The following is a 57,671-nucleotide window of genomic DNA, read 5'->3' on the forward strand; positions in this document are numbered from 1 at the left end:
GCCGCGCGGCGGCCACCCCCGACGCCGTCGCGCTCGTCGCCGACGACGGCGGCACGACGACATACGCCGCGCTGGACGCCGCCGCCAACGCCGTCGCGCACCGGCTGGCCGCGCACGGCGTCGGCCGGGACACGCCCGTGGGCCTGCACATCGACCGGTCGGCCGAGATGGTCGTGGGCCTCCTCGGCATCCTCAAGGCCGGCGGCGCCTACCTGCCCGTCGAGACCGCCACACCCGCCGCCCGGGTCGCCACCCTCCTCGGCGACGCACGGGCCACCGTGTGCCTGGCCGCCCCGGAGCACGCCGGCACCGTGACCCGGGCGGGCGCCGTCGCGCTGACGGTCGACCCGACCGCCGCGGCGGAACCGCTGCCCGTGACCAACAGCCCCGACGACCTCTGCGCCGTCTACTACACCTCCGGCTCCACCGGCCGCCCCAAGGGCGTGGCCTGCACCCACCGGGGCTGGGTCAACCGCATGGCCTGGATGCAGCGGCGGCACGGCCTCCGGCCCGGCGAGACCGTCCTGCACAAGACGACCCTGCCCTTCGACGACGCCGCCGTCGAGATCCTGTGGCCGCTGATCGAGGGCGGCACGGTCGCCCTGCTGCCCCCCGGGCTGCACCGCGACCCGCGCGCCCTCGTGGACGCCGCGGTCCGCCACCGCGCGGTGCACGTCCAGTTCGTGCCGAGCGTGCTGGAACTCTTCCTGGAGGAACTCACCCCCGCCGACATCACCGCGCTCCGCCGCCATCTGCGCAGCGTGCTCTCCAGCGGCGAGGCGCTGCGCCCCGTCCTGGTGAGCCGGTTCCGCGACGCGTTCGGCGACACGGTCAGCCTCGACAACACCTGGGGTGCCACCGAGGTGTCGATCGACTCCACCTTCCATGTGTGCGGACCGGACGACACCGGGGGCACCGGAGCGGTCCGCCTCGGCCGCCCCATGGACAACAACGAGGTACTGGTCCTCGACCACCGGCTCGTACCGCTGCCGCCCGGCGTCCCCGGCGAACTGTGCATCGCCGGAACCGGACTGGCCCGCGGCTACCTGGGCGACCCGGCCAAGACCGCCGGCGCCTTCGTACCGCACCCCTACCGGCCCGGCGAACGCCTCTACCGCACCGGCGACCGGGGGCGGATGAACCCGGACGGCACCTTCTCCTACCTGGAGCGGATGGACCGTCAGGTCAAGGTGCGCGGGGTACGCGTGGAACTCGGCGAGGTCGAGGCCGCGCTGCGCGAACACCCCGCCGTCACGGACGCGGCGGTGGTGGCCCGCCGCGCCGCCTCCGGCGACCTCCGGCTCGCCGCGTACCTCGCCCTCGGCGACCCGCCGGCCACGGCCGCGGAGATCCGCGAACACCTCACCGCCCGGCTGCCCGGGTACGCGATGCCCGGCACCCTCACCGTCCTGCCCGCCCTGCCCCGCTCCGCCAGCGGCAAGCTCAGCCCCGGCGAGCTGCCCGAACCCGACCCGTCCGACCACCCGCACACGGACCACGTCGAACCCCGCGACGAGACCGAACGGGTCCTCGCGGAGATCTGGGCCGAGGTGCTCGGCGTGCCCCGGCTCGGTGTGCTGGACGACTTCTTCGGTCTCGGCGGCCACTCACTGCTCGCCACCCGCGCCGTCAACCGTATGCGGCAGGCGTTCACCACCCCTCTGCCGCTCAGCGTGATCTTCGAATGCCCCACCGTCGCCGCGGCGGCGGAACGCATCCATGACCTGATCCTCGCCGAGATCGAGGACATGTCCGATGACGAGGTCCGGCACCTGCTCGCCGGATCCGCCGAGGTCCCCGTCCCCGCGGACAGCGAACGAGGTACGACACGATGACGATCCCCCTGCTGCACGAGGCGTTCCTGGCGCACGCCGCGCGCACCCCCGACGCCCCGGCCCTGCTCTGGTCCGGCTCCACGGTCAGCTACGGCACCCTGGAACGCCGCTCGGCCCGGCTCGCCCGGCGGCTGCGCGCCGCCGGGGTCGGCCGGGACAGCCTGGTCGGCGTCTGCGTCAGCCGAGGGCCGGGCCTGGCCACCGCACTGCTCGCCGTGGCACGGGCGGGCGGCGCCTGGGTCCCGCTGGACCCGGCCTACCCCCGGGACCGGCTGGAGTACATGCTCCGCGACTCGGGCACCGCCCTGGTGATCGCCGACGCCCCCTCGGCGGACCGGCTGCCCGGCGGCGTACGCCTGCTGGACCCCGAAGGCCGCGAGGGACCCGTAGACCCCGAAGACCCCGAAGACCGTGAAGGCCGCGAGGGCCGCGTAGATCCCGTAGACCGCGAAGGCTCCGAAGACCCCGAGGGACCCGTACCGGCCGACGCGTCTCCGCTCGCCGGCCTGCCCACGCGTACGCCCCAGGACCTCGCCTATGTCATCTACACCTCCGGTTCCACCGGCCGCCCCAAGGGCGTGCTCGTCGAACACGGCACCGTCGCCGCCACCGTGGCCGGTATGCGCACCGAGTGGGGCGTCACCGCCGAGGACCGGGTCCTGCAGTTCGCGCCGTCCAGCTTCGACGCCTCCGTCTGCGAGCACGGCATCGCCCTGACCGCCGGTGCGGCCCTGGTCCTCGCCGGCCCCGACAGCGTCGTCCCCGGACCCGGTCTGCTGGAGCTGCTGGCAGGCGCGCGGGCGACCGTCGCCGTCCTGCCGCCGTCCGTCGTCGCCGCCCTGCCCGACACCGCGCTCCCCGACCTGCGCACCCTCGTGTGCGCGGGTGAGGCGCTGCCCGCCGAGGTGGCCGCCCACTGGGGCCGGGGCCGGCGCATGATCAACGCCTACGGGCCCACCGAGACCTCGATCTGCGCCACCACCGGGGAGGTGACCGGCACCGGGGCGCCCGACATCGGCCGCCCGCTGCCGGGTGTGCGCGTCGACCTCCTCGACAGCGACGGACGGCCCGTACCGCCCGGCGGGACCGGGGAGATGACCGTCTCCGGCGCCGGAGTGACCCGTGGTTACGCCGGCCGGCCGGCCCTGACCGCCGAACGCTTCGTGCCCGTCGCGGGCGGCCGGCGCGCCTACCGCACCGGCGACCTGGCCCGGCTGCTGCCCGACGGCCGCCTCGCCTACGCGGGCCGCGCCGACCACCAGGTCAAGATCCGCGGCTTCCGCGTCGAACCCGGCGAGATCGCCGAGGTGCTGCGCGCCCACCCGGCCGTCGCCGACGCCGTGGTCGTCCCCCGCGACGGGGTCCTCGTCGGGTACGCCGCCGCCCCCGGGACCCCCGCCGACGCGGCGGAACTGCGCGCGTGGTGCGCCCGAAGCCTGCCGGCCCACATGGTGCCCGCCGCCGTCGTCGTCCTGCCCGCGCTGCCCCTCACCCCCAGCGGCAAGGTGGACCGCGAGTCCCTGCCGAGGCACGGCCGGGCCAGCGCGGGGCTCGCCGAGGCCCGCGAGGAACCGGCCACCGCGACCGAACGGACCGTCGCCGCCCTCATGTCGGAGCTGCTCGGCGGCACCGACGTCGGCGCCACCGACGACTTCTTCCGGCTCGGCGGCCACTCCCTGCTGGTGGGCCGCCTCGCCGCCCGCCTCCGCGACGACCTGGGCGCCGACGTCCCCCTCTCCGGGCTGTTCCGGCACGCCACCCCCCGCGCCGTCGCCGCGCTCATCGACGGCGGCCCCGACCGGGCCGGGGCCACCGCGCCCGCCCCGCCCCCGCTGCGGCACGCCGACCGCACCCGCCCCCTGCCCCTGTCCTATCCCCAGGAACGCATCTGGTACCTGGAACAGATCTCGCCCCGCAACCCCGCCTACCGGGTCCAGGCCGCACTCCACCTCACGGGCCCGCTCGACCTCCCCGCCCTGCGGGCCGCGCTCACCGAACTCGTCCGCCGCCACGAGATCTTCCGTACCGCCTTCCGGGAGATCGACGGCGTACCCGCACAGTGCCCCGTCGACCCGGACGGCATCGACCTGGACGTACCGCTGGTGGACCTCTCCGCGCTGTCCGGGACCGCGTGCGAGGACGCCTGGCGGGACCTGGTCGCCCGGGAGAAGTCCCGCCCGTTCGACCTGGAGAGGCCCCCGCTGGTCCGCTGGGTCGTGGCCAGGACCGGACCCGACGCACACCGCCTGCTGCACCTGGAGCACCACCTGGTGCACGACGGCTGGTCGTTCGCCGTGTTCGTCGACGAACTGACCCGCCTGTACGCCGTGTTCGCCGCCGACGGGCCCGCCCTGCCCGAGCCCCGCTTCCAGTTCGCGGACCTCGCGGCCTGGCAGCGCTCCTGGCTGAGCGGCCCCACCCTCGACCGCTACCTCGACCACTGGAGCGACGCCCTCGCCGGAGCCCCCGCCGCCCTGGAGCTCCCCACCGACCGGCCCCGCCCACCGGAGTTCACCTTCCGCGGCGGCATGGTCTCGTTCCGGCTCGCCCCCGAGGAGTACGCCCTGCTGCGCTCCCGGGCCCGGGAGGCCGGCGTCACGCTCTACTCGATGATGCTGACCGCGTTCGCCGCCCTGATGTCGCGCTACAGCGCCCAGGACGACTTCGTACTCGGTGTCGGCGTCGCCAACCGCAGGCTCACCGAGGCCGAGCGCCTGATCGGCATGATGGTCAACACCGTGCCGCTGCGCGTCCGGCTCGACGGCGATCCGACCTTCCGCGCCCTGCTCGCCCGGGTGCACGCCACCGCCGTGGAGGGCTACGCCTGGCAGGACGTACCGCTCCAGCGCCTGGTCAGGGCCCTCGCGCCGGTACGTGACCTGTCGCGCAACCCGCTGTTCTCCGCCCTGTTCAGCTTCCATGATTCCGCCGTGCCCGACCTCGACTTCGCCGGACTGCGCGGCGAGGTGTCCGTGGAGCACAACGGGTCCGCCAAGGCCGACCTGAACGTGGTCGTCATCCCACGCGCCGAACAGCGGGTGGGACTGCGTCCCAGCGACGAGGACGACTCGATCACCGTCCTGTGGGAGTACGCCGCCGACCTCTTCGACGCGGACACCATGCGACGGATGGCCCAGGCCTACCAGGACCTGCTGCGCGCCGCCCTCGACGACCCGGACCAGCCGGTCTCCCGGCTGCCCCTGACCGGAGCCACCCCTGACGCGCGGTCCGGAAACGGCGCGCGGTGCGGCGCTGACGTGCGATCCGGCGACGGCGCGCGGTCCGGCGACGGCGCGCGGTCCGGCACCGGAGCCGACGGTCCGGGTCCGGTCGCGCTGGCGGAACGGCACATCGCCGAGCGCCCCGGCGCCCCGGCGCTGAGGACCGGACCGCACACGCTCACCTACGCGGACCTCGGCGCCCGCGCCGGTCTCCTCGCCGACCGGCTCACCGCCGCCGGCGCGGGACCCGGCCGGACCGTCGCCGTACGGCTGCCGGCGGGCGCCGGCCTGGTCACGGCCCTGGTGGCCGGGGCACGGACGGGAGCCGTCTGCACGGTGCTCGACGCTGGGGAGGAACCGGCGGCCGGTGCGGTGCTGGTGAGCGGTGCGCCGGAGGACGGGACGGTGCTGGTGAGCGGGGTGCCGGAGGACGCGGGCCGGGAGGACACGGGCCGGGAGCCGGTGGCCGGCGCCACGGCCCGGAGCCCCCGTCCGCCCGCCGCGCCCCCCGCCGACACGGACGTACTCGCCGTCGCGGACGGCACCGGGGTGACCCACGGCGCCCTCCGGGCCGCCCTGGCCGCGCTGGACTCCCTCGGGCTCGGCCCGGAGCGGGTCCCGCAGGTCAACCCGGTGACCGGCCCCCTCTTCCTGGTGGAGCTGTGGACCACACTGGGCCGCGGCGGCACCCTCGACCTACCGGAGGAAGCAGCGGGCTCCACTGCTCCGCGAACCGCCGCGAAATCCGCCGCGCACACCGCCGCGCACGCTGCTCCGCACACCGCCGCGCACGCTGCTCCGCAATCCGCCCCGCAGGCTGCTCCGCAGGCCACCCCGCTCGGCGCCCCGCACACCGCCCCGCAGGCCACCCCGCTCGCCGCACTGCTCGGCGCACGCGAGGAACCGTTCAGCGCGCTCCTGCTGCCCGACACCACCGCCAACACCCTGCTGGCACACCACCTTCCCGCTCTCGCCCACGGCACCGAAGCCCTGCTCGTCCTCGGCCCGGACGCCGACCCGTCCGCGCTGCGCGCGGCGGCCGGTGCCTGCCGGCTCGCGACCGGGCTGGGCACGCCCGCCCTCCCGGTGGCCCTGACCCGTACCCACCACCCGTCCCCCGGGGACGACGGGACCGTCGTCCCCGTCGGCATCCCGGCCCCCGGTGTCACCGCCGTCGTCCTGGACGGCCGCGGAGAGCCCCTGCCACCCGGCGTACCCGGTGAACTGCACCTCGCGCACGCCGAGTCGGGACCGCCGCTGCCCACCGGGCACCGCGCCCGGCGCACGCCCACGGGTGAGTTCGAGGCGCTGGGCCCCGCCGGGACCTGGCCGACCGTCTCGGGTTTCCGCGTCGCGCCCCACGAGACCCGCGCCCGGCTGACCGCTCACCGCGCGATCGCCGAAGCGGCCGTCCTGCCCACCGGCGGCGAACTGCACGCGTACCTCGTGCCGCACTCCGGCGGCCGCGCCCCGGACGACGGCGAACTCGTGGAGTTCCTCGCCGAACGGCTTCCCGACTACCAGATCCCGGCCCGCTTCGTCACGGTGGCCGCGCTGCCCGCACCGCCGGACCGGCGCGCCACCGGGCGGCCGGCCGCCCGGACCTGAGCACCGCTCCGGCCCCGTACCCGACCACCCCCCGAGGAAGTCATGCCCTTCGGTACCACAGCCACAGCCAGGACGGCGGTCCGCGTCTTCGGCACCCACCACAGCAGCAGCCACCACGGAGAGATCCTCCAAGGCGTCTTCGAGACCCGGGGACGGCTGCGGCGCGCCCTGCTCACCCTGCCCTGCCCGCTGTACGGTTCCCGGGCCGACTTCGAGCCGTCACCGGCCGCCGACCACATCACCGTGCTCGACCCGTGGCGGATCAAGGCGGGCCGCGCCGCCGAGCTGGCCCTGCGCACGCTGGACGGCCCCTTCACGGGCGGCACCCTCCGGGTGAGCAGCAACATCCCGCCCGGCCGTGGCCTGGGCTCGTCCACCGCCGACGTCCTCGCCGCCATCGGCGCGGTGTACGACGCCGCCGGACGTACCCCCGACCCGGCCCAGAGCGCCGTCCTGGCCGTGGCCGCGGAGACCGCCTCCGACGCGCTGATGTACCCGGACCGGGCCGTCCTCTTCGCCCACCGCAAGGGCGAGGTCGTCGAGGACATGGGCGGCGGACTGATGCCGCTGGCCGTGCTCGGCTTCGGCACCAGCCGGGACGGCGCCGGCGTCGCCACACTCGAACTGCCCCCGGCCCGCTACACCGTCTGGGAGATCGAGGCGTTCCGCCCGCTCCTCGGCCTGGCCCGGCGCGCGATCCGTACGGGCGACGTCGGCCTGATCGGCCGGGTGGCCACCGCCAGCGCCCGGCTCAACCAGCGCCACCTTCCCGTGTCGGGACTGGAGGATCTCCTCCGGGCCGGCGAGGAGGCGGGCGCCGCCGGCCTCCAGATCGCGCACAGCGGCGACATCGCGGGCCTGCTCTTCGACCCCCGCCCGCCCGGCCTCGCCGCCCGCACCGACGACGCCCGCAAGCGGCTCGCCGCGCTGGGCGTCGAGGACACCTGGTACTTCACCACCAAAGGATGAGACGCAGACCATGCCTTCGCCCGTTCTGTCCGCACCCAGTGACTCCATCGTCGACGCGACGGTCCTGCCCCGCCTGATCCGCCTCGGCCCCAATCTGTGCGGGGCAGCCTTCAGCCTGATGAAGCTGCTGCCGGCCCGGTTCATGCTCGACCGGGCCGAGCAGCGGGGCGAACTCGCCCCGGGGACCACCGTCCTGGAGACCTCCTCCGGCACCTTCGCGCTCGGCCTGGCGATGGTCTGCCGGCTGCGCGGCTACCCCCTGGTCATCGTCGGAGACCCGGCCATCGACCCCGTGCTCCGCGTGCGCCTGGAGGAGCTGGGCACCCGTGTGGAGATCTGCACGGAGCCCAGCCCGCAGGGCGGGTTCCAACGGGCCCGGCTGGACCGGCTGGAGGAGCTGCGCGCCGAGTACCCCGACCACTACGTCCCGGGCCAGTACCACAACCCGGACAACCCCAACGCCTACGCCGCCGTCGCCGAGCAGCTCACCGAGAGCCTCGGGCTCGTGGACTGCCTCGTCGGCCCGGTCGGCTCCGGCGGATCCACCGGCGGCACCGCCGCGTTCCTGCGGCTGCTCCAGCCCGGCCTGCGCCTGATCGGCGTGGACACCTCGCCCAGCGCCATCTTCGGCCAGCCCGACGGACCCCGCACCGTGCGGGGTCTGGGCAACAGCCTCGTACCGCCGAACGTCAGGCACACCGCCTACGACGAGGTGCACTGGGCGGGCCCCACCGAGGTCTTCCGGGCCACCCGCGACCTGCACGCCCGGCACGCCCTGTACATGGGGCCCACCAGCGGCGCCGCGTTCCTGGTCGCCCGCTGGTACGCCGAACAGCACCCCGACGCCCAGGTGGTGGCCCTGCTGCCCGACGAGGGACACCGCTACCAGGACTCCGTCTACCAGGACGAGTGGCTGGCCGCCCGGGGCTTCCTCGACGCGCCGCCCGCCACCGCGCCGCGCACCGTCACCCACCCGGAACAGGCCCTCGGCGACTGGGCCCGCATGGAGTGGCGCCGCCGCAGTCTGGACGACGCCCTCCGCGCACCGGGGACCGACCACGCCGCCACCGCCCCCAGGGAGCCCCGATGACCCCACCGACCCCGATCACCCCACCGACCCTGCCGACCCCGATCACCCTGCCGACCCTGGTCCTGGTCGAGTCCAACACCTCCGGCACCGGGCGGCTGTTCGCCCGGCGCGCGCGGGAGCTCGGCGCCCGGCCCCTCCTGCTGGCGGAGGACCCCGGCCGCTACGCCTACGCCCGCGACGACGGCCTCGACGTGGTCCGCGCGGACACCTCGACGCCCGCCGCCGTACTCGCCGCGCTCGCCGCGCTGCCCGGCGGCCCGCCCGCCGGCCTGACCACCAGCTCCGACTACTTCGTCCCGGTCGCCGCCGCCGCGGCCGCCGCGCTCGGCCTGCCGGGACCGGACCCGGAGGCCGTCGCCCGCTGCCGCCACAAGGGCAGGCAGCGCGCCGCGCTCGCCGCGGGCGGGGTCCCGGTGGCCGCCCACAGCCTGGTCACCTCCGTCGAGGCGGCCCTCGACGCCGCCGGCCGGACCGGCTTCCCCGTCGTCCTCAAACCCGCCGACGGCTCCGGCAGCACGGGCGTACGGCTGTGCACGACCCGGGAGGAGACGGCCGCGCACGCCGCACGCCTGCTCGCCCGCACCCACAACGAACGCGGGATGCCGACCGCGCCCGGATTCCTCGTGGAGGAGTACGTCGACGGGCCGGAGTTCTCCGTGGAGGTGTTCGCCCACACCCCGGTCACCGTGGTCGCCAAACACCTCGGCGCCGCCCCGCACTTCGTGGAGACCGGACACGACGTGCCCGCACCGCTGCCCCCGGCACGGGCCGGACTGCTGGCCGAAACCGCCGTGCTGGCGGTCAAGGCACTCGGCCTCGGCTTCGGCGCGGCCCATGCCGAACTGCGCCTCGGCCCGGCCGGCCCCGTCCTGATCGAGGTCAACCCCCGCCTCGCCGGGGGCATGATCCCCGAACTGATCCGCTCCGCACTCTCCGTCGACCTCGTCCGCGCCCAGGTGGCCGCGGCACTGGGCCGCCACGAGGAACCGGAACCGTCCACCGCCCTGCACTCCTCGCTGCGCTTCCTGGCCGTCGACACCCCGTCGTACCTGGCCGGACCACCTGACGGGCCGCCGTCCGGATCGCCGGACGGACCGCCGGACGGACCGCCGGACGGACCGCCGGACGGCGCGGCACCGTACGGCACCGAGGCGCGCCACGTCACCGAACAGACCCTCACCGGACGGCGCGGCGAACTGCTCGTCCCGCACCACGACCACCGCGACCGGGTCGGACACGTCATCGCCACCGCCCCGGCCGCCGAGGACGCGGCGCGCGCCGCCGACACCGGACTGGCCCGGCTGCGCACAGCACTGCGGCCCGCCGAGGAGGCGACCCGATGACCGCCCGCGCCGCCACGGGCCGGCTGACGTCCGCCGTCGCCCCCGCCGCCGCCGAGATCCTCTTCGAGCGGCATCTGCGTACCCCCGACGACCCGGTCGCCGCCGAACTCCGGCCCACCAGCGACGTCGACCGCGCCCATGTCGTCATGCTCACCGAACAGGGCGTCGTGGAACGGGAGACGGCCGCCCGGCTGCTCGCCGGCATCGACGCGCTGCGCGCCGACGACTTCGCACCCCTGCGCCACCGACCCGCCCCCCGGGGCCGCTACCTCGCCTACGAGGGCTGTCTCGTGGAGACGCTGGGCGAGCGGACGGGCGGAGTGCTGCACAGCGGCAGGTCGCGCAACGACCTCAACGCCACCGTCCTCAGGCTCCAGCTGCGACGGCCCTACGACCGCCTCCTCACCGAGACGGACGCCCTGGGCCGTGCGCTCACCGGCCAGGGCCATCGGTGGCACACCACCGTGATGCCCTCCTACACCCACCACCAGCCGGCGGTTCCCACCACCTACGGTCACTATCTCGCCGGTGTGGCCGCCGCCCTCGTACGCGATCTCGACCAGCTCGAACACGCCGGCCGGGAGATCGACGAGAACCCCCTCGGCGCGGGTGCCGCGGGCGGCACCACCCTGCCCGTCGACCCGCGCCGCACCACCGAACTCCTCGGCTTCACCGAGCCTCTGGCCAACTCCCTGCACGCCGTCGCGTCCCGGGACCTCGTGCTCCGGCTGCTGTCCGCCTGCTCCGTCCTCGGTGTGCTCCTCATCCGTACCGCACACGACCTCCAGTCGTGGACCAGTGCGGAGAACCCGCTGCTGCGGCTGCCGGACGACCTCGTCGGCAGCAGCTCGATGATGCCGCAGAAGCGCAACCCGTTCCTCCTGGAGAACATCCAGGGCAAGGCCGCGGCGGCCCTCGGCGCCCTCACCGCCGCGACCACCGCCATGTCCACCGCCCGCTACACCAACGCGATCGCCGTCGGCACCGAGGCCGTCGGCCAGCTGTGGCCCGCGCTGGAGGCCACCACGGACGCCGTCCTGCTGCTGCGGCTGATCGTCGAGGGAGCGGAGCCCGACGGCGACCTGATGCTGCGGCGGGCCACCGAGGGACACACCGCCGCCACCGCCCTCGCCGAACGCCTGGTCGTCGCGGGTGTGCCCTTCCGCACCGCCCACCACGAGGTCGGCGACATCAGCCGGGCGGCCGTCACCACCGGGCGGCCCTTCGAGGAGGTCGCCGCCGAACGCCTGACGGGCCGTCCGCCCCAGGTGCTCGCCGCCCTGGACCCCGCCTCGATCGTCGCCGCCGCCACGGCCGGCGGGGGACCCGGAGCGGCATCCGTGCTCGCCGCCCTCCGGGACACCACCGCCCGCCTCGACCTCCTGCACGCCGCCGCGGAGGCCCGCCGGGAACGCTGGGCGGCCGCCGAGGAAGCCCTGGCGGACGCCGTGTCCGCCCTGACCCATGAAGCGTGAGGACCACACCCCGATGAACCCTGTCGTCGAACTGCGCAGCGACACCTTCACCCTGCCCACCCCCCGCATGCTGGAGGCGGCGAGCCGGGCCCGCCTCGGCGACGACGTCTACGGCGAGGACCCGACCGTCACCGAACTGGAGGAGCTCTCCGCCGAACTGCTCGGCAAGCCCGCCGCCTGCTTCATGCCGAGCGGCACGATGGCCAACCTCGCGGCACTGCTCACCCACAGCCCGCGCGGCGGCAAGGCCGTCGTCGGCGCCGAATCCGACATCTACGTGTACGAGGCCGGCGGTGCCTCGGTGGTCGGCGGCATCGTCTACGAGCCCGTCTCCGCCGCCGCCGACGGAACCCTGCCGCTGGACGTCGTCGCCGAGGCCTGCGAGGTCGACGCCGACGACCCGCAGTTCGCGCTGCCCGCCGTCCTCAGCCTGGAGACCCCGCACAACCGGCGGGGCGGTATCCCCCTGCCCCTCGACTACCTCGGCCGCGCCGCCGCCCTCGCCCGTACGCACGGCATCGCCCTGCACCTCGACGGCGCCCGGATCTTCAACGCGGCGATCGCGCTGGGAGTACCGGCCGCCGACATCGCCGCGCACGCGGACACCGTGCAGTTCTGCCTGTCCAAGGGGCTGTCCGCACCCGTCGGATCGATGCTGGCCGGCGACGGGGCCTCGATCGCCACCGCCCGCCGCTACCGCAAGATGCTGGGCGGCGGCATGCGGCAGGCCGGCCTCGTCGCGGCCTGCGGCATCGTGGCCCTGACCGAGATGGCCGAGCGGCTCGCCGACGACCACGCCCACGCCGCCCGCCTGGCGGCCGGACTCGCCGGCATCGACGGTCTGCGGCTGGACCCCGAACCGCCGCGCACCAACATGGTGTTCTTCGCCGTGGACCCCGACCGCACCCCGCACACCACCGCGACCCTCCTCGCGGACGCGGCGGCCCGGGGCGTACGCCTCGCGGAACTGGGCCGCGACCGTATCCGCGCCGTCACCCACTCCGGCGTCACCGCCGACGACGTCGACCGCGCCGTCGAGGTGCTCGCGGACGTCCTGGCCGCCGCGCCGGCCGCGGCGCCCGCCGCCGCGCCCGCCGCACAGGGCGCCGCGCGGTGAGTGTGCCGGCCCCGGCCGCCGAGTCCCGCGCGGCCGGCCTGGGCTCCCACCGGGCGTTCCGGGTGTTCTGGGGGGCGGACACGGTCAGCCAGTTCGGCACGTACGTCGGAAACACCGTCCTCCCCCTGGTGGCCGCCACGACCCTGGCGGCCACCCCGATGGAGATGGGGCTCCTCGGCGCCGCCGAGACCGCGGGCTACCTGCTGATCGGGCTGCCCGCCGGGGTGTGGGTCGCGCGGGCCCGGCAGCGGCGCCTGATGCGGCGGGCCAACTTCGCCCGCGCCGCGCTGATGTGCACGATTCCCCTGGCCTGGTGGTGCGGCGTGCTGTCCGTCTCCCAACTGGTCGTCGTGGCCCTGCTGTGCGGTGTCTGCGCGGTGCTGTTCGATGTCGCCTACCAGTCGCACCTGCCGGTCCTGGTCGACCGCGACCGGCTCCTCGAAGGCAACGCCAAGCTCCAGTCCAGCCAGTCCCTCGCCCAGATCACCGGCCCCGGCATCGGCGGGACGCTCGTCCAACTGGCCGGTCCCGCGCTCCCGGTGGCCGGGTCCGCGCTCGGACAACTGGTGGCCGCCCTGCTGCTGGGCCGGGTGCGCGAACCGGACCCGGCGGCACCCGCCCCCGCCGGGGGCCCGCCGCTCCTCGCGGAGATCCGTGAGGGCCTGCGCTTCACCGCCCGCGTCCGCACGCTGCGGGCCATCACCGCGTGCACCGCCACCACCAACCTGTTCAGCGGCGTCCTGGGCGCCGTCCAGGTGTTCTTCCTGACCCACACCCTCGGGCTCTCCGACGCCGCCGTCGGCGCGACGCTGAGCGTGGTGGGTGTCGGCGGCGTCCTCGGAGCGCTGACCGCGCACCGCGTCGTCCTGCGCGTCGGCCAGGCACGGGCCGTGTGGCTCATCCCGCTGACCACGTTCCCCTGGCTGCTCCTCGTCCCCCTGGCCGGCCCGCACCTGATGCTCGCACCGGCCCTGGCCGGGCTCTTCGTCACCGGGTACGGCTATGTCGTCTACAACGTCGCCCAGGTCAGCTACCGCCAGGCCGCCTGCCGCGAGGACATGCTGGCCCGGGTCAACGCCACCGTCCGTTTCATGGGCTTCGGCGCCCTGACGGCCGGTGCGCTGGCGGGTGGCGCACTCGGCGGACTTCTCGGCATCCGCGCCACCCTGTGGATCGCCGCCGTGGGCACCTGTCTCTCCGCCGTGTGGGTGCTGTGCTCGCCGCTGCGCGGGATGCGGGACTTCACACCGCCCGACGCGACACCGGATGACGCGACACCACCCGACGCGACACCGGATGACACGGTTCCGGACCCCGGGCGCAGGTGACAGGGGAGAGAGACGAGAGAGACGAGAGAGAGGGGGGAGACGAGAGAGAGGGGGGAGGAGCAGCAGCATCGCACGACCGCGTCGGCCGATATGTGACACAAGCTCAATATTCCTTCTTCCTCCCCCGGGGGCCTTGGTGACCTGCAACTAGGTGAGCGGTCCGAGGCCGGCCGGCCGGTGTCGCGCACGGCCAGAATCGACGGTGACCGCGAGGGCGCGGGCGCCTCACGCACGGCCCCGCGACCATGGACCCGAGAAGGAGTGGGAACACGATGACGTTACGTCTGCCCCTGATGCCCGTGCAGGACGGCATCGCGCGCACCGCGCCCGAGGACCCCGACAGCGGCTGGGGCGGCTGTGCGCCGGGACCGCGGTACGCGCCGTCCGGCAGGAGGTGACGAGGACCGGGCGTGGAGGCCGGCCCGCGAGCGGCGGAACGGCCGGCCGTCCCGCCGTACGGGAGGAGAGCGGACGGAATGCCACTGCCCGACGGTGAGCTCGACCTGCTCCTCGCGGATGTGGAGCTCTCCCTGTCGGCGCACGGCCGCGACCGGATCGCCGTGGTGTGGCCGCGCGGCGCGGACCTGCTGGCACGGATCGTGGCCGGCCGGCGCACCGCACCCGCCCTCGCCGACAGCAACCGCGGCCCGTCGGCCCGCGCCGTCGCCGCGCGGCTCGCGGACCGCCTCGCGGACCGGCTCGGCGAACCGGTGACGGCCGCCTGGCGGATGCTCACCGGGCAGGCGCCGGGCGGCCCCGAGGTCGTCTACCGGACCGAGTGGGACACGCTCCTGCTGTCCGTCCGGGGTGCGCTGTGGGTCCGCGTCGCCCCCTTCGACGCCGGCGGGGACGACTCCACCGCCGCTGCCGGCCGGCGGCCGGGGCCGCTGCGCCTGCGCCTGCGTACGGGCGAGGCGGTGTACGTGCCCCGGGGGTTCATGTGCGAGATGTCGGAGGTCAGAAAGCCGACCCTGCTGCTCGAACTGTCCCTGCCCGGCACGGGGTGAGCAGATGTTCCGCCGCTGCTTCCCGCGGCGCCGCCCTGTCCGTCGATGGCCTGATGCGGCGGTACGGGCACCTCGCCGGCCCAACTGCCCACGATCGTCGATCCCGAGGCGGTCGGTCCGAGGTTCACCCGTTCCGGTGGTCGCCCCCGGAAACGCCGCCCGACGATGACAGGTCACCCATGATCGGCCCGGTGATCACCCACGGCACACGCCCCGCCTCCGGGCACCGTGTGGCTCGGGCCGTCAAGGTCGGCGTGGCTGTGACGGTGACACGCGGTGATATGCGTAACTCTGAGTCATGGAACGCGAGAAGCGCGAGCCATGCGAAGTGTGTTTTCCACTGGAGGCGAAAGAGTGTCACGTCAGCGTCTGAGGCTGGGAGTACTCGCCCTTGCGGCACTGGTTCTCTCGGGTCCCGCGGTTGCCCCGACCGCGGCGGTAACCTCCTGGCCGGTCACAACGAGCGTCCATGGGCAGGCCGTCCTGGCGGGTCCGTCGGCCGACGAGGACCCGGGCTTTCTCAAAAGGCGTCAGAAAGCCCAGGCCGAGGGGCTCATCGACGCCGACGGCAGGGTCCCGGGAAGTCAGAGCGAGGGGAGCCGCGCATGGCCACGCGATGACACGGGATACCGCATCCAGCCCCGGGACCTGGAGTTCCTCGGGCTGACGCGGCAGCAGGTCGGGTGGTGGCGCCACTACGAGGCGCCGTTGGGTACGACTCCGCACCAGTTCAAGCGCATGTCGGCGTCCCTGTTCAGGGTCCTGTGCTCCGCCTGTGAGCGCCCCCAGGACTATGACGTACGACTCCAGGGATCATGGGCGTTCTTCTTCTCGGGCCGCCACAAGGACTTCCCGACCGAACGGGACCTGGCAGGGCAGCCGGTGGCGCTGGCGAGGTTCCAGGAGTGGATGGGCTCCACACCTCCCGTCGAGCGCCCGGCGCGCCGCCCGTTCGGCGCGTTGCACAAACTGGGGATGCTCGACGAGAACGGGAAGCCGTTCGGACCCAGCGACGGGGACTTCCATATCTCGTCCGACATCATGGTGGCCGAGGCCCGGGTGAAGTGGGATGAGCTGAAGAGCGCAGGAAAGCTCAGTGATGAGGACATCCGCAAGGGGTTCATTCATCAGAAGTACAGCTTCGTCAACCGGACAGCGGTTCAGGAGGCCTTCCCGGACCTCGAAAAGTGGTCGACCGTATGGGAGGAGCGGCTGGGCCGGCCCATCGCGCCGTCGCTGTTCCCCAGCTCCGGACCCCCCGACAAGTCTCAGGAGGGGAACGGGATCTCCACTCACTTCCGGAATTCCGACTGGGTGGTCACAAACCCACCGAAGCACTGACCCGGTTCCGCCCCGGCCGGCCGACGACCCGGCCGAGCGGGACGCGGTCGACGTTCCGGACCTGAACGCCTGACACGCTCCTCGGCCGCCGCCGCTCCCCGTTCCGACGGGACGGCGGCGGCCGTTCGCGCGGGTCGGCTGCGGGCGGTGGCCGCAGGGCTGTCCCGTGGTGCGCCGCTGGATTCCGCGACCTCGTGGCGCAAACCGACGGTCCACCCGATGCGTCGGCCGTAGGCCCGCACAACAGGCACCGGGGCTCGGGAGCCGTCAGCCGTCCGACGCGGTGGCCGGCCCCTCGGCGGCGGCGTCGGCGGCGGCGTCGGCGGCGGCCTGCGCGTCGAGACGCCGCCGGGCGTCGTCCCAGGTGAGCGGAAGATCGTCGGTGGAGACTTCCCAGAAGGTGAAGGTCCCCGCGCGCATGGTGGGCCGTACGGCGTCCATGATGCTCCGATGGGGCTCGGTCCCCGCGAAGACGTACAGGGCGTCGCGGTTCTCCCACGCGGACAGGGTCAGGAAGACACCGGCCAGGGGCCGGGCGACGAGGGAGGCGCCGAACGCGCCCGGCGCGGACCGCACCTGCCGCCATGCCTGCAGGGACTTCAGGAAGAACCGAGGCACGTCCCGCCGGGACCTCAGAGTGAAACGGGACGCCATGACGTACGCCCCGGTGTGTGGTGGAGCCGGGTTCGGTGTCGCCCAGGGAAGCGTCGGCATACGGTCCCACCTCCTTCTCGACGGAGGCCCCGCCGGTGTTTCCGGGTCCTATGACCGGCATGAAACACGCATACGGGAGCAATCCGCCTCACGCACTCATTCTCGATGCCTCGCGGGGCACCGCAACCGCAGCCCGAGGACCCCGGCTACTCCGAGCCGGCGGACTCCCCGAGCTGTTCCGCCGCACGCTGCGCCAGTGCGGCCGCGAGCGTCACCCCGGGGTGCGCGGCCAGTGCGACGACCCCCGGAGCGCTCGCCAGCGGGGCGCAGAGCACGCCGTCGCCCGCCGGGATCGGGCGCATGCCGATGGTCATGCCCTCCAGCACCGGTTCCCGCGGCAGCCCGAACGCCTCCGTCACGGCACTCAGGGACGTACGCACCCGCGCCCGCGTCGCCGACTCCGGCTCTCCCGGGACCACGTCCTCGGCGCCGACGAAGCCGTGCCGGGCGGACGGCCGGATCTCGAAGGACGGCGTGGACACCACCCGGTCCAGGCGCAGTTCCGGCGCGGTGAAGGTGAAGCGCGCGGCCGGGACGCCGGGCACGTCGATGTGCTCGCCGAACTGCTCCGCGAGGGCGGGCAGGCCCGTCCCGCAGGCGAGTACGACCCGATCGACGACCAGCGCCGCTCCGGTGCCCCACAGCTCGTAGCCGCCGGCCCGCCGTGCCCGGACGCGATCCACCCGGGCGGCGACGACGGTGGCCCCGCCGGCCCGCGCGCGGGCGAGGAACGCGCGGCGCAGGTCGTCCGGCTCGACCATGCCCTCGTCGCTCGCATGGGCGACGACCGGCGGCGGCACCCGCAGGCCGGGGAGGATCCGCCGCAGGGCCTCCGCCCCGACGGTCGCGACGCCGGGCCCCGACTGCTCGGCGAACCGAGCCGTCGCGGCCGCGGTCGACGCCCAGCTCACGGCGCCGTTCCAAGCGATGAGGCCGCGCAACGGCGGCGTCGCCGTGACGGTGCGCAGCACGCCGAGCGACCGGGCGAGCTCGTCCTGATCGCGCGCGCCCGACGGCGGCTCCGCCGCCGACCCGTGCGAGTTGAGCCAGCCGAACGCCGCATCCGTCACCGGCGGCCGCGACTCCTCCGCCGTGCAGACGACGACGGACAGGCCGCGGCGCACGAGCTCGTCCGCCACCGCCGCCCCCAGCACGCCCGAGCCGACCACGGCGACGCGCAGCACGTTCTCCAGGCCCATTCGCCCACCTCTGTTTCCTCCGCGATCGCCGTCGGCACGCGAAGGCCACGGACGAACTGTCAGCAACACTCGGCCCGGGTGGATTCCACTCGTCGCCGACGCCACCGTATCGACCGATAGCTGCAGAGTGAAATGAATTCGTCGACGCGCTCCCCGGCGCGCAGGGCTGCCGCGTACCGGCTCGTCGGCCCAGCCCAACGCGGTGGTGGGCCGCGCACGGCGGTGGTGCGCCGCGCGAGGGGGAACCGCCGTGGGCGCCGTCGGATCACCGTCGTAGCGCTCACGCCACGAGGCGGGGGCGGTCCAGGTGGGGGCGAGAGACCGTTCCAGGCCTGCCGTACCCACCGCGGGCCGGCGGCACTCCGTACGTCCATGGCCCTGTCGGCGGTGGTCTGTTCATGCCCAACAGGATCAGGCCCAGGGGCTGCTGGCCCGATCGCGTGAACCCGGGACCCGCCTCCCGTCGGGATCCCCCGGCGAAAAGTAGGTTGAGCGCCAACCTGCTCCGGCCGGACCGGGCGATCCCAGAGGAGCGAGCATGGCGACCGACCCGGACCAGGCGACCGTCCCGCAGGTGACCATGACGCTCTCCGCGATCGCGGCGACCGCCGCCACCCCGCGCCCCTCGGGGGAGACCCCCGCGGAACAGAGCACCCGGATCATCCTCGGCATCAACCAGCAACTGGCCGACACCTCGCTCGCGACCCGGGGCACCTGGGTCCTCTCCTGGCTCGGGATGAGCCCGGACAACGCCAACCTGGCCTACCTCGCGAGGAACACCGACGGCTCCAACTCGTTCGCCGTGGTGATCCGCGGCACCGTCGGCAACGTGACCGATCTGATGGAGGACCTCGACGTCGGCACGATGGTTCCGCTGAACCTCGTCGGGATGCCGTCCCCGGTCTCGGTCTCCAAAGGGGCGATGAAGGCGTTCACCCAGGTCGTCACCATGAGCACCTCGGGTGTCACCCTGGCACAGGCACTCGGCGCCGCCCTGGGCCGGGCGCAGCCGGACCCGACGGTCTACGTGACCGGCCACAGCCTGGGCGGCTGCATCGCGACCATGGTCGCCCCGTACCTCCAGACGCTCACCTGGCCCCAGGGAACGCCGAACTTCGAGCTGCACACCTTCGCCGCCCCCACCGCCGGCGGAGCGGACTTCGCCGCCTACGTCGACTCCTTGAAGTGGCAGGCGAACGAGCGTCACTTCAACATCAACGACATGGTGCCGCAGGCCTGGAACAACCTTGGAGCGACCAAGCAGTGGTACCTCGGTCCCGGCCCGGCGGCGAACGACGACGTCAAAGCCGTCATCTCGGCGCTCATCGCCCTTCCCGGTCCCCATGTGTACGTGCAGCCGGGCCAGGACGACGCGCTGAACGACAGCTACGACCCCGTCGACCCGAACGTGGTGAAGCCCTCGCTCCAGGACTTCATGGGCCAGGTCGCCTTCCAGCACGCCAACTCCACCTATCTGGGGCTCCTCGGCGCGCCTGACGTGCAGTCGGGTCCGGTGGTGACCGTCGTGACCCCCGTCGGCACGGCCGGCGCCCCGGTCGAGATCGTCGGCAGCGGGTTCAGCGAGGGGGTGATGGTCGACTTCGGTACGGTGCCGATCTCCAGGAAGTACGTCCTCCGCGACGACGTGATCATCGTCTGGGCACCCGAGGGCGTCGGCGTGGTCGACGTCCGGGCCACCGACAACCTGGGCACCTCCCCGGCGGTTCCGCGCGGCCAGTTCGCCTACGGCGGCCCCGCCGCCGTGGTGGTCACCGGCATCAGCCCGGACAGCGGCCGGGTCGGCGACCAAGTCCAGGTCAACGGGGTCAACTTCGCCTCGGACTCCCAGGTCTACTTCGGTGACAAACTCGCCGATCTCGTCGACTACGCCCCCGAGCAACTGCTCGTCAGGGCGCCCACCGCGACCATCGCCGTCGGCAAGTCCCCGACCGTCGGCATCACCGTCCTCTCGAACGGCTACTCGTCCCCCGCGACCCCGGTGGACGAGTTCACGTACCTGGAATGGCACCAGGGCTGAACCGGTCCCTGCCCTCGACGCCGTGACCGCATCTCCGTGAAGGGGGACGGAGCAGGCGGCACCCGGCCGAGTCCGTCAGGTACTCGCCCGGTGCCACTGGTGCCACCCGTGCTCCGCGTCGTCAGCCGGCCGCCGCATAGCAGCGTACGGAGACCTTCTGGTCCGGGCTCCACCGCTGCTCGACGGTGGCGAGCAGTTCCCAGCCCAGACGTTCGTACAGAGCGGCGGCCGCGGTGTCGGATGCCACGACGTCGAGGACCGGGTGCAGATCGCGGGCGTGGGCCTCCCGGACCGCCTCCGCCATCAGCAGGGCCCCGATCCCGTGACCTCGTGCCGCCGGGGCGACGAACAGCCGGCTGACCACCGCGGTGCCCTCGATGTCCACGCCCTTGCGACTGCTCCACAAGGCAGGCGCCGCATCCCCTGGCTCGCTGCGGGACAGGCCTATGTGACCGACGACCCTCCCGTCCAGTTCCGCTACCCAGGCCGCGAGCAATGACGGCTGCGTCAGCCAATCGCCGGGGCTGTCCGGCCAGTTCAACGGATACGCGTCGCGCTCATGAACCTCGGCGAGGGCATGGACACACTCGTCGAGGTCGAGCGGGCCGCGACGCCGGACATGAGGGACCGGGACTCGGGCGGATGCGGTGGCACTCTCGGGATTCATCGGATCATGGAAGCACGGGCCGCACATTTCCACGTGCTGCGCAATCTCCGCTTTGAGGAGCGGCCGCCTCCCTCCCCTTCCGCCGTTGGTCTGCCGCCTGTGCCCGCCGGGCGCGGAGGCCGTCCGAGGCTCCGGCGGGTCGGTCAGGCCGAACGCAGGGCGTCTGTCGGGGACACCCTGGCTGCGCGCAGTGCCGGGTAGATTCCGGCGACGGCCGCCACCAGTACGGATACCAGCGGTCCGGCGATGACCGTGTAGAGCGGGATGGAGGCGGGCCAGCCCTGTGCGAGGGCGTAGCCGTAGACCGCGAGGCCACCGACGAACAGCCCGCCGATTCCTCCGATGAGGCCCATCAGTACGGCCTCGATGAGGAACTGAACGGCGATCTGGCCGCCTCGGGCGCCCAGCGCGCGGCGCAGTCCGACCTCGCCGCGGCGTTCCATCACTCCCACGACCATGGTGTTGGCGATGCCGACGCCGCCCACGAGCAGGGCGACCGCGGCGAGGGCGAGGACGAGTCCGGTGAGGGAGTTCTTGGTCTCGGCCCGTGCCGTGTACAGGTCGGAAGGGCGGCTGACGGCGACCGTGCTCGGGTTGGCGGGGTCGGCGGTGGCTCCGGCAACGGTCTGTACGTCAGGGACGCGTTCGGGGTGGGCCCTGAGGTAGACCATGGCGGCGGTTCCGTCCGCGCCCAGGTGGGCGGTGGCCTCGGGCCAGCCGACCAGGGCGGCGGTGCCGAGCTCGGGTGCGAGCTCGTTCGGGGCCAGGATTCCGGTGACGACGAACCACTGTCCGCCCAGCCAGACCCGCTCGCCCGGTGCGGTCACGCCGAGCCGGAGTGCGGCCTGGTCGCCGAGCACGGTCATCGGGAGGTTCTCGCTCGCCTTGTCCAGCCAGCGCCCGTTCCGCAGGGTGGCGTGCAGGACGTCGAGCAGGTTGAGCCGGGCGGCCAGCACGGTGAGGCTGTTGGTCTGCTGTGGTGGGACCAGGTCGTTGCGGTAGACCTGGGCCTTGGTTGCCCCGGTCGCGGTGACCTGTTGCACGGGGGCGATGTTGGCGAGCATCTTCTCGGCCGTGGGCGGCAGCGGCACCGGCTTCTGGTCGGCGCCGTTGCCGGGGGCGACGGTGATCAGGTTGGAGCCGAGCCGGTCCAGGCGCTCCAGCAGGTGTGCCTGGTTGGAGGCGGAGATCCCGGTCACGGCGATGACGGCGGCGATGCCCAGGGAGATGCCGAGCGCGGACAGGGCGGAGCGCATCTTGCGGGTGCGTGGTCCGATCATGCCGAGGCGCAGCATGTCCGTCGGGCGTAGCCGGGTGCGTCGCAGGGGTGGCGTCATCGGACAGCTCCTGCGGGGTGCGGGCCGCGTTCGTCGGAGTCGATGCGGCCGTCGTGGAGGGAGATTCGCCGGGGGAAGGAAGCGGCCAGCTCGCGGTCGTGGGTGATGACGGCGACCGTGGTGCCATTGGCGTTCAGGGTGCGCAGCAGCTCGACGACGGCGGCGCCGGAGACGCTGTCCAGGGCCCCGGTGGGTTCGTCGGCGAGCAGCAGTGCGGGGCGGCCGACGAGGGCGCGGGCGATGGCGACGCGCTGCTTCTCGCCGCCGGAGAGCTGGTCGGGGTGGTGGTGGAGCCGGTGTCCGAGGCCCACCTCGCGGAGGGCTTCGGAGGCTCTGGCGTGCCGGAGCGAGGCGGGGACGCCGCTGTAGAGGAGGCCGGTGGCGACGTTCTCGATCGTGGTGAGCCCGGACAGCAGGAAGAACTGCTGGAAGACGAAGCCGATCCGGTGGGCGCGCAGGGCGGCCAGTTCGGGGTCGGAGAGCGTGGACAGGTCGCGTCCTTCGAAGTACAGATTTCCTGCAGTGGGCCGGTCGAGGGAGCCGAGCAGCGCGAGGAGCGTGGATTTGCCGGACCCGGAGGGGCCGACGACGGCGAGGAGTTCTCCGGCTTCGACGGTGAGGTCGATGTCGTGCAGGATGCGCAGTGGCGGTGACCCCGGGTACTCCTTGGTGATGCCGGAGAGTTCCAGCACGGGTGCCCTGCCGGGTGGCTGATGGGGCATCACTTCGGGATCACCACCTGGGCGCCGGCTTTGACGTCCCCGGTGATCTGCGCCTTGGCGTCGGCGACCAGCCCCAGCTGGATCCTGACAAGCCGAGTGGTGGTGCCGCTGGCGACCTGGACTCCGTAGCCGCCGCCGTCCAGCGCGAGCAGCGCGGTGACGGGGACGATGAGCGCATCGCTGACGGTCTCGCCGATGACGGTGACGGTCACGGAGGTCGGCCCGGCCTGCTTGGCCTGCCGCTGGTGGTCCAGCGCGATGGTGACGGTGGTCTTGTCCGCGCCACCGGAGCCGTCCGAGCCGTTGTCCCCGCCGTCGCCGGAACCGCCGCGGACCAGTGAGCGAATGCGTCCGTCGATGGTGCTGCCGTCGGCCAGTTTCACCGTCACCCGACCGTTGGGCTTGAACTGGGAGAGCTGGTTGTCGGCGGGCTGCGCGGTGGCGACCAGATCGGTGCCGGACACGGTCATGACCGCGGTGGCCCCGAGGGCCGAGCCGAGCTGTACGCCGAGCTGCTGCACCCGCACGGCCGCCCGCGGCAGCATGACGACGCTGCCGAGCGCAACCGTTCCCGTCTGCTTCTCACCGAGGGCCCTCTGCCAACGCTTGACGGCGGTGACGGTGGCAGGGGTGAACTTCTGATCGGCCGCCAGGCCGAGTCCGTCGGCGTAGCCGAGCTTGATCAGGTTGCGTTTGAGCTGTTCGACATCGGGTCCGTCACTGATCTCGGGGCCGAGGTCGCGCCACATCGGCCGGGCTCCGGTGAGCAGCACCACGGGCCGTCCGTCGACCTCGTACAACTTCGCCCCGGCCTTGACGACGGCGCCGACGGCGGGCAGGGCGGTGATGGTTCCGTGTCCGGAGGCGACGACGGGAGTCGGGGTGCTGTAGCTGAGCGCGCCGCCGACCTGGATGCCGGTGGACAGCGAGCCCTTCTGCACCGCGACAGTTCCGTGGCTGACGGACGGCTGCGCGGAGGCGGTGCCGTGCTGCTCCCAGGGGCGCATCACGGCGAGCACACCCGAGCCGCCGAGCGCGGCGACCAGGACGAGCGCGACGACGACCTTACGGCGCTTCTTCCGCGCGGGGGCGGGAGAGGTGCCGGCGGGGGCGGTGGTCTCAACAGTACGGTTCATGATCACTGACCGATCGAGTAGCCGGGCATCGGGAGCTTGCCGCAGGCCGGCTGAATGGCGTCCCATTTGGCGATGTTGAGCGATTTCGCCGGGAATGTGAGGATGCCGGTCTTGGGGTCGGGGTCAGGGATGTCCGCGTAGCCGTTCTTCCGCGCGCACGCGACAAAGGCGCGCGCTTGCTCGACGGCCTTCTCGTCGCCCTTCCGCTGGACCTGGTGGATGCCGGGGACCTTGGCGTCGCAGACCTTGCTCGCCACGTCGAGGCCGTTGGCCGAGCCGGGACTTTCGGCATCGGTGCCCGAGGCCGGGAAGGTGATGTTGCCGTCCTTGTCCTGCTCGACGCTGGTCTGCCCCTGCTTGTGCATGCAGTCCACCCAGGCCCGACGGACCGCGTCGTCGTCCTGCGGCTTACTCTTTCCCGTGCCGTCGCCTCCGGCCACGCTGGGCGCCGCGTCGCCGGAGGAGCAGCCGGTCATCATGAGCGCCGCGGTCACGGCGGTCACCGACAGTACGGTTCGTACAGCCTTGGTACGCATTTCGTGGTCTCCCTGCTGGATGTCGACATCGACCTCGGCATTTCTACGGACCCGCGAGTTACGCACCGGTGAGTGCGTGCCTAACCACCGGCTAACACCCGCCGAGGCATCGTTGGCCAGGAAGGGCCAGGACAGGTCGGCGCGGGACAGGACGACGCGGCGCGGGGCGCGGCGAGTGGAGTGGAGCAGAATGCGAGTGCTGATCGTCGAGGACGAGGTGGACCTGGCCGCGATGCTCGCCGAGGGCCTGCGCGCCGAGGGCATGGTCTGCGAGGTCGCCCACGACGGCGCCCGCGCGCTCGAAATGACGGCCGCCGCCGAGTATGACGTCCTGGTCCTGGACCGGCACCTGCCCAAGCTGAGCGGGGACGCCGTCTGCCGGGCCCTGAACACAGCCGGCTACCCGGCCAGAATCCTGATGCTCACCGCCGCCGGCACCCTCGCCGACCTGGTCGACGGCCTCGGCCAGGGCGCCGACGACTACCTGGCCAAACCCTTCTCGTACCTGGAGCTGATCGCCCGGCTGCGCGCGCTGGGCCGCCGCTCCCCTGCCGGCAGCAGCGCCACCGTGCTGAGCAGGCACGGTGTCAACCTGGACACCGTGCGCAGGGTCGCCGAACGCGACGGCCGGCCACTGAAGCTGACACCCAAGGAGCTCGGCGTGCTGGAACTGCTGCTGACCGCGGACGGCGCCCCCGTCCACACCGAGCAGCTGCGGGACAGCCTGTGGGACGCGGCGCTGGACCCGGCCACCACCGCCGTCCGGGTCACCATCCACTCGCTGCGCCGCAAGCTCGGCGAACCGTCACTGATCACCAACGACCCCGGCTACGGGTACCGGCTGTGAGCCGGGCCCGGACCGGTCGCCGTCCTTCGCTGCACGGACTGCCCCTGCGCGGCCGGCTGACTTTGATGACCACGACGGTCTTCGCTGTCCTGGGCTGCGGGCTGCTCCTGCTGAACTGGCTGAGCACACGCCAAATCCTCAAGGACAACCGCCACCGCATTGTCCCCGCGAGCGTGCTGGCTCCTGCCCAGGCGGAGCCGATCCCCGGCACCACGCCGCAAGACTCCTCGGTGCCCGCCGCACTCACCACTCCCGCCCAGGGCTTCGAGGACTTTCAGCACACCGTCCTCAGCGATCTGCTGGTGCGCTCCCTGCTGTTGCTCGTCGTCTTCACCGCACTTGCCGGGCTGCTCGCCTGGTGGGGCAGCAGCCGCTCACTGCACCGCCTCAGCCGGGTCACCGCGGCGGCCCGGCGGATCAGTACCGGCAGCGCCCTGGACGAACGGCTCGGCCTGACCGGCCCGCACGACGAGGTCCGCGAACTCGGCGACACCTTCGACACCATGCTCGACCGACTGGACCGCAGCTTCACCGCCCAGCGCCGCTTCACCTCCCACGCCTCGCACGAACTGCGCACCCCGCTCACCCTCCAGCGCACCGCCCTGGAGATCCCACTCGCGCAAGGCCGGGTCCCGGCCGACCTGAGACCCGCCTTCCAGCGCGCGCTGGACGCCAACGCCCGCAGTGAACACCTGATCGCGGCACTGCTGACACTGGCACGTGGCGAGAGCGCACAGCTGACGCCGCGACCGGCCGACCTCGGGGACGCCGCCGTGGACGCCTTGGCGGACCTGGCCGACGAGGCCCGGACGGCAGGCATCCGGATCATCGCCGATCCGGGGCCCGCCCCGGTCACGGGCGACCCCTCACTGCTCCGGCAGATCGCACTGAACCTGCTGGCCAACGCTGTGCGGCACAACCATCGCGACGGCTCGGCGACGGTGACCACCGGCACCGTCGGCGGCCTTGCCTTCATCGAGGTCGGCAACACCGGCCCGGTAGTGGACCCGGACGACATCCCCGCCCTCTTCGAGCCCTTCCAGCGCGGTCGGGAACACCGCAGCGACGGGACCGGGCTGGGACTGGCCGTGGTGCGGGCGATCACCCTGACCCACCACGGCGAGCTCACCGCCACCCCACGCCCCGGCGGCGGCCTCACCGTCCGAGTCGAACTGCCCACCACACAAGTGGAGCAGGTCCCGCAGAGTCCGGGCCCACGCGGCACCGCGCCGGCCGGGAGCCGTAGTGATCACTGACGATGCCGGCAAATCCCGGGTGCGGTGATGCTCCGGCCGCTCACGCCGGCTCCTCCTGCTCTGCGGCCAGGCTCGCCTCGATGGCCTCCTCGTCCGACATCCCGCTCCGCGAAAGGTCGCACGTGCGCCACGGATCGTCGTCGCTCGTCCAGGTGCGGTTGATCGCCTCCTGCAATCGGGACAGATAGGCCTCACCTTCTCGTTCGTACTGTCGCACCTCGGCGGCCTTGAGGCGGATCAGCCTCGACCCCTCCACGGCGCTGTACCAGCAGCGCGCGTTCATGAAGAGATGCTTGCCCGCGGCGAACAGGACCCAGGTATTGCCGTCGGTCGCGATCCGTTCCGGGCACTGTGCTTTCCGCGCGATCCGGGCGGCATCACCCCACTGTTCCACCGGCGGGACCTGCTCCGGGGGGCGGCGACAGGTGTCGTTGAGCGAGACGTACTCGAAGGTCGGGTCCGCTTCGCGGTGCAGCGCGAAGAAGATGTGCCGGTGGCAGATCGTGCATCCCAGCTGTGCCTCGACGTGTTCCATCAGTCCGGAGCCGTGCAGGCGGAGCATGTCGTTCAGCGCCACCCGGTTGTGCGCCTGACGGAGATGGCCGGCGGCGATCCCGTCACGCAACGCTGTGATCGTCGCGTCCACATCGACGCCGCCGGACGCCGATGCCGTCCTGATCAACATGCCTGCGCAGCCAGGGCAACGCTCGTCAGCGGGATCGGTCTTTGCGTACGTGTCCTCCGCTGTCATCTGGATGAGCTTCAGATGACCCGGCGCGTCCTTCTCGGCCCACGTGTCGTAGAAGACCTTCACGAACCCGCCCCCGACGGGGTAGGTCGCGTTCGGGCCCGTGCGTCCGACGATCGGCGCACCGAGTGCCTCCTCGACCTGGCTTCTCGAGGCGTCCCGGCTCAGCCCGGGGATCAGGGTGCTGAGCCCCGCGAAGCCGCGCGGCGCGGCCTCGGTGGGCTGGACATGGAAGAGGATCGCCGTCACCTCCCCGTCCCGGAGCATGATCTCGCCGCCGGAGCCGAACGTCAGATACCGGTCGTGGTGTGCGGGCGCACCAACCTCGAACTCGCTGATCGCCGGGTTCGAGCCGAGCAGACCGATGGCACGCTGCACGACGTCGTCGCGCTCCGGCATCAGGAGAGCATCGTTGTACGGCTCGAAGGCCTGCCGCACCGCGGCCGCCCGGGCCGCTGCCCTGCGTTCCGCCTCCTGCGCGCGCCGGGCGCGTTCCGCATCGTTGATGATCAACGACTCGACGCCGAACCACAGCCGTTTCTCGAACGCCTCACGGTCCCGAGAACGTGTCAGATCGGCCTCGCACAACAACGCCACTGAATCCCGAAGACCGCCCAGAAAACGCTTGTTCGTCATGGTCAAGTACCGCTCGACCTCGGAATCGGTGCCACCGAGGATCGTGTCGATCACCCGCCGGCATTCCCCCGGCGGACGCGCCGGGGCGGCATCGGGGTGAAAAACAGCGAGTTCACCGAAGAGCACGGCGAAGACGGCCCAACGCCGAAGTGCGCTGCGCTCTGCAGCGGCGATGTGCCGCGCGGTTGTCTCGAAGCAGAAATGATCATGCCGTCCGTCCCGGGCGACCCACACATTCAGCGTCCCGAGACCGTCCTCACGGATGTCGATGAACGGCTCGTCCTCACCCGGGCCGGGCAGCAGCCACAGCCGCCGTACGCCCCTGCCGGGCGGCTGGACCCGCGGGCTTCGCTTCCTGCTCATGACCCCTCCTCGTGCCTTTCACGCTCGCGCTGCTCCCTCTTCCCGGTCGAGGTCCCGCCGCCTGCTTCGCGAGGGGCCTGACCGGCAGGACGTCGGAGTCGGCATGGACGAGGTGAACCGTCCCGAGTTTGGCAGATTTCGGTGATCCCGTTTCAGGCGGACTCCACAGAAATCAGGGCAGTCAAGGCCGATGGAGCCGAGCGCGGCATAGAGTTCGGGTGCGCCGGGTGGGAGCAACTCCGCTCGCCGCCAAGGAGGTTACGTGAGCAACACGGTCCCTGCTCCACAGGATGATCGCAGGCCGACGGTCACTGCGTTCGACTCACTGAGTTCGGAGTACGAAGAGGCGTTCAGGACGTTTCTCGCCCATACCGAGGGCAAGAACTCCGGCAGCGCCCATCTGGCGTCCACGGTCGCCGCTCTGACACGGCGTGGCGTGTTCATCGACGCAGGCGCCGGGTCCGGCCGCGCCACCGCCGCGCTGGCGGGCTCCTTCGAGCGCATCACCGCCATCGAACCGAGCCCCCACCTCAGGCACCGGCTGGCCCGCGCCTGCCCACAAGCACGCATCTTGGCCGATTCCATCGCGACCGCGGTTCCGGAGGAGACGGCCGACCTGGTGCTGTGCGAGCACGTCCTCTACCACGTGGACACCGACCAGTGGCTCCCCACCCTGGAGCGCCTGGCTTCCTGGACCGCCCCGGGCGGCCGGACCGTCGTCGTGCTGCAGAATCCCGACGGCGATTGCATGCGCATGCTCCGGCACTTCACCGGACACCGCTACGACTTGCGCAGCCTCATCACACCGTTCACCGCCACCGACACCCACCGTGAGTGGCGCCTCACCCTCACCACGGTCGCCGGGACCGTCGAGACCCCCGACCTGGACACCGCGCTCACCATCGCCCAGTTCCTCCTGAACGACGCGCCCCTGCCCACACCGCCGCCCCGCCTCGACGACCTGGCCGGCTATCTCCAGGACCACCACCGGACCCCCGACGGCGGATACCGCCTCACCTGTCCCCAGGATTACCTGCACATGGAACGTGCCACATGACGAGCACCGCGTTGCCTTCCACCGAGCTGCCCGAGCCGGCGCTGTGACATGCCGCACGTCCTGACCGAACCGGTCAGGACACGTGTGGTTGTGTGCGTGCATGTCGATGCCGAGGCCGGCGGCGTGCTCGACGAGGTGCTGGCGGTAGCCGCCGTCGACCCAGGTTGAACGAGGGACAAGCTGGGAAAACCCCCAGGTCACGAACTGTGGCCCCCGCGCACGCGGGGATGGCCCCATCGTCGTGGTGGCCTGCATCGGGGTCTGGCAGGACGACTGCCACCAGGACGCGGTCCCGATGCCGCACAGCACGAAGCAGTGCCACGGACAGCCCGGGCACTGCTGTCTTTGCTGCCCGGTGTGCGTGGGTCGGTGGCGGAGAGCGGTGACATTCACAGGGGCCCACCGGACGGGACACAGGTACGCACACGCACATGCGGCGCGTCCAGGTGGCGCGGCTCCTCGGCACTCCGGCTGGAGTCGATCGGCACGGACTGGAAGTTCGGGGACGGGGTGCAGCGGGTGGTGCTCACCGCCGGCCTGAGCGCCGACCGTCGCTCCACCATCGTCATCCGCGCGCACGTTGCGAACATCGCGGTGTTCTGGCCGTCCATGCCCGCGCGGGCCAGCCGCCCTGGTCCCGCAGAACGGCCGGATCCGCGATCGCCTCGCCGCCGTCGGCGAGCATCACTGGGAGACGGTTGCGATCCGACCCGGGGCACGGCCGGTGCCGCGCGGCCGGGGCACGGTGGAATACGCCGCCGTCAGCCCGGTCGCTTCGGCGAGGTCCGCCAGCAAACGTGCTCCGGCGTGCCCGACCACCCCCGACCTGTCAGTGGACACCACAGGCCGGGGCAGCGAACCGGCTGTCCTTCACGCAGAAAGTGCCTTCCTCTGGCGACGGTCGAACCTCTGGAGAAGGTTCATCGTCCCAGCTCAGGAAGGCACTTTCGCGTATCCGGCTTATCCGGACGGTCTCAACCGGAACGGCGGAGTCAGTGGATCTTGATTGAGATGATCTTGTGGACCGGGTTCTGACCGGCCTGCCACGTCGACCACTTCTGGAGCGTGACGTTTTCCAGGCTCGGGTTGTTCAAGCTCCGCTGGAACTGGAAGGTCACGACGTTGTTCCCCGACTCGACCCAGTTGACGCCGTAGATGGCGACGGCAGTCTGTCCGGCGTTGGCGAAGCAGAGCACGTCTTTGCCGTCGTTGTTGTGAACTTCGACGTAGCTGGTCTCGTTGCAGTCCGTGCGGTTGATGTACGGCATGGCGGGCGCGGTCGCAGCCGGAACCGCCGTGATGGGCGTGGTCGCGGCGGAGGCGGCCGTGGCGGGTACCACCGTGGTGGCCAGCACTGCCATGGCGGCGGCAGCGACACCCAAGGAGCGGCGCACGGGCAGCTTCATGTTCTCTCACTCTCTGTCACGGGAGAAGGAACGCACACCGTTGCATGCCGACTGCGCCTGGTTCTCACGTGGCGGGAAGCCCCGTACGTGATCGGAAACGCAAAAGAGTGTTCCTGACCTGCAACGATGCGACTGGATCAGGGTCCGGGGCGGGGTATGAAGAACCACTCTTCGGGTGAACGGGCGAATCGGGTTCACCTCCGTGTGTCCGAGTCGTAGGTGGCGGCAACCCCGCACCCGCCGTGCGGCGCGCAGTTGGGTGGTCGGTTCGGCTGTAGCTCCTGGGCCAGGTCTTCGGCGACGAAGTCCTCGCCACCGCGATCCTCGACCGCCTCCTGCACCACTGCGAAGTCGTCCCGATCAACGGTCCGAGCTACCGGCTCAAGAACCGCCTCCAGGCCATCGAGCGCGAGACGGACGTGGCCTGACAGGTGGGGACGAAGAAAGATACGCGACTGGGGATCCAAGTCCGTACGCCGACACTCACCTGCCCGTTGATCCCGCCCGTCCTCGCACACGCCACCCACCGCCTGGACAACGCCACCGCCCGCCGGCCCAGCGAGATCACCACAACCCAGATCAACAACCGGAAGCCGTACTTCCTCCACCTCAAGCAGAGCCCCGACCAGGCGGGGGCGATCCGGCTGGCCTGCCCGGTCGCCGGCACCTTCCCAACCGTCAACTGCTCCCGCAGACCCCGCAGTCGCGCTCCGTCCAGGAGCGTCGATCTGACCGACGCGCGGCAGACAGGCACCCACCCGGCCGCTCGGCCCACCGTGATCACCCCGGCCGCACCAGGACACTCGCTGCCGGACATCTGCCGCCAGCAGTCGATCACCATCCGCCCCGGCGACCTGGGCACGATCGAGAAGTTCCGCCAGGACGTGGCCTACCTCACCGACACCTGGACCAGCACGTTCAAAGTCATCAGGGCCCAGAACGAGGGGATCAACGGAATCCTCACGGGCCACCACATCGACATCTCCGAGCCCAAGAACCGGCTCGCCCACGGCCGCGTCGCCCAGACCCTGCTGGTCGCCCTCATGGCCACCATCACGAACCTGGACGATCCTCGGCACGTTCTGCCGGCGGACCCGCGGCGAACACCTGCCCGCCACCGCCTACGACAGCGTCACAACGAAAGAACTGGACCAGCCCCGACCCGAGCCGACAGGCCGTCCCCCGCCCCGGGCGCCACAATGATCTGCAAGTGAACAGCCACACCAACCGCCGCCACGAGACCTTCCCAGTCCCGCAGCCACACCACCGCACGCATTCCGGCATGAGCCACTCCCGGATGGCGCCCCCGAGAGCCCCGGAAACTGCCGCTCAGCCCCGGCCGGACCGCAGAACGCCCCCGAGAACTGCAAGATCCCGCCTGATCGACTCGATCGGACGGGATCTCGGGAAGCCAACCTGAGCGAACTCAAGAACTTCCCCCAACAACGTGCTTGGCATTCACATCAACCCGCCAACGCCTGGGGGATACATCCAAGACAGCTGTGCCGACTACCCCGCAGCATGCAAGGCCACCCTCTGGGCCATGGCCAACTGCGCCCGAGGTCACCGGTCGGCCGTCGGGCTGGCAACGACCGGATCCGCGACGCGCACGTAGTCCTTCACCGCCATCACGATCGACCGGTCGAGGTCTCCCGCGTTGAAGGCGATCCCTTCGTGGGCTGACAGGAAGTCAGCATCGGCAACCAGGACCAGTTCCGAGGAGAACGAAACCGGAGGTACCGCACCCATCGTGCAGCCCGAAGTGTTCTGCGCCTGGCATCGATCACGACCTACAGGTTGGTCGAGTAGCGATAGTTCTCGCTCGACGCAGAGGTGATCCCGGACAGCGGCGCCACCAGCAACCAGCACGACGAGCTGCTCGAACTGCGACTGACGGGACAACCTCTACAGCCCTTAGACCGACCGGCAAATGGAGGGCGGCGTCGCGGGGCTGGGTACGCACATCTGCGGCGTTGTCGTCAATCACCATGGCTCCGCCATGCCTCAATCCTCCGCCTTGCAGCCGCACGCACCCAGCCCCGCTCCTTCTCCCGCCCCCCATTTGCCGGTCGGTCTTAGGCGCCTACATCATCTTGGGGCCGTCGACAACCCTCTGGGCGCAAGCTGCAACGTGGGCGCAGCGGACCGCTTTTGTCAGCGGGTGGGCCTTGCCGAGCACCTGTACGGTGTCGGAGAGGGTCTTCTCGAACAGCGGGATCGCCCGGTTCAGGTCCCCGGCCGACTGGTAGGCGGAGGCCAAGTTGTTGCGGGCGGTCAGGGTGGAGGGGTGGGTCTCACCCAGCACCAGGACCCGGGCGTCCACAGTCTGCTCGAACAGCGGGATCGCCCCGCTCAGATCCCCGGCCGAATGGTAGGCATAGGCGAGGTTGTTGCGGGCGGTCAGCGTGTCAGGGTGGTCCTCGCCCATCACCCGTACGGTGTCGGAGAGGGCCTGCTCGAACAGCGGGATCGCCCCGCTCGGATCCCCGGCCGACTCGTAGGCGCAGGCGAGGTTGTTGCGGGCGGTCAGCGTGTCAGGGTGGTCTTCACCGAGCACCCGTACGGTGTCGGAGAGGGTCTGCTCGAACAGCGGGATTGCCCGGTTCAGGTCCCCGGCCGACTGGTAGGCGTAGGCCAGGTTGTTGCGGGCGGTCAGCGTGTCAGGGTGGTCTTCACTGAGCACCCGTACGGTGTCGGAGAGGGTCTGCTCGAACAGCGGGATCGCCCGGTTCAGCTCCCTGGCCGACTCGTAGGCGCAGGCGAGGTTGTTGCGGGCGGTCAGCGTGTCAGGGTGGTCCTCGCCCATCACCCGTACGGTGTCGGAGAGGGTCCGCTCGAACAGCGGGATCGCCCCGCTCAGATCCCCCGTCGGCCCGTGGCGATGGTTGTGCCCACACCGGAGGCACCAGTCGGAATGGTGCTCTGACATGACATTCTCTTTCTCGCGCGAGTCGCGCAACTGGAACCGCGGTCGCTCGTAGCGCTTCGACGACTTCGACTTCTCGGTCCGGTTCAGTTACGTGATGGGAAAGTCAAAATAGGTGTCCGGGTAAGGTTCGTCTTTCAGGGTGTAATGCCACCATTCACACTCGTATGGGCTGAAACCGCAGGCCTCCATGATGGAGCGGAGGTGTTCTCGATTTCGCGCCTCGGATTGTGTGACCCCTTGTGCTCCGTGATGCGAGATCGGATCCATCAAGTCGTGGTCACCGCCCATGGCGGCAAGTTCTCCGGTGGCCATGTGGTAGAGAGTCAGGTCGACGGTGCTGCCCCGACTGTGGCCGGACTTTGTGGCGACATATCCCATCTCGAACATATCGGCTCTGTCGATATGCGGATGGTGTCGCTGCTTCGTGCGGCCATCCTCCGGCTGCCTCGACCAGCGCACAAAGCAGTCTACGGCGCGTTGAGGGCGGTATCCATCCCAGAGGAGCAGGCCGAAGCCATAGGAGCGGGCCTCTTCTCGCGCCCTTTCCAGGGCCGCGAACAAAGGCTTGGTGCCGACGATTCGATTGGCCAGGTAGCCGTCCACGGGTTTGCCGGTAAAGTTGTCCCAGGTGGCGTACTTGGAATCCCAGCGTATTCCGGGTGCACATTCGTCCAGGAAGGCAAAGTTGTCATTCATCGGATTTTCCCCGTCAGTGCCAGCGTCACCATCCGGTCGATCACTTCGGTCAGCGTAATCCCTGCAGCCGCCATCATCCTTGGATAACGGCTGTAGGAGGTCAGGCCGGGCAATGTGTTGACCTCGTTGAGGACTACACTTCCATCCTCCTTGAGGAACATGTCCACTCGTGCCAGGCCGCTGCATCCCAGGGCGCGGTAGATGGTCTTTGCCGTCTCCTGAACGAGCGAGCGCGACTCTTCTGAAATGTCGGCGGGAACGATGAACGTTGAGTTCTCGGATCCGCTCTCCGGGTCTTTCTCCTGATGGATCTTGAAGAACCCGTGCGACAGCGCGACTCGATCCACCTCGCCTGAGATCAAATCCAGTTCGTTCCCCAGGATGGCGCATCCGACTTCGCTGCCGACGACAGCCTCTTCGATGAGCACCTTTGAGTCGTACTGTCGCGCGATTTCCACCGCAGGCAGCAGTTCTTCTTTTTGTGATACCTTGCTGACACCGAAGGACGACCCCGAACGGGCCGGCTTCGCAAAGACGGGATACGTCAGCTGCTCGGGATCAATATTCTCGTTCGCCGCAACGGTCCAGAATTTCGGTGTGGCGATTCCCGCGCTCCTGGTCATTTGGTAAGCAAGGGACTTGTCCATGCACAGAGCGGAACTCTGTACGTCGCAGCCCGCGTAGGGGATGCCGGTGAGCTCCAACAGGCCCTGCATCGCGCCGTCTTCGCCAAGTTTTCCGTGCAGGATGGGCAGCACGACGTCCAGATTGATCGTGCTGTAGCGCCCCTGCTCCAGGACGAGCAATCCGCGTACGCTTCTGTCCGGTGACAACAGCGCCGGACGACAGTTGCCGCTCTCCCAGTCTGGGCCGGGGCTGTCGCAAAGTTTCCAAGCACCGCTCTTCGTGATCCCGATGTAGAAGGGTTCGTACTTGTCGAGATCGATATTCTTTGCGACCTCTTGCGCAGACTTGATGGAGATGGGGTGTTCTTCGGAGCAGCCCCCGAATACGATTCCGACGTTGAGCTTATCCATGCTGGTTCCTGCTTTCGAATTTCAGGCAATTGGTGATGGAGTTTTCGACCGTGTCGCTCAGGGCGTGGTCTGTGTAGTAGGCGGTGTGCGGACTGATGATCACGTTCGGCATCTCTTGCAGCCGCAACAACGCCTTGCTGTCAATGGGTTTGTTTCGGCAATCGTTGTAGAAGATTCCTTCCTCTCCTTCGAGGACGTCCAGCGCGGCACCGCCCAAACGGCCGCTTTCCAATGCGAAAACAAGGGCCTCGGTGTCGATGAGTGAACCGCGTCCGGTATTGATAATGCATGAGCCGTGCTTCATCTGCTCGATGCGGTGGCGATTCAGGAGGTGGTGTGTATCCGCGGTGAGCGGCGTGTGGAGCGTTACGATGTCGCTCAGCTGCAGCAATTTATCGAGAGGGACGTAATCGGCCTCGGTCGTGGGGTGACTGTCATGGGCCAATGTCCGGCATCCGAAACCCCGCAGCCTGTCCATGACTGCTACGCCGATGCGCCCCGTTCCCACGACTCCGATGGTCAGATCGCGAAGCTCTTTTCCGCGGACTTCGTTCAACCGGTAATCGTGCACATCTGCGTGACGGATGATGGACTTTGCGTGTCGCGCCGTCATCAGCATCAGCATCAATGTGTAGTCGGCCACGCTGTCGGGTGAATAGGCGACGTTTTCCACGGAGATGCCGACGCTCGCTGCGTACTCCACATCGATGTGGTTGTATCCCACGCTTCTTGTGGAGATGTAAGCCACGCCTGCCCGGCTGAGTGCAAGAAGAGTGGAATTTGCGATGCCAGTTTTATGGCTGACGCTGATGCATCGGTTTCCGTTTGTCAATTCAACGGTGGCCTCGGATACCGCTGCCTCGGTGATGGTGGGAATTGCGCCGACGCGAGGCGCCATCTCTCGGAACAGGGCGGCCTCGTCCTTCCCACACCCATAAACCGTGACTCCCGTGGGCGCGACGGTTGTGGGATGCGAGGACGTCAGCGATTGGGTGCGGCCGACCGCCGCGTGTGCTGGTTCGCTGTAGGTCATGCCTACAGTCAAGGCGGCGTGGCGTTGCCGGAACGTATGAGGTTTTCGATATGCCGACGATATGCTACCGATGGGTAACTTATCGTCAGTGTATGGAAAACCGCATACACGCTAGCAACACCACACCGGCTTGACTTGAGGCGTGACCTATAGCGAACCAGCCTCCTCGTACCTCTACCTCGCCGGCCTCGCTCCCGCTGGCCGGCTCCCGCGCCGCGTGGGCATCGTTCCGCTCAGCCTCGGCGAGATCGCTGCGGTCGTCGGCGGGACGGTCGTGGGCGACGACGCAGTGACGGTGACCGCGCCGGCCGTGCTCGACGGTCGGCTGGCCGAGCCGGGCGGCCTCTTCGTCGCCATGGCCGGGGAGCGTGCCAACGGCCACGATTTCGCCGGTCAGGCCGGCGAGGCAGGGGCGGTGGCTGTGCTCGGCTCCCAGCCCACTCCGCTGCCCACCATCGTCGTCGACGATGTCCAGGCGGCGCTGCAGACGCTCGCCACCCATGTCGTGGCCCAGCTGCGCAAAGGGCTGACCGTTGTGGGGCTGACCGGCTCCCAGGGTAAGACCAGCACCAAGGACCTGTTGGCTGCCGTGCTTTCGAACGCCGGGCCGACGGTCGCCACCATCGGCTCGCTCAACAACGAGCTTGGTGTACCGCTCACCATGCTGCGCGCCGACATGGGCACCCAGTACCTCGTCCTTGAGATGGGAGCTCGCCGCATCGGCGACATCGCCGAGCTGGCGGGCCTGGTCGCGCCCGACATCGCCGTCGTCCTCAACGTCGGCAAGGCACACCTCGGTGAGTTCGGGTCGCGCGGAGCCATCGCCAAGGCCAAGGGGGAGCTGGTGGAGGGGCTGGCGCCCGGCGGCACCGCCGTCCTCAACGCCGACGATCCCCGGGTGGTCGCGATGCGCGCGCTCACCGACGGTCCGGTGGTGACCTTCGGGCGGGCCGAGCACGCCGACGTACGTGTGCTCGACCTGGCGCTGGACCGGCTCGGCCGGCCGTCCTTCACGCTGCGGACCGCCGACGCCTCGGCTCGCGTCGCGCTGCCGCTCGTGGGCGCGCACCAGGCACTCAACGCGGCGGCTGCCGCGGCGGCGGGGCTGTCGGCCGGCATACCTCTGGAGGTGGCCGCGGCGGCGTTGGGCACAGTCTCGCTGTCGAAGTGGCGCATGGAGCTGCGCGACCTCGCCGTCGGCGCGATGCTGCTCAACGACTCCTACAACGCCAACCCCGACTCGACCCGCGCCGCCCTGGACGCGCTGGCAGCAATCGAGGGCGGGCGTCGCATCGCCGTCCTCGGCGAAATGCTCGAACTGGGGCAGGAGAGCGAGGCCGAGCACCGTGCAATCGGCGCGTACGCCGCCGCCCGGGCCGACGTGGTGGCGACCGTCGGCGCGGGCGGCCGTTCGATCGCCGCCGGCGCGGGAGAGGCGGCGGTGGCGCTGGCCGACAACGACGCGGCCGTCGACTGGCTGCGCGGCCACATTGCCGCAGGCGACGTGGTCCTCGTCAAGGCTTCCCGCGGTGCGTGTCTCGACGAGGTCGCCGCCGCGCTCACGTAGCTTGCCGGGGCGAGCCGGACATCCGCGTCGCGGAGTGGACGGTCGACGACGTGGTCCGGGACCTTGGAGGTCGCAGGAACCGGGACGACTTCCCTGCTTCGTCGACGTACCCGCGGCGCCGGTAGAACTTGCGTGCACCATGCCGACGATCACTACTGGTGACCTTCATGCCGAGGCATCCGCGCGTGGGGGCAAAGGACTCCGCAGCCGCGACATGTCCATCGGCGACGCCCGCACCGCCGGTGAGCAACCCGCCCTCGACGCCGACTTTTTCGGGCCGCCCGGACTCGTTCGACTCACGATGGACCTCAAAGGCGGTTTACCCTACCCTAAGGGCTGTCCCGTAATCCCTGGCGGATCAGCGCGCGGCATCAGATGCGGTGCATCGCAAGGCGGAGGGACGTCCGCATACTGGATGTATGGGGGCGTTCCGACAACGCGGCGAGGTGCCGTAGCCGTCGTCGTGCGTCCACCAGGGATTACGGGACAGCCCTTAGGTGAGGACCGGCGGTGTGAGATGCCACTGTTGGCATATGCGTGCAGTCAACTGATGGAAGAGCTTCTACGGTTGTCCGTTGTACCGGTGTGCAGCTCAAACGCCAGAACGGAGATGGCTATGGACGGCGAGCGCGGCCCGAAAGGGGGGCGCACGCTAGCCAGCAAGCTGGAGCACTTGTTCGAGACGGTCATTCCACCCGGACGTGGGCCGTACGGCACAGAGGAAGTAGCCCAGGCCATCACGGCAAGCGGGGCGTCGATCTCCGGCAGCTATGTCTGGCTGCTGCGTAAAGGCCAGCGGGACAACCCCACCATGCGGCATTTGCAGGGGATCGCGGATTTTTTCGGAGTGCCTGCGGCGTATTTCTTCGATGAACAGGTGGCAGCGGACGTCGACGCAGACTTGGGGCTGCTCGTCGCGCTCAGGGATGCAGGCGTGCAGAACGTGGCGCTACGAGCGGCCGGCCTGTCATCCAAGAGTCTGCACTCGATCAGCGAGGTGATCGAGCGGGTCCGTGAACTGGAGGGTCTGCTGAAGGACGCGCCGGATCACCGCTCAGCAGAACGCGGCCACCAAGACGGAAAGTTGCCGTCGTCACCTGGCGGCGCAGTGCCCGACGAGAGGCACGGAGAGGGTACGTCAACCTGAGCGGCTTACACCGGCGGTGCAAGGCTCTTGTCCGCAACCTGGAGATACCGTTCCCGTTCGGCTTCCAGGGGTATCTGGCGACCGGCGGTGTGACCACTCCTGGATGGGTTCCGCACCAGTCGCATCGGCTCGCTCGGCCTCACCAACGCTGAGGCCCTGGGACGTCTGTCGAAAGTCCCGCCCGGCTCGCGACGCCCGGCACGCACGCTCGCCGTGTTGTCGGCGTTGTCCGCGTTGTCGGAGTGTCCTTGTACGTCCCGTACGAGGACACTCCTCCGCCTTGCGATCGCACGCACCGGACGCCGTGAGCCCCGCCCTTCGGGCGGACGGCGCCACTTTCGACACACGCCCTGGCTTCGACCGCCTCCCTCCCCGCGCTGGCCTGTGGGCCGGCTGACCGCAAGGGAAGGATCGCCGTCGGGCACGATGCCGACCTCATCGCAGTGCCCGGCAATCCCCTGCGGGATCTGAACACTCTGCTCGACGTCCGGGCTGCGATCACGACGGGCGGAGCTTGGCGGCCATGTCGGAGAACGCCGGGTGCGTCTTGGTGACGTACCACGGAGTGTGCGCTCGGTGCTCGGCCGCTGCCCGGAGGTGGTGACCGTCGCGCCTACCGCAGCACGGTGATCGTGCAGCAGTACAGGACGAACGGCACCGTGCACGCGGCCGCTGCCTGGATGCGGTTGCGGGCCTGGCCGACCCTGAGCAGATCGCGGGCAGGTGCGCTCGATCTGGAACACGCGGTCAATGCGTCCGTAGCGGTGAACGGTGGCGGAGGCGAAGTGGCGCCGTCGCGCTGCCAGACCGCCCCGAACGCCACCTTCCGGCTGTGTGAACAGCCGTGTCGTCCACCGCCGCCCCCAGGTTCCGAGTCCGGGACTGGAGACAAGAGTCGACGTCCATCAACTCACGTGAAGGCTGGGGGTGTGTAAAGATACACCTCTGTTGACGCGTGCTTTGGGGGCTGTTAGCGTCGCGATCGTTCAACTGGTGCGCCACGACGGGGAGTTGGCACCCGCACCAGTGGGCCCCTCTCGTGTGGCCCCGGGGCCTGGGGCGGCTCATCGCTCCGCTCCAGCACAGCAGCTCGTCCGGCCGCGCCCTAGCGCTCTGGCCCGGGCTTTGAGGCAGAGAGGACGGGTACAGCGACCGATGATGGTACTGCAGAAGCGTGATGGTGGCCGAGCGGGACTTCGGCTGCCTGCGGGCAGCCCGGGACCATCTCCCATGTGGGGGACTACACGTTCCGTGTCGCCTTCACTGCCTCCATCATCGGCAAGAGCGACTCGCCGAATGTGCTGGCCGGCTCCACAGTCGCGCCAGTGGTTCCGTTGCTCGCCTCCTGCCTCTTCGGTGGCGTACTGCCGCGCCGGTTACTGACGGACCATCATGGTTTCCGCCGACCAATTCGGCGATGTCGGTCAGCCGGTAGATCGGCATCGAGGCCTCCTTCGCCCACCGTCCGAGGTCGCGAAGGCCACCGTCGATTAGGTCGCCCAGGGTGATTGCGAAGTCGCCTGATTCCGTATCGCTATGACCGGCGGCAGCCGAGGAGCAGACGTGAACATCAGGGCAGGGACATTTGCGCATGTCGCTCCCTCTGCGCCTGCCTGTGAAAATCCCACAACATCGGTATTCAACGGAAACTCTTGAGGTTGGAGCACCTTCCTGTGGCTCCTGGATGGAGTCTGTGAAGGTGTGTGTGCGGTTTGCCTTCACGGAGAAAATTCTGAGTCTGCACCATCGACACCGATCGGATGAGTAGTGGCAACGATGAGTTCTGTACCGCACCGCAACGGTTTCGAAAAGGAAGAGATACGGAGAGGGAGGGTTCACATGGAAACGGCGAGCCTTGACGTAGTTTCTCTCCCTGTCGTCGAAATCGAGTTGTCCCGCCTGACTTCCGTATCCTCGCCTCGAACCTCAGGTGAGGATACGGAGCACGTCGAGACACTGTTGTCGATTGAGGGAGAGCTCCCGCCTATTCTCGTTCACCGACCAACGATGCGGGTGGTTGATGGCCTGCACCGGTTGAAGGCGGCACGACTCAGAGGCGATACGAAAATCGCGGCAAGATTCGTCGATGGCACCGAATCGGACGCCTTCGTCCTGGCCGTCGAGGCGAACATACGGCATGGTTTGCCTCTCTCTCTCGCTGATCGCAAGCGTGCGGCTGTCCACATCATCGGGACGCATCCGCAGTGGTCCGATCGGCGGGTGGCCTCGGCGACCGGCATCTCGGCCTGCACGGTGGCCGACCTGCGTAGGCGCGGCGGAGACAGTGGAGCCGAGGCAAGGATCGGGCGGGATGGGCGCGTCCGTCCGGCCGACGGTTCGGGGCGGAGGACACTCGCTGCCGAGCTCATCCGCAGTGATCCGGACCTTTCGCTCCGGCAGGTCGCCAAGCAGGTCGGCATCTCACCGGAGACGGTCCGGGATGTGCGGGGTCGGCTGGAGCGCGGTGAGAGCCCGGTCCCGGACGGGAGCGTGAGGTTACGTGCCGAGTCGCATCCACTGCATCCCACGGAGCCGGGCTTCGGCCGCGCTGTGGACCGAGATCGTCTCGCGATGCTGGAGCGCCTCAAGGCCGATCCGTCGTTGCGGCTGAACGAGACTGGCCGAATTCTGTTGCGCATGCTCGCCATGCACTCCATCGACGGGCAGGAGTGGGAAAGGATCTTGCATCGTGTCCCGCCGCATCTGTACAGCGTGATCGCCGAGTTTGCCAGGGAGCACGCCCGGGTCTGGACCGGGTTCGCGGATCGCCTGGAGAACAGGGTGGCCAGTCTGGCCGCAGAATGATCGCGCTCGGCAGCGTTTCGCCGCAGGCGGCGCCTCTCAATATGTGGCCGGTTCACGCGCGCAGGCACCCAGCCCGTACTCGCTGGAAGCCTTGACGAACACCACGTCTCCCGGCGCGATCAGCTCGGTGGCCACCCTGACTGTCCCGGCCGCGTCCTCGACCGTGTGCACCGCGACCTCCGCGTCGGAGGCCTCCTGTGCCCTGGTCCGTGGATCGCCTTCGCCGGCTGCGATCAGCACGTTGCTCCCGAGTTCGGCCACCAGTCGGCCCACTTGCTCGTGCCGGGGCCGCGAGGCGTCGGCCTGCACCTGCCCCTGTCAACGAGCTTGCGGAGCATCGCGGATCTCCTGGGTCGCTGGAGGCAAGTCAGCGTCCGGGGTGGTACTCGAAATGCCACCACTCGTTGTCGTAGATGCGGTAGAGGTCGAAGCGGGCACCGTGTTCCTCGAGCCAGCGCGCGCCTTCGTACGGGCGCACATCCAGCGCGGTGCCCTTGACGTGCCTGGATTCCGCCGGTGGCAGCACGAGCATCCGGGCCGCGGCCACTGAGCCGACGCGGCGCACCTCCTGGTCGAACAACCGTTGCTGGACGAGGGGATCGCGGTATCCCGAGGTGAGGCCGATGAGTTGCCCGTGGCGCCAGAGAGCCCCGGCGCGTGCGGCGGTGAACGCCGCCCTGGCACCGTCGGTGAGCCCGGTGAGATCCTCGGCAGGAAAACGGATCCCCAACGCCCAGTCGCAGGCCAGTTCACGGGCGCGGCCGGGCTTGCGGACGAACGCAGCCGGGAGCAGGAGCACGGCGAGCACCACCGCAAGTACGGCGAACAGCCGGTCACGGGGCCGAGGCGGGATAATGTGTGGTTCGTTCATACCTCCATTCGAGGGGGCATGACGTTGTCAGCCCGTATCCAGTTTTCGATATGCCGGCGATATGCACCGGCTCGTAGCATGAGGCCATGCGAGTTTTAGTCGTTGAGGACGAGCCATACATGGCAGAGGCCATCCGCGATGGGCTGCGCCTGGAGGCGATCGCGGCCGACATCGCCGGGGACGGTGATACCGCCCTGGAACTGCTGAGCATCAACACTTACGCCATCGCCGTCCTCGATCGGGACATCCCCGGACCTACCGGTGACGAGATCGCCCAACGCATCGTCGCCTCCGGCAGCGGCATGCCGATCCTCATGCTGACCGCTGCCGACCGGCTCGACGACAAGGCCAGCGGGTTCGAGCTCGGCGCTGACGACTACCTCACCAAGCCCTTCGAACTCCGAGAACTCGTGCTCAGGCTCAGAGCACTCGACCGCAGGAGCGCCCACAACAGACCACCTGTGCGAGAGATCGCAGGCTTGCGTGTGGATCCGTTCCGCCGCGAGGTCTACCGCGAAGGCCGCTACATCGCGCTCACCAGGAAGCAGTTCGCTACGCTCGAAGTCCTCGTCGCTGCCGAGGGCGGTGTCATCAGCGCAGAAGAGTTGCTGGAGCGAGCGTGGGACGGGAACGCAGATCCGTTCACCAACGCGGTGCGCATCACGGTCTCGGCCTTGCGCAAACGCCTCGGCGAGCCCTGGCTGATCACCACCGTGGCCGGGGTCGGTTACCGCATCGACACAGGACCGAACGCCGATCACCAGGAAGCGGAGCGTGGATAGGCGTCAAGGGCTGAGTGTCCGCCTCAAGCTCACCCTCAGCTACGCCGCATTCCTCGAGATCGCCGGCGCCCTGCTGCTCGCCGCCGTGTGGATGTTTCTTCTGCGAGGAAGGTCGGACAGCCTGAGCGTCCCTGATCGGACCGACTTCCTACGCGTCTTCGACCCGAGCAATTTTGGACCGGTCGTCTTCATCCCGGCGGGAATCCTAGTTTTGGCGTTCCTGCTGATGTTCGGTCTCGTGGGCGGGTGGATTCTGGCCGGCCGGATGCTCACCCCGCTGATTCGCATTACCGACGCCACACGCAAGGTGGCGAACAATGGACCGCTCTCCCACCGGATCCGCCTACCGGGTCGCCGAGATGAGTTCCGCGAACTCGCCGACTCCTTCGACGTCATGCTCGCGCAGCTCGAAGCCCACGTCGCCGAACAGCAGCGATTCGCGGCCAACGCCTCTCATGAACTGCGCACTCCGCTGGCGGTCACTCAGGCGCTTCTCGACGTGGCCCGCAACGATCCGAACCGCGACACCGGCGAGCTTGTCGAGCGCCTCCGCGTGATCAACACCCGGGCCATCGACCTCACTGAAGCATTGCTCCTGCTCAGCCGCGCCAACCAGCGGTCATTCACCAGGAAACACGTCGACCTGTCCCTCATGGCGGAAGAAGCCACGGAAACGCTCCTCCCTCTGGCGGAAAAGCATGGCATCACCATCGAAACCACCGGCGACATGAGCATCACCATCGGCTCTCAGGCGCTCCTGCTGCAGATGACCACGAACCTGCTGCACAACGCGATCGGCCACAACCTGCCTGAACAGGGCGTCGTATGGGTGAATACCAGCGTCCACCCCAACTCTGTTGTGCTCGTTGTCGAGAACACCGGCGAGAACCTCACCCCAGAGCTGGCGTCGAAGCTCACCGAGCCATTCCAGCGCGGCACCGAACGCTTGCACTCCGACCACGCAGGTGTCGGCCTCGGCCTGGCAATCGTCAAAAGCATCACCCGAGCACACGACGGAACCCTCACCCTCACCCCCCGCCCCGCCGGCGGGCTCCGCGTCACGGTGCGACTGCCCGCCGCGTCAGCGCACACACAAACGGATGGCGATCAGGCCTGACGAAGGTCCGGATCGCAGAGGGCTGTCGTCGTGCGCCCGCCAGGGATTACGGGACAGCCCTTAGCCCGTTGTCCGCCAGCTGACAGCGGTCACGAACCGAGGAAGATCGGACTTGACGTCCACTGACATCAAGCCGACATCGTGTCCGGAGCCAGCCCGCGGTGGCTCAGCACCCGGCGCTCCAGCGGGCCGAAGACGCCCACGTCGATCGCGGTGCCCAGCGCCAGGATCAGTACCACCGCGGCCAGTACGAGGCTGAAGTCATGCTGGTTGCGGCCCTCGTCGAGCATGCGGCCGATCCCGGGCAGCTGGGTCGAGGTGATCAGTTCGGCGGTCATCAGCGCACGCCAGCCGAAGGTCCACCCCTGCTTCAATGCCACGACGCAGCCGGGCAGGGCGGCAGGCAGCAGGATATGGGTCGCGGTGGCGCGCCCGGTGGCGCCCATCGTGCGCGCGGCGCGGAGCAGTTGTGGTGGGATCTGCCGCACGGCCGACAGTATGCCGACGGCGATCGAAGGTACGGCGCCCAGGAGCACTACCGCGTACACCGCAGACTCGGACTCTCCCAGCGCTATCACGGCGACCGGCACCAGCGCCGCTGCGGGGAGCGACTGCAGGGCTCCGAGGACCGGGCCGACCGTGGTGCGCAGTGGTCCGACACGCGCCAGCAGCAATCCAAGCAGGGTGCCGATCACCGCCGACGCCATGAAACCGAACAAGCAGCGCGCCAGGCTATGGCCGAGAGCGGGCAGCAGCGTGCCTGCTCTCCAGGCGGCGCCGAGGTCGTCAGCCACCTCGGCCGGCGCCGGAAGGGTGTCGGAGAAGCCGAGAAGGCAGGCCGCCTGCCAGAGCGCCAGGACCAGGGTGACGGCCAGCAGCGGTGGCGCGGCCTGGGCAGCGGTGCGACGGGGCCACCTCCGTGCCGCGGGCACCCGCTGCGCCTCCAGGGTGTCGAGGCCCGCCGCGAAGGCAGTGGATTCAGGTGCGGGCATGGCGGATGATCTCCTGGTGCAGGCTTGCGGTGATCTCCCGGGTCAGGGTGGTGACGTCGGCGTCCTCGATCCGGCGCGGATGCGGGATGTCCACTTCCCAGGAGCGGGCGATACGACCGGGGCGAGAAGAGAGCAGGATCACCCGCCCGCCGAGACGCACCGCTTCGCGGACGTTGTGCGTAACGAACAGCACCGTGAGCTTCCGTTCCTCCCAGATGCGGGTCAGCTCCCCGTGCAGCAGGTCGCGGGTGATGGCATCGAGGGCGGCGAACGGCTCGTCCATGAGCAGCACCCTGCTTTCCTGGGCCAGGGCGCGGGCCAGAGCGACGCGTTGGCGCATACCGCCGGAGAGCTGGTGAATCGGCTTGTCGTAGGCCTCCGAGAGGTGGACCATCCGCAGCAGCTCGGCCGCCCGGGTGCGCCACGCACTGCGATCCACACCGGCGAAGCGCAAGGCGAGTTCGACGTTGCGCCCGGCGGTCAGCCAGGGGAACAGCGCGTGGTCCTGGAACATCAGCGCGGGACGGCCGGGCGCGAGCACCGTGCCGTGCGTGGGCAGCTCGAGGCCGGCCACCAGGTTCAGCAGCGTTGACTTCCCGCAGCCCGAGGCACCGAGCAAGCAGGTGAACTCGCCCGGCGCCAGGTGCAGATCGATGTTCTGGAGGACCGGGCTGTCGTCGTAGACCTTCGACACCTGCTCCAGGTGGACCTCCGCCGACGTCACCGCCTCCACCCGAGGGAGTGGGCCGCCATGCCGGCAGTGAGCGTGGCGCCGTCGGCCGGATCCATCAGGATGAACGATCCGGTGCGGCGGGAAACGGCGTAGTCATCCATGGGGACCGGCTCCGCGGTGCGGAGCACCACTTCACCGATGTCGTTGACCAGGAGTCGCTCCGGGTGCGGATGCTGGGACAGGTCGTCCAGGTTGAGCCGGGAGTCGATGGCCTTGACCTTGGCGGCGACCGTACGCGTGCCGTGTCGCAGCAGCACTCGGTCGCCTGCGGTGAGCGGCGTGTCCGTGAGGTGGCACACCGTGGCGGTGATCTCGTTGGTCAGCGTGGGCAGCTGGTCGGACGGGGCAATCACGTCGCCACGGGAGGCGTCCAGGTCGTCTGCGAGGCGCATCGAAATCGACTGCGGAGCCCAGGCGATCTCGGCGGCCTTGCCGAGGATGTCGATCGCGGCGATCGTGGTGGTGCGTCCCGACGGCAGAACGGTGACCTGCTGGCCGACGTGGAAGAGACCGGATGCGATCTTTCCGGCGTAGCCGCGGTAGTCCGGGTGCTCCGCGGTCTGCGGCCGGATGACGTACTGGACGGGGAAACGGGCCACTCGACGGCTCGGGTCGTGGTCGATACGCACGGACTCCAGGTGCTCCAGCACGGTGGGACCGGCGAACCAGCTCATCCGGGCGCTGGGCTCGACGACGTTGTCGCCATTGAGTGCGGAGATGGGGATGGCCGTCACCGCGGGCACACCTAAGCGGGTGGCGTAGTCGACGAAGTCCGCGGCGACCGAAGCGAAGACACCCTCGTCGTACCCGACCAGGTCCATCTTGTTGACGGCGAGGGCCACATGCGGGACGCGCAACAGGCCGGCGATGGCGGCGTGCCGACGGGTCTGCTCCACCACGCCGGTACGGGCGTCGATCAGGATGATCGCGAGTTCGGCCGTGGAGGCGCCGGTGACCATGTTGCGGGTGTACTGCACGTGGCCGGGGGTGTCCGCCAGGATGAAGCGCCGGACAGCGGTGGCGAAGTAGCGGTAGGCGACATCGATGGTGATGCCCTGTTCGCGCTCGGCGCGCAGGCCGTCCGTGAGCAGCGCCAGGTCCAGGCCCTGCTTACCGCGACTCATCGAGGCGCGCTCGATGGCGTGGAGCTGGTCGGCGAGGACCGACTTGGAATCGTGCAGCAGCCGACCGACCAGAGTGGACTTGCCGTCGTCCACGCTTCCGGCGGTGACCAGGCGCAGAAGTGAGATGCTGTTCATGGGTTAGAAGTAGCCTTCGCGTTTGCGATCTTCCATCGCAGTCTCCGAGAGGCGATCGTCGGCGCGAGTGGCTCCGCGCTCGGTCAGCCGGGAGGCGGCGATCTCGGTCACGATCTTTTCGACGGTGTCGGCACAGGAGTCGACGGCACCGGTGCAGGACATGTCGCCGACAGTGCGATAGCGGACGAGGCGGGTCTCGGCGGTCTCGCCGCGCTTCGGGCCGCCCCAGTCGCCGGCGGCCAGCCACATGTCGTCGCGGCGGAACACCTCACGCTTGTGCGCGTAATAGATCGACGGGAGTTCGATCTCCTCACGGGCGATGTACTGCCAGATGTCCAGCTCGGTGAAGTTGGACAGCGGGAAGACCCGGACATGTTCGCCGGGAGCGTGCCGGCCGTTGTACAGGTGCCACAGCTCCGGACGCTGCCGACGTGGGTCCCAGCCGCCGAACTCGTCACGCAGGCTGAACACCCGCTCCTTCGCACGGGCCTTCTCCTCGTCCCGTCGCCCGCCGCCGAAGACGGCGTCGAACCGCGCGGTCTCGATGGCGTGCAGAAGTGGCACCGTCTGCAGCGGGTTGCGGGTGCCGTCCGGGCGCTCGCGCAGCCTGCCGCTGTCGATGAATTCCTGCACCGAAGCGACGTGCAGGCGCAGGCTGTGCTCAGCGACCACTCGGTCGCGATACCCCAGCACCTCCGGGAAGTTGTGCCCGGTGTCCACGTGAAGGAGCGCGAACGGCAGCGGGGCAGGGGCGAAGGCCTTCAGCGCCAGGTGCAGCATGACGATGGAGTCCTTGCCGCCGGAGAACAGCATCACCGGCCGTTGGAACTCTCCCGCCACCTCCCGGAAGACGTGCACTGCCTCCGACTCCAGGACATCGAGGTGCTCCAGGTCGAACTCGTCACTCATGCCAGACCCCGTTCCACCAGATCCGCGTGCACCGCAGCCGCTGATGCTGTCACCGACCGTTCGCTCGTATCCAGGCGCACTTCCGGCGCGTCCGGCGTCTCGTACGGGTCGTCGATGCCGGTCAGGCCCGTCAGCCGACCGGCCGCCTGCCGGGCGTACAGTCCCTTGACATCCCGGGCCGAGCACACCTCCACCGGCGTCGCCACATGCACCTCGACGTACGGCGTGCCCGCCGCGACATGCCGCATGCGCACCGCTTCACGGGCTTCGGCATACGGGGCGATCACCGGTACCACCACGATCACGCCGTGGGATGCCAGGAGTGCGGCGACGAAGCCGATGCGGCGCACATTCGCATCGCGGTCGGCGCGGGAGAAGCCCAGGTCAGCTGTCAGGTAGGTGCGCAGTTCGTCGCCGTCCAGGATCTGAACCCGGCGTCCCTTCGCACGCAGCAGTTCGGCGAGCGCGTGGGCAATCGTGGTCTTGCCCGCACTGGGCAGACCGGTCAGCCATACGGTGACACCGTGGTCGAGCGCGGCGGTGCGAGTTCGTCGTTCAGTATCGGGCATTGTGGCTCCCAGGGGTGGCACGGTCATGCGCGCATCCGGCAATCGGACCTGCCTCCAGGGCGGAGGGTCGGTGAACAGGGCTCCCACTGCAGCCGTACGGTTCCCGGGCGTGTACGTCGTGCGGGCGGTCTGCAGTGTGGCGGCCCGGTCGGCGCGCAGCCCTTCGTCGGTCAAGAGCCAACTCATAGCGGCTCGGTGAGCCGTCGAGCAGGCTGTCCTTGTCGTCGGTGCGGAAATTGGCCTGGTCGGCCCGGCCTGCCAATCGAAGGCGATGCCCGGCAGGCATGCGCCATCATCTCAATCACCACTGTCGGCAGACCCTTGAAGCGCGAACAGAGCATATACATCGACGCCTCGTTGAGCTCCGCGTCCAGGCGCGAGGTCAAGTCGCCGCGGCAGGCGCGGTGTTGCGGCGCAGCGATACCGCTTGACCCTGTTGACGCACCGTTCGACGGTGTTGCGCTGCTTGGATGCCTGGCGGTCGAAAGGTGGGGTGGCCTGTCACCCTCGCTGCCGCGGCGGCCGTGCGGCCCAGATGCCGGCAGATGTGTCCAAGTACCAGAATTCTTCAGTTGGACTCACTGCTCACTCGTGGACATCGACTTGATTCAGCACGATTGGGATTCGCTGACTTCGTGAGTCGTATGAGAGGGGCACGTGAGTCTTGACGGCATGCGGCCGCCGGGCTTGCCGTGCTGGGCGCGGGGTTGTCGCCGGTGTCCGCCTGCATCTGCTGCACGTTGAGAGTCTGCCGTACGGTGCGCCTCAGAGTGGCGTGAATTTTTTGGATATGGATCGGTCCAGAGACCAGGAATCCGGAGCACCCGTGCAGCGTGAACGACCACGCGCCCGGCCGGTTATGAGCGCCGGATCAACGGTGTCGGAAAAATAGCGAGGAGTGGATACACAATGCCAGAGAACGGACTGTTCACCTCCACCGTGGCGCTGTCCGCACAACCCGACCGGATGTGCGTAAAGGCGGGTGCAGTCAACGGGGAGGAAGGATTTCCACTCTCCCTGGACATGCTGCTCATCCTGGATATCATGCTCCACGAGCATGATCTCGCAGCGGCGGAAGCCCAGTTCACCGCAGTGCGGAAAGCCCCGCTGGCGGCCGACGCGCAAGCCGCTGTGGATGAGCTCAGCTACAGTGGGAACACCTGCTCGATACACGCCCGGCGTGGAACTTTAACCGTGCGCGATGATCGGAAGATGGTCCGGGCAGCGGACCTGACCGCACAGAGCCGTTCGACCCGGCAGGTGCTGCGGGCCCTGGGAATGCGGCGAAACCTGAGCCACGATCCAGAAACCCCGAATTTTCGCGAACTCTTCACGGAACTGCAGGAACGTGGCCTCCTGGTACCGTCGATTGGCGAGATCGAATGGGGCCAGCTGCGCAGGCTGACACCGATCTGCCCGGACTTCGGAATATCCCGGGGCACCCCAATCGACCGTCACTACCTGAACCAGTTCATCGCGGAAATCCGTGATCTCGTTCAGGGAGATGTCGTGGAGATCGGCGGAAACGACGGCAACAAGGACGTCTACGGTTTCACCCGCACTTCGGGATACCGCGGTCTGGACATCAATGATGCCCCGGGAGTCTCTCTGGTCGGCGACGCGGCGGATCCAGGAATCATCCCGGCGGACTCCCTCGACACCATCATCGCCTTCAACGTTCTGGAGCACACCGCGCGCCCGTGGCAGGTCGTCGACAACATGCGGCAATGGCTGCGAAAGGGCGGAACAGCGTACTGCATGGTTCCCAGCGCCCAACGACTGCACGGCGCGCCCGAGGACTACTGGCGGCCACTCCCAGCAGCGTTGCGGGAGATGTTCGGCGCCTGGTCCGAACAGACCGTGTACCAGTACGGCAATCCGCTGAGTGTCATCGCGTCGCTCATGGGTATCGCAGCCGAGGAACTCGACGCCCTGGAATTGAGCACATACCACCCGGACTATCCTGTGGCCAGTTGCATCGTCGCAAGGAAGTAAGGTCCGGGGCGGGCCGGCGTCATCCTGCCCAGTGTCGGCCTTCGCGGCGCTCGGCGGGGACACCGGCCGAGCGTCGCTGTCGCGTGTTGCCAAGGGCTGTCCCGTAATCCCTGACGCCGCGCGCCCGCCAGGGATTACGGGCCAGCCCTTGGGTCACCTCGCACTCGATGAATCCCGCTTCCGCCACTGCACCGTGTATGCCCGATTCCCGAAGAGCTGTTCCATGGCCGCCTGCCCCTGGACCAGCCGCCGTCGCCGCCAACTGCCGTGACGGAACACAGCTCAGGCCCCCCATCGCGTCCATGAACCGGGTGGCCGCCACGGGGTCCGGCAGAGGGTCTCGAACGGGCAGAAACCGACGAAGGTGTAGCAGTCCGGGTCGACCGGTTCGGCCTTGGGCGGCATGACCCTCGGGATCAGGACCAGGGCTTGTTCCGGGCTGCCAGCACGAAGGTGAATGCCGGCCGCCCGGTGACTGCCTGCACATGCACCCCGTGCCGGCGGTGCGAGGGGGAGCAGTCCGCGCGTGAGTCCGCGGCCCGGTGCGCGTTCGCGCGCAGGTTCACGGCGGCAAGCCGACGAGCCCCGGGTCGAGAGGGTGATCGCGGTGGTCCCCCGTGCTGCGGCGGCCGTGCGGCCCAGATGCCGGCAGATGCGTCCAAGTGCCAGAAGTCTTCAGTTGGACTCACTGTTCACTCGTGGACATCGACGTGATTCAGCACGATTGAGGCTCGCTGACTTCGTGAGTTGTGTGAGAGGGGCACCTGCGTGGAGATGGTGATGCGCTATCAGGGGGTGAAGAAGAGCGATGACGATTCCGATCCCTGGCAGACCACGATCCACCCGGGGACGGTGCGCCGAGTGCTCGCCTACTTTCGCCCGCACATCCGCATGGTGGCGCTCTTCGTCGTAGTTGCCACGATGGAGGCGCTTACCGTCGCCGCAACTCCCTTGCTGCTGAGGGAGCTTGTCGACAACGGAATCGTCAAGAACGATCACGGGGTGGTGATCGTGACGGCATGCCTGGCCGCCGGACTTGCCGTGCTGGGCGCGGGGTTGTCGCTGGTGTCCGCCTATATCTCCGGGCGGATCGGGCAGGTGGTCACCTACGACCTCCGGGTCCAGGCGCTCGACCACGTCCGGCGGCTGCCGCTCGCGTTTTTCACCCGCACCCAGACGGGGGTGCTGGTCGGCCGGCTGCACACTGAACTCATCATGGTGCAGCAGCAGTTCAGCGGACTGCTGATGGCGGCCACCAGTGCGGTCATGGTCGTGGTGGTGCTGGCCGAGCTGTTCTACCTGTCGTGGCTTGTCGGCGTCATCACGCTGGCGCTGGTTCCGATATTCATCGTGCCCTGGGTTCGCGTGGGGCGGGTGATACAGCAGCGCACCCGACGGCAGATGGACGAGAACGCCGGCCTCGGCGGACAGCTGCAGGAGCGGTTCAACGTACAAGGGGCGATGCTCTCCAAGCTCTTCGGCCGTCCGGACGAGGAGATGGCCGAATTCGCGGATCGTGCCAATAGGATCCGCAAGATCGGCGTGAACCTTTCCGTCTGGGGCCGGATGGCCTTCGTGATGATGACGCTGATGGCCTCGCTCGGCACGGCGATCGTCTACGGGGTCGGTGGCGGGCTCGTGCTCGACGGGACCTTCCAGCTCGGCACGCTGATCGCCATCGCCACCCTGCTTCAGCGACTGTTCGGGCCGATCACGCAGCTGTCCGGGATGCAGCAGATCGCGCAGACCGTCGTGGTGAGCTTTTCCCGGGTCTTCGAACTGCTCGACCTGAAGCCGTTGATCCAGGAACGCCCCGATGCGGTCGCGCTCGCGAAGAACGTGGCGCCGGACATCGAGTTCGAGAATGTGTCGTTCCGCTATCCCACCGCGGACGAGGTCTCACTGGCGTCTCTGGAGCATCTGCGGACCGATCGCGAGCGCGGGAAAGTGATGCCGGATGTCCTGCGCGACGTGAGCTTTCACGTGCAGGCCGGAACCCTCACCGCGCTCGTCGGCCCGTCCGGCGCGGGGAAGAGCACCATGACTCACCTGGTGTCCCGGCTGTACGACGCGAACTCCGGGACCGTACGCGTCGGTGGACACGACCTGCGGGACCTCACCTTCGACTCGCTCCGCGAAACGGTAGGGGTGGTCAGCCAGGACGCCTACCTGTTCCACGACACGATCCGGGAGAACCTTCTCTACGCTCGCCCGACCGCCACCGAGGACGAGGTGATCGAGGCATGCAAAGGGGCCCAGATCTGGGATCTGATCGAATCCCTGCCCAGTGGGCTCGACACCGTCTCGGGCGATCGTGGCTACCGCATGTCGGGCGGGGAGAAGCAACGACTGGCCATTGCCCGGCTGCTGTTGAAGGCACCCTCGGTCGTCGTGCTGGACGAGGCCACCGCGCACCTGGACTCCGAGTCGGAGGCCGCCGTGCAGCGGGCACTCAAGATCGCCCTGCGCAACCGTACCTCGCTGGTGATCGCCCACCGGCTGTCCACGATCCGCGAGGCCGACCAGATTCTCGTGATCGACGACGGACGGGTCTGCGAGCACGGGACGCACGAGGAGTTGCTGGCCGAGGGTGGCCTCTATGCCGAGCTCTATCACACGCAGTTCGTCATGCCGGGAAGCAACGGCGCCGAGCCCACCGAACTCGGGACGGGGCTCGGACCGGACAACGCACTCCGGTCGGTGCATCAGGTGGTTCGTGAAGGAGAACGATGAATTCCACAGCGCAAGCCACACCGACGGTGATGGAGCTGTTCGCCTCGCACGTCGACCGGACGCCCGATGCGGTGGCCGTCGTCGACGGTGATCGGGTTCTGACGTATCGGCAACTCGACGAGCACGCGGGCCGGCTGGCCGGGCGCCTGATCAGTCGGGGCATCCGCCGCGGCGACCGCGTCGCGGTCATGATGGACCGTTCGGCCGACCTGTTGGTGGCGCTGCTCGCCGCATGGAAGGCGGGGGCGGTGTACGTGCCGGTGGATGCCGCCTATCCGGCGCGGCGGGTGGCGTTCATGGTGGCGGATGCAAAGGTGTCCCTGATGGTGTGCTCGGTCGCGGCGCGCGACGGCGTACCGGACGGGATCGAGTCGCTCGAGTTGGACACTGCCACGGACGACGGTGCGTGCGACGCGGCGGCGGTCACCGTGCACCCGGGCGATCTGGCCTACGTGATGTACACCTCCGGCTCGACGGGTACCCCGAAGGGGGTGGCCATCCCGCATCGCAGCCTTGTGGAGCTGGTGGAGAGTTCCGGCTGGGCGATGGAACCCGGCGACGCAGTCCTCATGCACGCGCCGTACGCCTTCGACGCTTCCATGTTCGAGATCTGGGTGCCGCTGGCGTGGGGCGCCCGTGTGATGATCGCCGGGCCGGGGCCGGTGGATGCCCAGCGCCTGCGGGAGTTGGTCGCGGCCGGGCTGACGAGGGCGTATCTGACCGCCGGGAACTTCCGCGCTGTGGCGGAGGAGTCGCCGGAGTCGTTCGCGGGGCTCCGTGAGGTGCAGACCGGTGGTGACCTGGTGCCCGCGCACGCGGTGCAAAGGGTGCGGGAGGCCTGTCCGCGAGCGCGGATTCGGCACATGTACGGCCCGACCGAAGCGACTGTGTGGGCGACGTGGCATGTGCTCGAACCAGGTGACGTGATGGGGCCGACGTTGCCGATCGGACGGCCGCTGTCGGGCCGCCGGGCTCACGTGCTCGACGAGTCGCTGCGGCCCGTGGGGCCGGGTGTGGTCGGTGAGCTGTACCTCTCCGGTGCCGGTCTGGCGGACGGCTACCTGAACCGGCCGGGTCTGACGGCGGAACGGTTCGTGGCGGATCCGTACGCACCCGACAGTGCCGCCGAGGGGGGTGGTGGTCACGTGACGGGTGGGCGGATGTACCGGACCGGGGACCTCGCCCAGTGGACCGCGGACGGTGAGTTGCTGTTCGCGGGCCGGGTCGATCACCAGGTGAAGATCCGCGGGTACCGGATCGAGCCCGGCGAGATCGAGGCCGCCCTGATGACTCAGCCGGGCGTCCACGACGCCGTGCTGGTGGCGATCGATGGGCGCCCGATCGGTTACGTGGTGGCGGACGGGGACGCGGATCCCGATCTCATCCGCGAGCGCCTCGGGGCGGAACTGCCGGAGTACTTGGTTCCGGCCGCTGTGATCGTGATGGACGCGCTGCCACTGACCGCCAACGGCAAGGTGGACCGAGCGGCGTTGCCCGCGCCCGAGTTCGAGGCGAATGCCACCGGCCGTGAACCCGTGACCGAGGCGGAGCGCGTCCTGTGCGATCTCTTCGCCGAGATGCTCGGCGTGGAACGAGTCGGTGTCGACGACGGCTTGATCCAGTTGGGCGGGGATTCGATCGGTGCGATGCGCTTGGCGGCACGTGCGTTCAAAGCCGGCCTGCTGCTGACACCCGCCCAGATCCTCAAGGAGCAGACCCCCGCACGGCTGGCGGCCGCGGCGCGTGCCGTACCGGCGGATCGCCCCGTCGACCAGCCGCTGATCGCTCTGACCGCGGAGGACAAGGCGGAGCCGGCGATCGCCGATTCGGAGGCGGAGGAGGTCTGGCCGCTGGCACCGCTCCAGGAGGGTTTGGTCTTCCAGTCGACCCTCGATGATCAGGGGCTCGGTGATCAGGGTCGCGACATCTACCAGGTGCACTGGCTCGTGGAGCTGAACGGACCGCTGGACGCGGCCCGGTTGCGGGCCACGTGGGAAGCGGTTTTCGCTCGGCACCCCCAGCTTCGACCGAGCTTCCACCGACTCCCGTCGGGCAAGACGGTGCAGGTCGTCCACCGGCACGTCACCTTGCCGTGGCAGGAGGTGGATCTGACGGGTGCGAGCGATGTCGATGCGGCCGTCGACGCCCTGGTCGAACGGGAACAGGAGAAGCGGTTCGATCTCGCCCAGGCTCCGCTGGCCCGGCTGGTGCTGATGCGGATCGCGGAGGACTGCCACCGCCTGCTGGTCGTCATTCACCACACCCTGATCGATGGTTGGTCGGTGGCGGTCATCCTCAACGAGGTGGCCGAGGCGTACACGGCCGGTGGGCAGCTCCCGGAACGGGCGGGTTCGGCCTCCTACCGGGATTACCTGGCGTGGCTGGACCGGCAGGACAAGGACGCGGCACGTGCGGCTTGGCGGGCGGAGCTGTCCGGTCTGGACGAGCCGGCGCTGGTCGCGACGGCGGCCTCCGCGGCGGACTACGACCACCGCGTCGTCCACCTGCCGACGGATCTTCACACCCGGCTGATGCGGTTGGCCCGCGACCACGGGCTGACGCTGAACACGGTGGTACAGGGTGCGTGGGCGTTGGTACTGGCGCGACTTCTGCGGCGGACCGATGTGGTCTTCGGCGCCACGGTCGCCTGTCGTCCCGCGGTGCTACCGGGGGTGGAGTCGATGCCGGGCCTCATGATGAACACGGTGCCGGTCCGGGTGCCCCTGGACGGCGGGCAATCGGTCATGGACATGCTCGCCGGGTTGCAGCACCGGCAGGCGGCCCTGATCCCGCATCAGCATCTGGGGCTGCCGGAGATCCAGAAGTCGGCCGGCTCCGGCGCGGCATTCGACACGTTGCTGGTGTTCGAGAACTATCCGCGCGACTTCGCAGGCCAATTCACGTATCTGGGCACGGTCGAGGGGACCCACTATCCGCTGACCCTCGGCATCATCCCGGGAGATCGTTTCCGGATCCAGCTCAGCTACTGGCACGGGCAGATCCGGGAGAGCGTCGCCGAGTCGGCTCTGCAGTGGTTCGTTGACGCGCTCGCCGCGCTGGTCGCTGATCCGTCCGGACTGGTGGGGCGGGTCGGTGTGGCTGAGGGCCAGGCGCACGACCCGGAACCGGCGTTGGTGGTGGGGGAGTCATTGCCGGCCTTGGTGAGGCGGGTGGTGACGGAGCGGTCGAACGACGTGGCGGTAGTGGACGGTGAGGGTGAGCTGTCGTTCGGGGAATTGTGGGACCGGGCGGTGGGATTGGCCGCTGTGCTGCGGGCCCGCGGGGTCGGGCCGGAGCGCCGGGTGGGCGTGGTGGTGGAGCGGTCGTCGTGGTGGCTGGTCGGGATACTGGGCGTGTCATTGGCCGGTGGTGCGTTCGTTCCGGTGGATCCGGCGTATCCGGCCGAACGCGTGAAGTGGATTCTTGACGACGCGGATCCGGTGTCGGTGGTGTGTGTGGGAACAACACGGTCGGCGGTGCCGGAGAAGTTCGCGGATCGGC

The 57,671-nt window shown here is 69.7% G+C and carries 47 protein-coding genes and 2 pseudogenes (2 of these 49 running past the window's edge); 25 read left to right on the plus strand and 24 right to left on the minus strand.

Translation table 11 applies throughout. From position 1 onward, the window contains the following. The 11 genes from OHA98_RS39235 to OHA98_RS39285 form a co-directional block, all read left to right on the plus strand. Positions 1-1,835, plus strand: partial view of an amino acid adenylation domain-containing protein gene (locus OHA98_RS39235; RefSeq protein WP_266932930.1) — the 3' portion only. 1,459 nt of this gene lie to the left of the window's left edge; only the last 1,835 of its 3,294 coding nucleotides appear in the window; its start codon lies beyond the left edge, outside the window; its stop codon occupies positions 1,833-1,835. Beyond that, positions 1,832-6,664 (plus strand): non-ribosomal peptide synthetase, encoded by a 4,833-nt coding sequence (locus OHA98_RS39240; protein ID WP_266932932.1) that lies wholly within the window; start codon positions 1,832-1,834, stop codon positions 6,662-6,664. The genes OHA98_RS39235 and OHA98_RS39240 overlap by 4 nt, the downstream gene beginning before the upstream one ends. A gap of 42 nt (positions 6,665-6,706) precedes the next feature. Then, positions 6,707-7,633, plus strand: coding sequence for a GHMP kinase (locus tag OHA98_RS39245; protein WP_266932934.1), 927 nt, complete (start codon positions 6,707-6,709; stop codon positions 7,631-7,633). Between the two features lie 10 nt (positions 7,634-7,643). Further along, positions 7,644-8,723: a pyridoxal-phosphate dependent enzyme gene (locus OHA98_RS39250; protein WP_266932935.1), complete on the plus strand. Its 1,080-nt coding sequence runs from the start codon at positions 7,644-7,646 to the stop codon at positions 8,721-8,723. Then, positions 8,720-10,066 (plus strand): ATP-grasp domain-containing protein, encoded by a 1,347-nt coding sequence (locus OHA98_RS39255; protein ID WP_266932936.1) that lies wholly within the window; start codon positions 8,720-8,722, stop codon positions 10,064-10,066. The genes OHA98_RS39250 and OHA98_RS39255 overlap by 4 nt, the downstream gene beginning before the upstream one ends. Beyond that, the gene (locus tag OHA98_RS39260) at positions 10,063-11,541 is read left to right on the plus strand and encodes an argininosuccinate lyase (protein ID WP_266932937.1); all 1,479 of its coding nucleotides are present in this window, start codon (positions 10,063-10,065) and stop codon (positions 11,539-11,541) included. Before OHA98_RS39255 ends, OHA98_RS39260 begins: the two co-directional genes overlap by 4 nt. Next, the gene (ltaE, locus tag OHA98_RS39265; RefSeq protein ID WP_266932938.1) at positions 11,531-12,658 is read left to right on the plus strand and encodes a low-specificity L-threonine aldolase; all 1,128 of its coding nucleotides are present in this window, start codon (positions 11,531-11,533) and stop codon (positions 12,656-12,658) included. The genes OHA98_RS39260 and ltaE overlap by 11 nt, the downstream gene beginning before the upstream one ends. After that, entirely contained in the window at positions 12,655-13,986 is a 1,332-nt protein-coding gene (locus OHA98_RS39270) for an MFS transporter (RefSeq protein WP_266932939.1), read from the plus strand. Before ltaE ends, OHA98_RS39270 begins: the two co-directional genes overlap by 4 nt. 272 nt (positions 13,987-14,258) lie before the next feature. Next, positions 14,259-14,384: a hypothetical protein gene (locus tag OHA98_RS39275; protein ID WP_266932940.1), complete on the plus strand. Its 126-nt coding sequence runs from the start codon at positions 14,259-14,261 to the stop codon at positions 14,382-14,384. Positions 14,385-14,462: 78 nt separating this feature from the next. Then, positions 14,463-14,993: a hypothetical protein gene (locus OHA98_RS39280; protein ID WP_266932941.1), complete on the plus strand. Its 531-nt coding sequence runs from the start codon at positions 14,463-14,465 to the stop codon at positions 14,991-14,993. Between the two features lie 354 nt (positions 14,994-15,347). Continuing rightward, positions 15,348-16,334 (plus strand): hypothetical protein, encoded by a 987-nt coding sequence (locus tag OHA98_RS39285; protein WP_266932942.1) that lies wholly within the window; start codon positions 15,348-15,350, stop codon positions 16,332-16,334. A 267-nt stretch (positions 16,335-16,601) separates the two neighbouring features. On the opposite strand, the gene OHA98_RS39290 is transcribed toward OHA98_RS39285, so the two are convergent. Beyond that, entirely contained in the window at positions 16,602-17,048 is a 447-nt protein-coding gene (locus tag OHA98_RS39290) for a DUF3291 domain-containing protein (protein WP_266932943.1), read from the minus strand. 146 nt (positions 17,049-17,194) lie between these two features. Next, entirely contained in the window at positions 17,195-18,247 is a 1,053-nt protein-coding gene (locus OHA98_RS39295) for an FAD-dependent oxidoreductase (protein ID WP_266932945.1), read from the minus strand. Between the two features lie 538 nt (positions 18,248-18,785). On the opposite strand from OHA98_RS39295, the gene OHA98_RS39300 reads away from it, so the two are divergent. Continuing rightward, positions 18,786-20,285 carry an IPT/TIG domain-containing protein gene (locus OHA98_RS39300; protein WP_266932947.1) on the plus strand — a complete coding sequence of 500 codons (1,500 nt, stop codon included), beginning with the start codon at positions 18,786-18,788 and terminating at the stop codon, positions 20,283-20,285. 121 nt (positions 20,286-20,406) lie between these two features. On the opposite strand, the gene OHA98_RS39305 is transcribed toward OHA98_RS39300, so the two are convergent. The 5 genes from OHA98_RS39305 to OHA98_RS39325 form a co-directional block, all read right to left on the minus strand. Further along, entirely contained in the window at positions 20,407-20,952 is a 546-nt protein-coding gene (locus tag OHA98_RS39305) for a GNAT family N-acetyltransferase (RefSeq protein WP_266932949.1), read from the minus strand. A gap of 143 nt (positions 20,953-21,095) precedes the next feature. Continuing rightward, positions 21,096-22,289, minus strand: a complete 1,194-nt coding sequence (locus OHA98_RS39310) for an ABC transporter permease (protein ID WP_266932951.1) — start codon at positions 22,287-22,289, stop codon at positions 21,096-21,098. Beyond that, positions 22,286-23,011, minus strand: coding sequence for an ABC transporter ATP-binding protein (locus OHA98_RS39315; protein ID WP_266932952.1), 726 nt, complete (start codon positions 23,009-23,011; stop codon positions 22,286-22,288). The genes OHA98_RS39310 and OHA98_RS39315 overlap by 4 nt, the downstream gene beginning before the upstream one ends. After that, positions 23,011-24,147 carry a peptidoglycan-binding protein gene (locus OHA98_RS39320; RefSeq protein WP_266932954.1) on the minus strand — a complete coding sequence of 379 codons (1,137 nt, stop codon included), beginning with the start codon at positions 24,145-24,147 and terminating at the stop codon, positions 23,011-23,013. The genes OHA98_RS39315 and OHA98_RS39320 overlap by 1 nt, the downstream gene beginning before the upstream one ends. Before the next feature lie 2 nt (positions 24,148-24,149). Continuing rightward, positions 24,150-24,650, minus strand: coding sequence for a hypothetical protein (locus tag OHA98_RS39325; protein ID WP_266932955.1), 501 nt, complete (start codon positions 24,648-24,650; stop codon positions 24,150-24,152). Positions 24,651-24,873: 223 nt separating this feature from the next. Between OHA98_RS39325 and OHA98_RS39330 the strand changes: the two genes are divergently transcribed. Further along, on the plus strand, positions 24,874-25,530 hold the full coding sequence (locus tag OHA98_RS39330; RefSeq protein ID WP_266932956.1) for a response regulator transcription factor: 657 nt from the start codon (positions 24,874-24,876) through the stop codon (positions 25,528-25,530). A gap of 65 nt (positions 25,531-25,595) precedes the next feature. Further along, the gene (locus OHA98_RS39335) at positions 25,596-26,786 is read left to right on the plus strand and encodes a HAMP domain-containing sensor histidine kinase (RefSeq protein ID WP_266932957.1); all 1,191 of its coding nucleotides are present in this window, start codon (positions 25,596-25,598) and stop codon (positions 26,784-26,786) included. 40 nt (positions 26,787-26,826) lie between these two features. Here OHA98_RS39335 and OHA98_RS39340 read toward each other — a convergent pair whose 3' ends face one another. After that, complete coding sequence (locus tag OHA98_RS39340) at positions 26,827-28,533, minus strand: hypothetical protein (RefSeq protein WP_266932958.1); 1,707 nt, start codon at positions 28,531-28,533, stop codon at positions 26,827-26,829. Between the two features lie 262 nt (positions 28,534-28,795). Here OHA98_RS39340 and OHA98_RS39345 point away from each other — a divergent pair, with 262 nt between their 5' ends. Continuing rightward, entirely contained in the window at positions 28,796-29,590 is a 795-nt protein-coding gene (locus tag OHA98_RS39345; protein ID WP_266932960.1) for a bifunctional 2-polyprenyl-6-hydroxyphenol methylase/3-demethylubiquinol 3-O-methyltransferase UbiG, read from the plus strand. A gap of 389 nt (positions 29,591-29,979) precedes the next feature. Here OHA98_RS39345 and OHA98_RS39350 read toward each other — a convergent pair whose 3' ends face one another. Continuing rightward, positions 29,980-30,180, minus strand: coding sequence for a hypothetical protein (locus OHA98_RS39350; protein WP_266932961.1), 201 nt, complete (start codon positions 30,178-30,180; stop codon positions 29,980-29,982). A 402-nt stretch (positions 30,181-30,582) separates the two neighbouring features. Next, positions 30,583-30,996: a beta/gamma crystallin domain-containing protein gene (locus OHA98_RS39355; protein ID WP_266932963.1), complete on the minus strand. Its 414-nt coding sequence runs from the start codon at positions 30,994-30,996 to the stop codon at positions 30,583-30,585. Positions 30,997-31,280: 284 nt separating this feature from the next. On the opposite strand from OHA98_RS39355, the pseudogene OHA98_RS39360 reads away from it, so the two are divergent. Both OHA98_RS39360 and OHA98_RS39365 read left to right on the plus strand, forming a co-directional pair. Continuing rightward, a pseudogene (locus OHA98_RS39360) lies at positions 31,281-31,424 on the plus strand (ATP-binding protein); the annotation flags it as partial. A gap of 66 nt (positions 31,425-31,490) precedes the next feature. After that, a complete protein-coding gene (locus tag OHA98_RS39365) occupies positions 31,491-32,210 on the plus strand; it encodes a hypothetical protein (protein ID WP_266932964.1) in 720 nt (239 codons plus the stop codon). A 349-nt stretch (positions 32,211-32,559) separates the two neighbouring features. Here the strand turns inward: OHA98_RS39365 and OHA98_RS39370 are convergent, their stop codons facing one another. The 5 genes from OHA98_RS39370 to vanH form a co-directional block, all read right to left on the minus strand. Beyond that, positions 32,560-32,898, minus strand: coding sequence for a hypothetical protein (locus OHA98_RS39370; RefSeq protein WP_266932965.1), 339 nt, complete (start codon positions 32,896-32,898; stop codon positions 32,560-32,562). Between the two features lie 181 nt (positions 32,899-33,079). Then, positions 33,080-33,925, minus strand: a complete 846-nt coding sequence (locus OHA98_RS39375; RefSeq protein ID WP_266932966.1) for a tetratricopeptide repeat protein — start codon at positions 33,923-33,925, stop codon at positions 33,080-33,082. An 87-nt stretch (positions 33,926-34,012) separates the two neighbouring features. Further along, positions 34,013-34,621, minus strand: coding sequence for a D-Ala-D-Ala dipeptidase VanX (gene vanX / locus OHA98_RS39380; protein ID WP_266932967.1), 609 nt, complete (start codon positions 34,619-34,621; stop codon positions 34,013-34,015). Further along, a complete protein-coding gene (vanA, locus tag OHA98_RS39385) occupies positions 34,618-35,658 on the minus strand; it encodes a D-alanine--(R)-lactate ligase (RefSeq protein WP_266932968.1) in 1,041 nt (346 codons plus the stop codon). The genes vanX and vanA overlap by 4 nt, the downstream gene beginning before the upstream one ends. Continuing rightward, positions 35,651-36,691: a D-lactate dehydrogenase VanH gene (gene vanH, locus OHA98_RS39390; RefSeq protein WP_266932969.1), complete on the minus strand. Its 1,041-nt coding sequence runs from the start codon at positions 36,689-36,691 to the stop codon at positions 35,651-35,653. The genes vanA and vanH overlap by 8 nt, the downstream gene beginning before the upstream one ends. Before the next feature lie 223 nt (positions 36,692-36,914). Here vanH and murF point away from each other — a divergent pair, with 223 nt between their 5' ends. Both murF and OHA98_RS39400 read left to right on the plus strand, forming a co-directional pair. After that, positions 36,915-38,258, plus strand: a complete 1,344-nt coding sequence (gene murF / locus OHA98_RS39395) for a UDP-N-acetylmuramoyl-tripeptide--D-alanyl-D-alanine ligase (protein WP_266933038.1) — start codon at positions 36,915-36,917, stop codon at positions 38,256-38,258. 616 nt (positions 38,259-38,874) lie between these two features. Beyond that, positions 38,875-39,405, plus strand: a complete 531-nt coding sequence (locus OHA98_RS39400; protein ID WP_266932971.1) for a helix-turn-helix domain-containing protein — start codon at positions 38,875-38,877, stop codon at positions 39,403-39,405. A gap of 613 nt (positions 39,406-40,018) precedes the next feature. On the opposite strand, the gene OHA98_RS39410 is transcribed toward OHA98_RS39400, so the two are convergent. Beyond that, entirely contained in the window at positions 40,019-40,228 is a 210-nt protein-coding gene (locus OHA98_RS39410) for a hypothetical protein (RefSeq protein WP_266932972.1), read from the minus strand. Positions 40,229-41,244: 1,016 nt separating this feature from the next. Here OHA98_RS39410 and OHA98_RS39415 point away from each other — a divergent pair. Beyond that, the gene (locus OHA98_RS39415) at positions 41,245-42,210 is read left to right on the plus strand and encodes a ParB N-terminal domain-containing protein (protein ID WP_266932973.1); all 966 of its coding nucleotides are present in this window, start codon (positions 41,245-41,247) and stop codon (positions 42,208-42,210) included. Between the two features lie 36 nt (positions 42,211-42,246). Here OHA98_RS39415 and OHA98_RS39420 read toward each other — a convergent pair whose 3' ends face one another. Then, positions 42,247-42,450, minus strand: a complete 204-nt coding sequence (locus OHA98_RS39420) for a hypothetical protein (protein ID WP_266932974.1) — start codon at positions 42,448-42,450, stop codon at positions 42,247-42,249. A 127-nt stretch (positions 42,451-42,577) separates the two neighbouring features. Beyond that, positions 42,578-43,081 (minus strand): D,D-peptidase/D,D-carboxypeptidase VanY-N, encoded by a 504-nt coding sequence (gene vanY-N, locus OHA98_RS39425; protein WP_266932975.1) that lies wholly within the window; start codon positions 43,079-43,081, stop codon positions 42,578-42,580. Between the two features lie 86 nt (positions 43,082-43,167). Between vanY-N and OHA98_RS39430 the strand changes: the two genes are divergently transcribed. Beyond that, positions 43,168-43,863, plus strand: coding sequence for a response regulator transcription factor (locus OHA98_RS39430; RefSeq protein WP_266932976.1), 696 nt, complete (start codon positions 43,168-43,170; stop codon positions 43,861-43,863). After that, entirely contained in the window at positions 43,856-44,980 is a 1,125-nt protein-coding gene (locus OHA98_RS39435) for a HAMP domain-containing sensor histidine kinase (protein WP_266932977.1), read from the plus strand. The genes OHA98_RS39430 and OHA98_RS39435 overlap by 8 nt, the downstream gene beginning before the upstream one ends. A 128-nt stretch (positions 44,981-45,108) precedes the next feature. On the opposite strand, the gene OHA98_RS39440 is transcribed toward OHA98_RS39435, so the two are convergent. The 6 genes and pseudogenes from OHA98_RS39440 to OHA98_RS39465 form a co-directional block, all read right to left on the minus strand. Further along, the gene (locus OHA98_RS39440) at positions 45,109-45,972 is read right to left on the minus strand and encodes an ABC transporter permease (RefSeq protein WP_266932978.1); all 864 of its coding nucleotides are present in this window, start codon (positions 45,970-45,972) and stop codon (positions 45,109-45,111) included. Next, a complete protein-coding gene (locus OHA98_RS39445) occupies positions 45,959-46,696 on the minus strand; it encodes an ABC transporter ATP-binding protein (RefSeq protein ID WP_266932979.1) in 738 nt (245 codons plus the stop codon). The genes OHA98_RS39440 and OHA98_RS39445 overlap by 14 nt, the downstream gene beginning before the upstream one ends. Further along, entirely contained in the window at positions 46,693-47,964 is a 1,272-nt protein-coding gene (locus tag OHA98_RS39450; protein WP_266932980.1) for a sulfate adenylyltransferase subunit 1, read from the minus strand. The genes OHA98_RS39445 and OHA98_RS39450 overlap by 4 nt, the downstream gene beginning before the upstream one ends. 3 nt (positions 47,965-47,967) lie before the next feature. Then, the gene (gene cysD / locus OHA98_RS39455; RefSeq protein ID WP_266932981.1) at positions 47,968-48,873 is read right to left on the minus strand and encodes a sulfate adenylyltransferase subunit CysD; all 906 of its coding nucleotides are present in this window, start codon (positions 48,871-48,873) and stop codon (positions 47,968-47,970) included. Further along, positions 48,870-49,442 carry an adenylyl-sulfate kinase gene (gene cysC / locus OHA98_RS39460; protein ID WP_266933041.1) on the minus strand — a complete coding sequence of 191 codons (573 nt, stop codon included), beginning with the start codon at positions 49,440-49,442 and terminating at the stop codon, positions 48,870-48,872. Before cysC ends, cysD begins: the two co-directional genes overlap by 4 nt. 405 nt (positions 49,443-49,847) lie before the next feature. Continuing rightward, a pseudogene (locus tag OHA98_RS39465) lies at positions 49,848-49,963 on the minus strand (IS5/IS1182 family transposase); the annotation flags it as partial. A gap of 388 nt (positions 49,964-50,351) precedes the next feature. Here OHA98_RS39465 and OHA98_RS39470 point away from each other — a divergent pair. The 3 genes from OHA98_RS39470 to OHA98_RS39480 form a co-directional block, all read left to right on the plus strand. After that, positions 50,352-51,437 carry a bifunctional 2-polyprenyl-6-hydroxyphenol methylase/3-demethylubiquinol 3-O-methyltransferase UbiG gene (locus tag OHA98_RS39470; RefSeq protein WP_266932982.1) on the plus strand — a complete coding sequence of 362 codons (1,086 nt, stop codon included), beginning with the start codon at positions 50,352-50,354 and terminating at the stop codon, positions 51,435-51,437. A gap of 780 nt (positions 51,438-52,217) precedes the next feature. After that, positions 52,218-54,170 carry an ABC transporter ATP-binding protein gene (locus OHA98_RS39475; RefSeq protein ID WP_266932983.1) on the plus strand — a complete coding sequence of 651 codons (1,953 nt, stop codon included), beginning with the start codon at positions 52,218-52,220 and terminating at the stop codon, positions 54,168-54,170. Continuing rightward, on the plus strand, positions 54,167-57,671 hold the beginning of the coding sequence (locus OHA98_RS39480; protein ID WP_266932984.1) for a non-ribosomal peptide synthetase. Its footprint extends 5,918 nt past the window's final position; the window shows 3,505 of its 9,423 coding nt (coding positions 1-3,505); the start codon lies at positions 54,167-54,169; its stop codon lies off the right edge, out of view. Before OHA98_RS39475 ends, OHA98_RS39480 begins: the two co-directional genes overlap by 4 nt.

It is taken from the genome of Streptomyces sp. NBC_00654, assembly GCF_026341775.1.
Lineage (GTDB): Bacteria > Actinomycetota > Actinomycetes > Streptomycetales > Streptomycetaceae > Streptomyces.

Bases quoted from the DNA above. Each gene is read 5' to 3' on its own strand.
- OHA98_RS39240 (WP_266932932.1), top strand. From the start codon at position 1,832: ATGACGATCCCCCTGCTGCACGAGGCGTTCCTGGCGCACGCCGCGCGC.
- OHA98_RS39245 (WP_266932934.1), top strand. From the start codon at position 6,707: ATGCCCTTCGGTACCACAGCCACAGCCAGGACGGCGGTCCGCGTCTTC.
- OHA98_RS39250 (WP_266932935.1), top strand. From the start codon at position 7,644: ATGCCTTCGCCCGTTCTGTCCGCACCCAGTGACTCCATCGTCGACGCG.
- OHA98_RS39255 (WP_266932936.1), top strand. From the start codon at position 8,720: ATGACCCCACCGACCCCGATCACCCCACCGACCCTGCCGACCCCGATC.
- OHA98_RS39260 (WP_266932937.1), top strand. From the start codon at position 10,063: ATGACCGCCCGCGCCGCCACGGGCCGGCTGACGTCCGCCGTCGCCCCC.
- ltaE (WP_266932938.1), top strand. From the start codon at position 11,531: ATGAAGCGTGAGGACCACACCCCGATGAACCCTGTCGTCGAACTGCGC.
- OHA98_RS39275 (WP_266932940.1), top strand. From the start codon at position 14,259: ATGACGTTACGTCTGCCCCTGATGCCCGTGCAGGACGGCATCGCGCGC.
- OHA98_RS39280 (WP_266932941.1), top strand. From the start codon at position 14,463: ATGCCACTGCCCGACGGTGAGCTCGACCTGCTCCTCGCGGATGTGGAG.
- OHA98_RS39290 (WP_266932943.1), bottom strand. From the start codon at position 17,048: ATGCCGACGCTTCCCTGGGCGACACCGAACCCGGCTCCACCACACACC.
- OHA98_RS39295 (WP_266932945.1), bottom strand. From the start codon at position 18,247: ATGGGCCTGGAGAACGTGCTGCGCGTCGCCGTGGTCGGCTCGGGCGTG.
- OHA98_RS39300 (WP_266932947.1), top strand. From the start codon at position 18,786: ATGGCGACCGACCCGGACCAGGCGACCGTCCCGCAGGTGACCATGACG.
- OHA98_RS39305 (WP_266932949.1), bottom strand. From the start codon at position 20,952: ATGAATCCCGAGAGTGCCACCGCATCCGCCCGAGTCCCGGTCCCTCAT.
- OHA98_RS39310 (WP_266932951.1), bottom strand. From the start codon at position 22,289: ATGACGCCACCCCTGCGACGCACCCGGCTACGCCCGACGGACATGCTG.
- OHA98_RS39315 (WP_266932952.1), bottom strand. From the start codon at position 23,011: ATGCCCCATCAGCCACCCGGCAGGGCACCCGTGCTGGAACTCTCCGGC.
- OHA98_RS39320 (WP_266932954.1), bottom strand. From the start codon at position 24,147: ATGAACCGTACTGTTGAGACCACCGCCCCCGCCGGCACCTCTCCCGCC.
- OHA98_RS39330 (WP_266932956.1), top strand. From the start codon at position 24,874: ATGCGAGTGCTGATCGTCGAGGACGAGGTGGACCTGGCCGCGATGCTC.
- OHA98_RS39335 (WP_266932957.1), top strand. From the start codon at position 25,596: ATGACCACGACGGTCTTCGCTGTCCTGGGCTGCGGGCTGCTCCTGCTG.
- OHA98_RS39340 (WP_266932958.1), bottom strand. From the start codon at position 28,533: ATGAGCAGGAAGCGAAGCCCGCGGGTCCAGCCGCCCGGCAGGGGCGTA.
- OHA98_RS39350 (WP_266932961.1), bottom strand. From the start codon at position 30,180: ATGTTCGCAACGTGCGCGCGGATGACGATGGTGGAGCGACGGTCGGCG.
- OHA98_RS39355 (WP_266932963.1), bottom strand. From the start codon at position 30,996: ATGAAGCTGCCCGTGCGCCGCTCCTTGGGTGTCGCTGCCGCCGCCATG.
- OHA98_RS39375 (WP_266932966.1), bottom strand. From the start codon at position 33,925: ATGTCAGAGCACCATTCCGACTGGTGCCTCCGGTGTGGGCACAACCAT.
- vanX (WP_266932967.1), bottom strand. From the start codon at position 34,621: ATGAATGACAACTTTGCCTTCCTGGACGAATGTGCACCCGGAATACGC.
- vanA (WP_266932968.1), bottom strand. From the start codon at position 35,658: ATGGATAAGCTCAACGTCGGAATCGTATTCGGGGGCTGCTCCGAAGAA.
- vanH (WP_266932969.1), bottom strand. From the start codon at position 36,691: ATGACCTACAGCGAACCAGCACACGCGGCGGTCGGCCGCACCCAATCG.
- OHA98_RS39400 (WP_266932971.1), top strand. From the start codon at position 38,875: ATGGACGGCGAGCGCGGCCCGAAAGGGGGGCGCACGCTAGCCAGCAAG.
- OHA98_RS39415 (WP_266932973.1), top strand. From the start codon at position 41,245: ATGGAAACGGCGAGCCTTGACGTAGTTTCTCTCCCTGTCGTCGAAATC.
- vanY-N (WP_266932975.1), bottom strand. From the start codon at position 43,081: ATGAACGAACCACACATTATCCCGCCTCGGCCCCGTGACCGGCTGTTC.
- OHA98_RS39430 (WP_266932976.1), top strand. From the start codon at position 43,168: ATGCGAGTTTTAGTCGTTGAGGACGAGCCATACATGGCAGAGGCCATC.
- OHA98_RS39440 (WP_266932978.1), bottom strand. From the start codon at position 45,972: ATGCCCGCACCTGAATCCACTGCCTTCGCGGCGGGCCTCGACACCCTG.
- OHA98_RS39450 (WP_266932980.1), bottom strand. From the start codon at position 47,964: ATGAACAGCATCTCACTTCTGCGCCTGGTCACCGCCGGAAGCGTGGAC.
- cysD (WP_266932981.1), bottom strand. From the start codon at position 48,873: ATGAGTGACGAGTTCGACCTGGAGCACCTCGATGTCCTGGAGTCGGAG.
- cysC (WP_266933041.1), bottom strand. From the start codon at position 49,442: ATGCCCGATACTGAACGACGAACTCGCACCGCCGCGCTCGACCACGGT.
- OHA98_RS39470 (WP_266932982.1), top strand. From the start codon at position 50,352: ATGCCAGAGAACGGACTGTTCACCTCCACCGTGGCGCTGTCCGCACAA.
- OHA98_RS39475 (WP_266932983.1), top strand. From the start codon at position 52,218: ATGCGCTATCAGGGGGTGAAGAAGAGCGATGACGATTCCGATCCCTGG.